At 67.3% G+C, this 57,059-nt stretch carries 51 protein-coding genes and 1 other RNA gene (2 of these 52 running past the window's edge); 15 read left to right on the forward strand and 37 right to left on the reverse strand.

Features of this window, described 5'->3' with window-relative positions; genetic code table 11:
• From ruvB to BFF94_RS19250, 3 genes are all read left to right on the forward strand, one after another.
• Positions 1-329, forward strand: partial view of a Holliday junction branch migration DNA helicase RuvB gene (gene ruvB, locus BFF94_RS19240; RefSeq protein WP_128847150.1) — the 3' end only. The gene continues 742 nt to the left of window position 1, outside the view; 329 of the gene's 1,071 nt are visible here — the last part of the coding sequence; the start codon falls outside the window, past its left edge; the stop codon is at positions 327-329.
• 24 nt (positions 330-353) lie between these two features.
• Positions 354-1,307: an oxygenase MpaB family protein gene (locus BFF94_RS19245; RefSeq protein ID WP_219139674.1), complete on the forward strand. Its 954-nt coding sequence runs from the start codon at positions 354-356 to the stop codon at positions 1,305-1,307.
• 143 nt (positions 1,308-1,450) lie between these two features.
• The gene (locus BFF94_RS19250; protein ID WP_372454239.1) at positions 1,451-2,587 is read left to right on the forward strand and encodes a ParB/Srx family N-terminal domain-containing protein; all 1,137 of its coding nucleotides are present in this window, start codon (positions 1,451-1,453) and stop codon (positions 2,585-2,587) included.
• Positions 2,588-2,641: 54 nt separating this feature from the next.
• Here BFF94_RS19250 and BFF94_RS19255 read toward each other — a convergent pair whose 3' ends face one another.
• Genes BFF94_RS19255 through tyrS form a run of 3 tightly spaced genes read right to left on the reverse strand, consistent with a single transcriptional unit; the run spans position 2,642 to position 5,024 of the window.
• Positions 2,642-3,304 carry a histidine phosphatase family protein gene (locus BFF94_RS19255; protein WP_128847155.1) on the reverse strand — a complete coding sequence of 221 codons (663 nt, stop codon included), beginning with the start codon at positions 3,302-3,304 and terminating at the stop codon, positions 2,642-2,644.
• 23 nt (positions 3,305-3,327) lie between these two features.
• A complete protein-coding gene (gene dtd, locus BFF94_RS19260; protein ID WP_034182741.1) occupies positions 3,328-3,786 on the reverse strand; it encodes a D-aminoacyl-tRNA deacylase in 459 nt (152 codons plus the stop codon).
• Complete coding sequence (gene tyrS / locus BFF94_RS19265; RefSeq protein ID WP_128847158.1) at positions 3,783-5,024, reverse strand: tyrosine--tRNA ligase; 1,242 nt, start codon at positions 5,022-5,024, stop codon at positions 3,783-3,785. The genes dtd and tyrS overlap by 4 nt, the downstream gene beginning before the upstream one ends.
• Positions 5,025-5,166: 142 nt before the next feature.
• Between tyrS and BFF94_RS19270 the strand changes: the two genes are divergently transcribed.
• Positions 5,167-6,315: an anhydro-N-acetylmuramic acid kinase gene (locus BFF94_RS19270; protein ID WP_128847161.1), complete on the forward strand. Its 1,149-nt coding sequence runs from the start codon at positions 5,167-5,169 to the stop codon at positions 6,313-6,315.
• Between the two features lie 108 nt (positions 6,316-6,423).
• Here BFF94_RS19270 and erpA read toward each other — a convergent pair whose 3' ends face one another.
• From erpA to rplM, 3 genes are all read right to left on the reverse strand, one after another.
• Complete coding sequence (erpA, locus tag BFF94_RS19275) at positions 6,424-6,795, reverse strand: iron-sulfur cluster insertion protein ErpA (protein WP_128847163.1); 372 nt, start codon at positions 6,793-6,795, stop codon at positions 6,424-6,426.
• A 217-nt stretch (positions 6,796-7,012) separates the two neighbouring features.
• Positions 7,013-7,405, reverse strand: a complete 393-nt coding sequence (gene rpsI, locus BFF94_RS19280; RefSeq protein WP_128847166.1) for a 30S ribosomal protein S9 — start codon at positions 7,403-7,405, stop codon at positions 7,013-7,015.
• Between the two features lie 11 nt (positions 7,406-7,416).
• The gene (gene rplM / locus BFF94_RS19285; RefSeq protein WP_041490553.1) at positions 7,417-7,845 is read right to left on the reverse strand and encodes a 50S ribosomal protein L13; all 429 of its coding nucleotides are present in this window, start codon (positions 7,843-7,845) and stop codon (positions 7,417-7,419) included.
• Positions 7,846-8,156: 311 nt separating this feature from the next.
• Here rplM and BFF94_RS19290 point away from each other — a divergent pair, with 311 nt between their 5' ends.
• Both BFF94_RS19290 and BFF94_RS19295 read left to right on the forward strand, forming a co-directional pair.
• The gene (locus BFF94_RS19290) at positions 8,157-8,462 is read left to right on the forward strand and encodes a DUF1090 family protein (RefSeq protein WP_128847169.1); all 306 of its coding nucleotides are present in this window, start codon (positions 8,157-8,159) and stop codon (positions 8,460-8,462) included.
• Positions 8,463-8,883: 421 nt separating this feature from the next.
• Positions 8,884-9,348, forward strand: a complete 465-nt coding sequence (locus BFF94_RS19295) for an OsmC family protein (RefSeq protein ID WP_012492957.1) — start codon at positions 8,884-8,886, stop codon at positions 9,346-9,348.
• Positions 9,349-9,419: 71 nt separating this feature from the next.
• Here BFF94_RS19295 and rnpB read toward each other — a convergent pair.
• The 3 genes from rnpB to pyrC form a co-directional block, all read right to left on the reverse strand.
• An RNA gene (gene rnpB, locus BFF94_RS19300) (RNase P RNA component class A) lies at positions 9,420-9,831 on the reverse strand.
• Between the two features lie 12 nt (positions 9,832-9,843).
• Positions 9,844-10,722 (reverse strand): DUF3025 domain-containing protein, encoded by an 879-nt coding sequence (locus BFF94_RS19305; RefSeq protein ID WP_219139676.1) that lies wholly within the window; start codon positions 10,720-10,722, stop codon positions 9,844-9,846.
• Positions 10,719-11,783 carry a dihydroorotase gene (pyrC, locus tag BFF94_RS19310; RefSeq protein ID WP_128842312.1) on the reverse strand — a complete coding sequence of 355 codons (1,065 nt, stop codon included), beginning with the start codon at positions 11,781-11,783 and terminating at the stop codon, positions 10,719-10,721. Before pyrC ends, BFF94_RS19305 begins: the two co-directional genes overlap by 4 nt.
• Positions 11,784-11,990: 207 nt before the next feature.
• Here pyrC and BFF94_RS19315 point away from each other — a divergent pair, with 207 nt between their 5' ends.
• Together BFF94_RS19315 and BFF94_RS19320 are read left to right on the forward strand one after the other, a co-directional pair.
• Entirely contained in the window at positions 11,991-12,902 is a 912-nt protein-coding gene (locus BFF94_RS19315) for a class II glutamine amidotransferase (protein WP_128842311.1), read from the forward strand.
• A 638-nt stretch (positions 12,903-13,540) separates the two neighbouring features.
• On the forward strand, positions 13,541-18,799 hold the full coding sequence (locus tag BFF94_RS19320; RefSeq protein WP_219139677.1) for an autotransporter outer membrane beta-barrel domain-containing protein: 5,259 nt from the start codon (positions 13,541-13,543) through the stop codon (positions 18,797-18,799).
• A gap of 100 nt (positions 18,800-18,899) precedes the next feature.
• Here BFF94_RS19320 and BFF94_RS19325 read toward each other — a convergent pair whose 3' ends face one another.
• The 6 genes from BFF94_RS19325 to BFF94_RS19350 form a co-directional block, all read right to left on the reverse strand.
• Entirely contained in the window at positions 18,900-19,625 is a 726-nt protein-coding gene (locus tag BFF94_RS19325; RefSeq protein WP_128842310.1) for an amino acid ABC transporter ATP-binding protein, read from the reverse strand.
• Positions 19,622-20,299 (reverse strand): glutamate/aspartate ABC transporter permease GltK, encoded by a 678-nt coding sequence (gene gltK, locus BFF94_RS19330; RefSeq protein ID WP_128842309.1) that lies wholly within the window; start codon positions 20,297-20,299, stop codon positions 19,622-19,624. The genes BFF94_RS19325 and gltK overlap by 4 nt, the downstream gene beginning before the upstream one ends.
• Positions 20,299-21,039: an amino acid ABC transporter permease gene (locus tag BFF94_RS19335; RefSeq protein ID WP_006483858.1), complete on the reverse strand. Its 741-nt coding sequence runs from the start codon at positions 21,037-21,039 to the stop codon at positions 20,299-20,301. Before BFF94_RS19335 ends, gltK begins: the two co-directional genes overlap by 1 nt.
• An 84-nt stretch (positions 21,040-21,123) precedes the next feature.
• Entirely contained in the window at positions 21,124-22,017 is an 894-nt protein-coding gene (locus tag BFF94_RS19340) for a glutamate/aspartate ABC transporter substrate-binding protein (protein ID WP_162285536.1), read from the reverse strand.
• Between the two features lie 219 nt (positions 22,018-22,236).
• Complete coding sequence (locus BFF94_RS19345; RefSeq protein WP_128842307.1) at positions 22,237-23,523, reverse strand: Glu/Leu/Phe/Val family dehydrogenase; 1,287 nt, start codon at positions 23,521-23,523, stop codon at positions 22,237-22,239.
• A gap of 278 nt (positions 23,524-23,801) precedes the next feature.
• On the reverse strand, positions 23,802-24,755 hold the full coding sequence (locus BFF94_RS19350; protein ID WP_128842306.1) for a LysR substrate-binding domain-containing protein: 954 nt from the start codon (positions 24,753-24,755) through the stop codon (positions 23,802-23,804).
• A gap of 230 nt (positions 24,756-24,985) precedes the next feature.
• On the opposite strand from BFF94_RS19350, the gene purB reads away from it, so the two are divergent.
• Positions 24,986-26,374: an adenylosuccinate lyase gene (gene purB / locus BFF94_RS19355; protein WP_219139678.1), complete on the forward strand. Its 1,389-nt coding sequence runs from the start codon at positions 24,986-24,988 to the stop codon at positions 26,372-26,374.
• A gap of 70 nt (positions 26,375-26,444) precedes the next feature.
• Here the strand turns inward: purB and BFF94_RS19360 are convergent, their stop codons facing one another.
• Positions 26,445-27,866, reverse strand: a complete 1,422-nt coding sequence (locus BFF94_RS19360; RefSeq protein ID WP_128841877.1) for an NAD(P)/FAD-dependent oxidoreductase — start codon at positions 27,864-27,866, stop codon at positions 26,445-26,447.
• 275 nt (positions 27,867-28,141) lie between these two features.
• On the opposite strand from BFF94_RS19360, the gene BFF94_RS19365 reads away from it, so the two are divergent.
• Positions 28,142-28,789, forward strand: a complete 648-nt coding sequence (locus BFF94_RS19365) for a TetR/AcrR family transcriptional regulator (protein WP_128841876.1) — start codon at positions 28,142-28,144, stop codon at positions 28,787-28,789.
• Positions 28,790-28,860: 71 nt separating this feature from the next.
• Here BFF94_RS19365 and BFF94_RS19370 read toward each other — a convergent pair whose 3' ends face one another.
• The 4 genes from BFF94_RS19370 to edd form a co-directional block, all read right to left on the reverse strand.
• Positions 28,861-29,364, reverse strand: coding sequence for a gluconokinase (locus BFF94_RS19370; protein ID WP_128841875.1), 504 nt, complete (start codon positions 29,362-29,364; stop codon positions 28,861-28,863).
• A gap of 13 nt (positions 29,365-29,377) precedes the next feature.
• Positions 29,378-30,739: a GntP family permease gene (locus tag BFF94_RS19375; protein WP_128841874.1), complete on the reverse strand. Its 1,362-nt coding sequence runs from the start codon at positions 30,737-30,739 to the stop codon at positions 29,378-29,380.
• A 220-nt stretch (positions 30,740-30,959) separates the two neighbouring features.
• Positions 30,960-31,586 (reverse strand): bifunctional 4-hydroxy-2-oxoglutarate aldolase/2-dehydro-3-deoxy-phosphogluconate aldolase, encoded by a 627-nt coding sequence (gene eda / locus BFF94_RS19380; RefSeq protein WP_128841873.1) that lies wholly within the window; start codon positions 31,584-31,586, stop codon positions 30,960-30,962.
• Between the two features lie 19 nt (positions 31,587-31,605).
• The gene (gene edd / locus BFF94_RS19385; RefSeq protein ID WP_128841872.1) at positions 31,606-33,462 is read right to left on the reverse strand and encodes a phosphogluconate dehydratase; all 1,857 of its coding nucleotides are present in this window, start codon (positions 33,460-33,462) and stop codon (positions 31,606-31,608) included.
• A gap of 293 nt (positions 33,463-33,755) precedes the next feature.
• Between edd and BFF94_RS19390 the strand changes: the two genes are divergently transcribed.
• Positions 33,756-34,604: a MurR/RpiR family transcriptional regulator gene (locus BFF94_RS19390; RefSeq protein ID WP_027783542.1), complete on the forward strand. Its 849-nt coding sequence runs from the start codon at positions 33,756-33,758 to the stop codon at positions 34,602-34,604.
• Between the two features lie 95 nt (positions 34,605-34,699).
• Here BFF94_RS19390 and BFF94_RS19395 read toward each other — a convergent pair whose 3' ends face one another.
• The 9 genes from BFF94_RS19395 to BFF94_RS19435 form a co-directional block, all read right to left on the reverse strand.
• Positions 34,700-35,122 (reverse strand): CopD family protein, encoded by a 423-nt coding sequence (locus BFF94_RS19395; protein WP_128841871.1) that lies wholly within the window; start codon positions 35,120-35,122, stop codon positions 34,700-34,702.
• A 19-nt stretch (positions 35,123-35,141) separates the two neighbouring features.
• Entirely contained in the window at positions 35,142-36,413 is a 1,272-nt protein-coding gene (locus BFF94_RS19400; RefSeq protein WP_128841870.1) for a glutamate-5-semialdehyde dehydrogenase, read from the reverse strand.
• Positions 36,414-36,596: 183 nt separating this feature from the next.
• Positions 36,597-37,691 (reverse strand): DNA polymerase III subunit delta, encoded by a 1,095-nt coding sequence (gene holA / locus BFF94_RS19405; RefSeq protein WP_219139679.1) that lies wholly within the window; start codon positions 37,689-37,691, stop codon positions 36,597-36,599.
• An 18-nt stretch (positions 37,692-37,709) separates the two neighbouring features.
• Positions 37,710-38,261 (reverse strand): LPS-assembly lipoprotein LptE, encoded by a 552-nt coding sequence (locus BFF94_RS19410; RefSeq protein WP_128841867.1) that lies wholly within the window; start codon positions 38,259-38,261, stop codon positions 37,710-37,712.
• A 38-nt stretch (positions 38,262-38,299) separates the two neighbouring features.
• Positions 38,300-40,894 (reverse strand): leucine--tRNA ligase, encoded by a 2,595-nt coding sequence (leuS, locus tag BFF94_RS19415; RefSeq protein ID WP_128841866.1) that lies wholly within the window; start codon positions 40,892-40,894, stop codon positions 38,300-38,302.
• Positions 40,895-41,186: 292 nt separating this feature from the next.
• Complete coding sequence (locus BFF94_RS19420; RefSeq protein WP_219139680.1) at positions 41,187-41,648, reverse strand: ExbD/TolR family protein; 462 nt, start codon at positions 41,646-41,648, stop codon at positions 41,187-41,189.
• A 25-nt stretch (positions 41,649-41,673) separates the two neighbouring features.
• Positions 41,674-42,342: a MotA/TolQ/ExbB proton channel family protein gene (locus BFF94_RS19425; RefSeq protein ID WP_219139681.1), complete on the reverse strand. Its 669-nt coding sequence runs from the start codon at positions 42,340-42,342 to the stop codon at positions 41,674-41,676.
• A gap of 18 nt (positions 42,343-42,360) precedes the next feature.
• On the reverse strand, positions 42,361-43,158 hold the full coding sequence (dapB, locus tag BFF94_RS19430) for a 4-hydroxy-tetrahydrodipicolinate reductase (protein WP_128849451.1): 798 nt from the start codon (positions 43,156-43,158) through the stop codon (positions 42,361-42,363).
• 65 nt (positions 43,159-43,223) lie between these two features.
• On the reverse strand, positions 43,224-44,042 hold the full coding sequence (locus tag BFF94_RS19435; protein WP_219139682.1) for an outer membrane protein assembly factor BamE: 819 nt from the start codon (positions 44,040-44,042) through the stop codon (positions 43,224-43,226).
• Positions 44,043-44,183: 141 nt separating this feature from the next.
• On the opposite strand from BFF94_RS19435, the gene fur reads away from it, so the two are divergent.
• Positions 44,184-44,612 carry a ferric iron uptake transcriptional regulator gene (gene fur / locus BFF94_RS19440; protein ID WP_034182711.1) on the forward strand — a complete coding sequence of 143 codons (429 nt, stop codon included), beginning with the start codon at positions 44,184-44,186 and terminating at the stop codon, positions 44,610-44,612.
• 107 nt (positions 44,613-44,719) lie between these two features.
• Here fur and BFF94_RS19445 read toward each other — a convergent pair whose 3' ends face one another.
• The 3 genes from BFF94_RS19445 to BFF94_RS19455 all read right to left on the reverse strand — a co-directional run bounded on the left by BFF94_RS19445 (position 44,720) and on the right by BFF94_RS19455 (position 47,710).
• On the reverse strand, positions 44,720-45,253 hold the full coding sequence (locus tag BFF94_RS19445; protein WP_128851409.1) for an ureidoglycolate lyase: 534 nt from the start codon (positions 45,251-45,253) through the stop codon (positions 44,720-44,722).
• 14 nt (positions 45,254-45,267) lie between these two features.
• Complete coding sequence (gene alc / locus BFF94_RS19450; protein ID WP_128851412.1) at positions 45,268-46,275, reverse strand: allantoicase; 1,008 nt, start codon at positions 46,273-46,275, stop codon at positions 45,268-45,270.
• Positions 46,276-46,387: 112 nt separating this feature from the next.
• The gene (locus tag BFF94_RS19455) at positions 46,388-47,710 is read right to left on the reverse strand and encodes a C4-dicarboxylate transporter DctA (protein ID WP_128851414.1); all 1,323 of its coding nucleotides are present in this window, start codon (positions 47,708-47,710) and stop codon (positions 46,388-46,390) included.
• A gap of 213 nt (positions 47,711-47,923) precedes the next feature.
• Here BFF94_RS19455 and BFF94_RS19460 point away from each other — a divergent pair, with 213 nt between their 5' ends.
• Positions 47,924-48,646 (forward strand): FadR/GntR family transcriptional regulator, encoded by a 723-nt coding sequence (locus BFF94_RS19460; RefSeq protein WP_128851418.1) that lies wholly within the window; start codon positions 47,924-47,926, stop codon positions 48,644-48,646.
• A gap of 30 nt (positions 48,647-48,676) precedes the next feature.
• On the opposite strand, the gene cynR is transcribed toward BFF94_RS19460, so the two are convergent.
• The gene (cynR, locus tag BFF94_RS19465; RefSeq protein WP_219139683.1) at positions 48,677-49,567 is read right to left on the reverse strand and encodes a transcriptional regulator CynR; all 891 of its coding nucleotides are present in this window, start codon (positions 49,565-49,567) and stop codon (positions 48,677-48,679) included.
• Positions 49,568-49,873: 306 nt separating this feature from the next.
• Between cynR and BFF94_RS19470 the strand changes: the two genes are divergently transcribed.
• Entirely contained in the window at positions 49,874-51,073 is a 1,200-nt protein-coding gene (locus tag BFF94_RS19470) for an MFS transporter (RefSeq protein WP_219139684.1), read from the forward strand.
• Between the two features lie 106 nt (positions 51,074-51,179).
• Here BFF94_RS19470 and BFF94_RS19475 read toward each other — a convergent pair whose 3' ends face one another.
• Positions 51,180-52,238, reverse strand: a complete 1,059-nt coding sequence (locus tag BFF94_RS19475; RefSeq protein ID WP_219139685.1) for an L-idonate 5-dehydrogenase — start codon at positions 52,236-52,238, stop codon at positions 51,180-51,182.
• 9 nt (positions 52,239-52,247) lie between these two features.
• On the reverse strand, positions 52,248-53,021 hold the full coding sequence (locus tag BFF94_RS19480; protein WP_128851426.1) for an SDR family NAD(P)-dependent oxidoreductase: 774 nt from the start codon (positions 53,019-53,021) through the stop codon (positions 52,248-52,250).
• A 151-nt stretch (positions 53,022-53,172) separates the two neighbouring features.
• Here BFF94_RS19480 and BFF94_RS19485 point away from each other — a divergent pair, with 151 nt between their 5' ends.
• A complete protein-coding gene (locus BFF94_RS19485) occupies positions 53,173-54,063 on the forward strand; it encodes a LysR substrate-binding domain-containing protein (protein WP_219139686.1) in 891 nt (296 codons plus the stop codon).
• A gap of 75 nt (positions 54,064-54,138) precedes the next feature.
• Here BFF94_RS19485 and gap read toward each other — a convergent pair whose 3' ends face one another.
• Together gap and tkt are read right to left on the reverse strand one after the other, a co-directional pair.
• Complete coding sequence (gene gap, locus BFF94_RS19490; RefSeq protein ID WP_128851429.1) at positions 54,139-55,149, reverse strand: type I glyceraldehyde-3-phosphate dehydrogenase; 1,011 nt, start codon at positions 55,147-55,149, stop codon at positions 54,139-54,141.
• An 87-nt stretch (positions 55,150-55,236) separates the two neighbouring features.
• Positions 55,237-57,059, reverse strand: the 3' portion of a protein-coding gene (tkt, locus tag BFF94_RS19495; RefSeq protein ID WP_128851432.1) for a transketolase. 205 nt of this gene lie beyond the right edge of the window; the window shows 1,823 of its 2,028 coding nt (coding positions 206-2,028); the start codon falls outside the window, past its right edge; its stop codon occupies positions 55,237-55,239.

Below are 57,059 nucleotides of genomic sequence, written 5' to 3' on the forward strand. Positions count from 1 at the left end.
AGATCACCTCGGCCGTTGCCGATGCCGCGCTCGCGATGCTCGACGTCGATCCGGTCGGCTTCGACCTGATGGACCGCAAGCTGCTCGAAGCGATCCTGTACAAGTTCGACGGCGGCCCGGTCGGCATCGACAACCTCGCAGCGGCGATCGGCGAGGAGCGCGACACGATCGAGGACGTGCTCGAGCCGTACCTGATCCAGCAGGGCTTCCTGCAGCGCACCCCGCGCGGGCGTATCGCGACGCTGCTCACGTATCGCCACTTCGGGCTCTCCGCGCCCGACACCGGCCGCGCCGAACGCGGCGTGTGGGATACCCCCGACGGGAAGTAACCCGTCGCCCGAGCCGCACCGGCCATGACAACGCCACATAGCCGCCAACCCGCCGCACCCGCACCGGGCCCGCGCTGGGCCGAGCCGATCCGCAAGCGGCTGGTGGCCGGCATCACGCACCTGACAGCGGGCGGCGGCGGCCCGTCGCTCGATCTCTCTTCGCCGCCTGGAGACCCGGGGCTGTTCGGCCCCGACGCCGTCTGCTGGCGCGTGCATGCCGACTTCACGTCGATGATGACGGGCGGCATCGCCGCGCTGCTGCTGCAGGCGCTTCATCCGCTCGCGCTCGCGGGCGTCTGGGATCACTCGTCGTTTCGCACCGACATCCTCGGCCGCTTGCGGCGCACCGCCACGTTCATCACGGGTACGACGTTCGGCAGTCGCGCGGACGCACTCGCACTGATCGAGCGCGTGAAAGCGATCCACGCGCGCGTATCGGGCATCGCACCGGACGGCCGACCGTACCGCGCCGACGATCCGGCGTTGCTGACCTGGGTGCATGTCGCGGAAGTGTCGAGCTTCCTCGCCGCGCATCTGTGCTACGTGAATCCGGCGCTGCCGGGCGAGCTGCAGGATCGCTATTACGCCGAAACGGCATTGATCGCCGAACTGCTCGGCGCCCACGAGGTTCCCCGTTCGCGCGCGGAAGTAACCGCGTATCTCGCGCGCATGCAGCCCGAACTCGAGGCCGGGCCGCATACCTTCGAGGTGATGTCCATCCTGCTGAACGTGCCGGTCGCAAAGCCCGTGCTCCGGCCGGCCGCCTCGCTGATGATTCATGCCGGGATCGACCTGTTGCCGCCGTGGGCGCAGCACATGCTCGGCGTGTCGACGTTCGCGCCGCTGCGGCGTGCGGTGGTCCGGCCGAGCATACGGGCCGTCGCGCCCGTGCTGCGCTGGGCGCTCGTCAACGGCGCGTCAAGGCGTGCGCGCCGTCGCGCAACCGCGACACCACCGGACGGCGCCCCGCCCGCCTGACGATCCGGTTCTTCCGAACATTTCAATTTGCTGTCAAATTCTTGTGACAAGCTGACAGGCTTGCACCCGCGCACGGCCGCACGTCCTGCACGTTCCGCCTGTCCGTGACCCGCGCGGCGTCCCGCCAACCCGACCGACACCCGATGCCCGCGATGCCACGCCTGCCGATCCGTTTCGCCCTTGCCGCCAGCCTGTCCACCGTCCTGGCCCTCGCCGCCTGCGGAGGCGACGACGTCGCCGCCGTCGCGCACACGGACGCACAAACGCCGTCCGGCGGCACCACGACCACGCCGGCTCCCACGCCGCCCGCCACCGTCACGCCGCAACCGGGCAAGTGGAAAGCCGCCCGCGCGGGCGACCTGATCGACGTGACGCTCGGCGATCTCCACCCGACGCAAGGTGCGATCGGCTACGACCAGATCTACTACAAGCTCGGCCGCTATGAACTGCAGCCGGACAAGAAATTCGACGACTTCTGCGCGGACGAAGGGCTCGGCAGCGTCGCATCGAGCGGCTACACGGCCAAGTCGTCGCTGCGCGAACCCGCGAGCTACACATGCGCGACGACCGACGCGAACGCCCGCGATCGCTCGGTGCTGAACCCCGTCGTGATCGGCCCGAACGGCGCAGCGCTGTACCTGACCGACGGCCACCACGGCCTGTCGACCTACTACGAGACGCCCGACGGCGGCCCGGCGCTGCACGTGCACGTCGTCGTCAAGGACAACCTCAGCGACTACTCGGGTGACGCGTTCTGGCAGCAGATGCAAAGCCGCGGTTATGTGCGCCTCAAGGACGGCGAAGGCAAACCGATCACGACCGCGCAACTGCCGGCCGGGCTCGGCCTGAAACTCGGGATGACGAACGACCGCTACCGGTCGCTCGTCTATTTCACGCGCGACATCGGCTACAGCAAGCCTGCGCAATCCACCGACTACCTCGAGTTCTACTGGTCCGACTGGCTGCGCGCGCAGCCGGGCACGTTCTCGCTCGCCGGCTACGACCTGACGCGCGGCGGTGCGACCGATCCCGATCCGGCGAAGGCCGACACGGGCTACCTGAATGCGGTCTGGAATGCGTCGACGCGCATGGTCGCGGCCACGGACCCCGTGATCGACGGCAAGACGGGCGCCGACCTCGGGCGCGCCGATGCGATCAATGGCGGGAAGAAATACAACAAGGGGGAATTCGACAAGCTGCGCCAGCCGATCACGGCCGACAAGCCCGGCAAGATCGCCTACGCGCTCGACTACAAGATGCGCCACGGGTTGCCGCAGTAAGCGGCACGCAGGCACGGGAACCCCGGCCGGCGATGCCGGACGGGGCATGCATGCTCAGAGCACCTTGCGGTACCCGTCGTCGTCGCTCGCGGCATCGAGATGCGACACGTCGGCCCACTGCACGACCTGCGCGCGGCCATTCACGTAATCGACGACGTTGATGCTGGTGTTGAGCAACTGATAGTTGCGCGGCGCCGACAGTTCGATCCCGTTCGCGAAGCGATACACGCAATCGAGCACGCCACCGTGCGCAACGCACGCGATCCGGCCGCCCGGATGCGCGGCGACGATCGGCTCGAGCGCATGCAGCACGCGGTGATAGAACGCGCGCTGCGACTCGCCGCCTTCCGGCGCAAAGCCCGGGTCGCGCGTCTGCCAGGCCGCGTACGCGTCCGGAAACAGCGCCTCGATCTCGGTGCTGTCGTGCCCCTGGAACGCGCCATACGAGCGTTCGCGCAACCCCTCCCGCAGCAGCAGCGGCAACCCGAGCTCATCGGCAAAGGGTTGCGCGGTCTGCTGCGCGCGCATCAGGTCGCTCGAATAGACCGCGTCGATCCGCGCACCGTCACGCGCGTCGCGCGCGAGCCGCGCGGCCAGCCGTTGCGCCTGCGCAAGGCCCGTGTCGGCCAGCGGGATGTCGATATGCCCCTGGATGCGCTTGATGCGGTTCCAGGCCGTCTCGCCATGGCGGATGAAAAGGATCTGCGTGGTGGCCATCGCGGGGCGTCTCAGGGAAAGAGTCAGGGCCGTACTTGCAGCCAGAATGTCACGGGGCCGTCGTTGACGAGCGACACCTGCATGTCGGCGCCGAACTCGCCGGTCTCGACGACCGGATGGCGCGCACGCGCGGCCGCGACGAAATAGTCGAACAACCGCGCGCCTTCGTCGGGCGGCGCGGCCGGCGTGAAGCTCGGGCGCAGCCCGCTGTTGGTATCGGCCGCCAGCGTGAACTGCGACACGAGCAGCAGGCCGCCTGCGCGGCCCGCGCCGTCGATATTCGACACGGGGAGGTTCATCTTGCCGGCCGCGTCGCTGAACACGCGGTAGCCGAGCATCTTCGCGAGCAGCTTGTCGGCGGCCGCGTCGGTGTCGCCGCGCTCCGCGCAGACGAGCGCGAGCAGGCCCGCGCCGATCTCGCCCGTCGTGCGGTCGCCGACGCGCACGTCGGCGCGCTTCACGCGCTGGATCAGCGCGATCATGCGGTCAGCGTGACGCGCGCGAAGCGACGCTTGCCGACCTGCACGACGAACTCGCCGGCCTCGACCTTCAGGCCCTTGTCCGACACGATCGCGCCGTCGATCTTCACGCCGCCTTGCTCGATGTTGCGCAGTGCCTCGCTCGTCGACGGCACGAGGCCGGCCTGCTTCAGCAACTGGCCGATCGCCAGCGGTGCGCCGGCAAGCGTGACCGACGGAATGTCGTCCGGCACGCCGCCCTTCGCGCGGTGGTTGAAGTCCTCGAGCGCACGTTCGGCGTCGGGCTGCGAGTGGAACCGCGCGACGATTTCCTGCGCGAGCAGCACCTTGAAGTCGCGCGGGTTGCGGCCGCCTTCGATCTCGCGCTTGAAACCGGCGATTTCGTCCATGCTGCGGAACGACAGCAGTTCGAAATAACGCCACATCAGCGTGTCCGAGATGCTCATCAGCTTGCCGAACATGTCGGTCGGCTTCTCGCTGATGCCGACGTAGTTGCCCTTCGACTTCGACATCTTCTCGACGCCGTCGAGGCCTTCGAGCAGCGGCATCGTCAGGATGCACTGCTGTTCCTGGCCGTACTGCTTCTGCAGTTCGCGGCCGACCAGCAGGTTGAACTTCTGGTCAGTGCCGCCGAGTTCGAGATCGGCGTTCAGCGCGACCGAATCGTAGCCCTGCATCAGCGGATACAGGAATTCGTGGATCGAGATCGGCACGCCGCCCTGGAAGCGCTTCGTGAAGTCCTCGCGTTCGAGGATCCGCGCGACCGTGTAGCGCGACGCAAGCTTGATCAGCCCGTCCGCGCCGAGCGGCATCGACCATTCGCTGTTGTAGCGGATCTCGGTCTTTTCGCGATCGAGCACGAGCGCGGCCTGCTCGAAGTAGGTCTTCGCGTTCGACTCGATCTGCTCGCGCGTGAGCGGCGGGCGCGTTGCGTTGCGGCCCGACGGATCGCCGATCAGCGACGTGAAATCGCCGATCAGGAAGATGACCGTGTGGCCGAGGTCCTGAAGCTGGCGCATCTTGTTCAGCACGACCGTATGGCCGATGTGGATGTCGGGCGCGGTCGGGTCGAGGCCGAGCTTGATGCGAAGCGGCGTGCCGGTGGCCGCGCTGCGCGCGAGCTTCTGCGCGAACTCTTCCTCGATCAGCAACTCGTCGACACCGCGCTTCGTGACGGCGAGCGCATGCCGGACTTCGTCGGTGATCGGGAAAACAGGCTTGGAACTGGGTTCGGTGCTCATCGGTGCCAGGAAGAATGTCGCAAAAACAGGGATTTTCCCATAACTTGCACGCGCATCGCTTAACGACACGTCATGTTGCGCGGATAATCGGGCGCAAGGCGCGCGGCACCGGCCCGCGTCGCACGATCCAGGAGAACCCAACGTGCCGCAACGACATCCGCAAAACGCCCACCCGGCCGACGGCATCTACTTCGGGCTGATGTCGGGAACCAGCATGGACGGCGTCGACGGCGTCGCCGTGCGTTTCGAGGCCGGCAAGGCGCCGGTCGTGCTCGCGGAAGCGTTTGTCGGCTTCGCGCAATCGCTGCGCGACGCGCTGTTCGCGCTGCAGCAGCCCGGCGGCGACGAGATCGACCGCGAATCGCGCGCGGCGAACGCGCTCGTCGCGCGCTATGCGGTGTGCTGTCACGAATTGCAGCGCACGGCCGGGCTGTCGCGCGACGAGATCCGCGCGATCGGCGTGCATGGCCAGACGGTGCGACATCGCCCCGAGCGCGGCTATACGCGCCAACTCAACAACCCGGCGCTGCTCGCCGAGCTGACCCATGCCGACGTGATCGCCGATTTCCGCAGCCGCGACGTCGCCGCGGGCGGCCACGGCGCGCCGCTCGCGCCGGCGTTCCATGCCACGGTGTTCGGCGCGCCGGGCGAGACGCGCGTCGTCTGCAATCTCGGCGGGATCAGCAACATCACGATCCTGCCCGGCGAGGGCGGCGACGTGCGCGGTTTCGACTGCGGCCCGGCGAATGCGCTGCTCGACGAATGGGCAACCCGCCATCTCGGCAAGCCGTATGACGACGGCGGCAAGTTCGCCGCGCGCGGCACCGTACACGCGCCGCTGCTCGACGCGCTGCTCGACGAGCCGTATTTTGCCGCGCCGCCGCCGAAAAGCACCGGACGCGACCTGTTCAATCCCGCGTGGCTCGACGCGAAGCTCGCCGCGTTCGCACAGGTCGCGCCGGAGGACGTGCAGGCGACCCTCACGGCGCTCACCGCCGTCTCGGTCGCACGCGAGATCGCAAAACACGCATCGGGCTGCAAGGCCGTCTTCGTATGCGGCGGCGGCGCACGCAATCCGGTGCTGCTCGACGCGCTCAGGCACGCGCTGCGTGAGGCCGGCGTGCCGGCCACGGTCGATACGACGGCCTCGCTTGGCGTGCCGCCGCAGCAGGTCGAGGCGCTCGCGTTCGCGTGGCTCGCGTACCGCTTCACCGCGCGCCTGCCCGGCAATCTCGCGACGGTTACCGGTGCGGCCGGCAACCGCGTGCTCGGCGCACTCTATCCGCGCTGACGCGACGCCTGCCGCGCGACCGGCACCACGTCGCACGCGGGCACGAAAAAAACGGGGCATGAAGCCCCGTTTTTCATTCCGGCAAACCGGTGCGGATCTGCCGTGCGCTCAGACCGAGAACGACGAGCCGCACCCGCAGGTGGTGGACGCGTTCGGGTTCTTGATCACGAACTGGGCGCCGTTGAGGTCGTCCTTGTAGTCGATCTCGGCGCCGACCAGGTACTGGTAGCTCATCGAGTCGATCAGGAGCTGGACGCCGTTCTTGTTCATCACGGTGTCGTCCTCGTTGACTTCCTCGTCGAACGTGAAGCCATACTGGAAGCCGGAGCAGCCGCCGCCCTGCACGAACACGCGCAGCTTCAGGTCGGGATTGCCCTCTTCGTCGATCAGTTGCTTGACCTTGTCGGCCGCGGCGTCGGTGAAGACGAACGGAAGCGGCATTTCGGTCGTGGTTGCTGCGGATTCGGTAACAGCGTTCATTGCGAACTCTCCAGAAAGCTTTAGCCGCTATTGTAGGGCCGATCAGAAGATCGTGCTGAAGTCCATGAAATCAACAGGTTCTTGTCGATTTCGTCAATCTCGCCCGCACGGGCTGCGCCAGCACGGCCTGGAAGCGGGCATAAAAAAACCGCCAGCGCGAACGCTGGCGGTTTTTCCGGCGGACGCCGCCCGAAAGCGGCGAGGCCATGAAGCGGAATTAACGCTTCGAGAACTGCTTGGCGCGGCGTGCCTTGCGCAGACCGACCTTCTTACGCTCGACTTCACGCGCATCGCGCGTGACGAAGCCTGCGCTCGACAGCGTCGGCTTCAGCGTCGCATCGTAGTCGATCAGTGCACGGGTGATGCCGTGGCGCACTGCACCTGCTTGACCCGTTTCGCCGCCGCCATTGACGTTGACCTTGATGTCGAACGTCTGGCCGTGGCTCGTGAGTTCCAGCGGTTGACGCACGATCATCAGCGACGTTTCGCGCGAGAAGTAGTCAGCGATGGGCTTGCCGTTGACGATGATGTCGCCCTTGCCTGCCTTGATGAAGACACGTGCGACTGCGCTCTTGCGGCGGCCCGTACCGTAGTTCCAGTTACCGATCATGTGGGCTCCCCTTAGATCTCGAGCGCCTTCGGCTGTTGCGCCGAATGCGGATGCGTAGCTTCAGCGTAGACCTTCAGCTTCTTGATCATTGCGTAGCCGAGCGGGCCCTTCGGCAGCATGCCCTTGACCGCCTTCTCGAGCGCGCGGCCCGGGAAGCGTTCCTGCATCTTGCCGAACGTCGTTTCATAGATACCGCCCGGGTAGCCCGAGTGACGGTAGTACTTCTTGTCGAGAGTCTTGTTGCCCGTGACCTTCAACTTGCTTGCGTTGACGATGATGATGAAATCACCGGTGTCGACGTGCGGGGTGAACTCAGGCTTGTGCTTGCCGCGCAGACGGCGTGCCACTTCGCTGGCAACACGGCCGAGAACCTTATCCGTCGCGTCAATCACGTACCATTCGCGCGTCACCTCATGGGCTTTTGCGGAAAACGTCTTCATGATCGATCCAAAAAAATTGCTTTGCCCGATGTGTTCGTCCTGCTTGTCTGTGTGCGCTTCGAGGCGCGGTGCAGGCTCTCCCTGTTCTTTTTCCGTGGGCATGATTGCGGAAAAGCCCTGAATTATAAAGGAAATACGGCAACACGGTCAAAGGGAATCCACGTCCCGTGTCCGCGGCGGCCGAAATGGGCCAAAATCCGGTCGTGCCCCGACAAGCCAGGCGAACCGAGCGCCGGGAGAGGCATCCATCGACGCGCGGCACATGACCTTGCCGCGCCAGACCGGCCGAACACGGAAAACAACAAACAAGCATGATGAAACAACGACTTACCCCCCTCCTCGCGGCCGCGTTGCTGGCCGCCGCGGCGCCCGCCGTCGCCGCCCAAGCCGATTGCGAAGCCAAGCTCGACGCGCTCGATGCGCGCATTGCCGAAGCCCGGACCGCCCGTGCCGGGGATCGCGTCGCCCGCCTGCGTGCGGTACGCGAACGCGTGCGCCACTTCTGCGCACACGGCCACGGCCATGCGTCGGCCACCCGTGCGCCGGCACCTGACGCCCGCTCGCCCGGCACGCCGCCCGGCGCGGCATCGCAGCCGGCCGCACGACAGCCCGCGTGACGATGTCGGGGCGCGCAAACCGTGCGCCGATGTTTGCATGGGACGAAAAAAAGCCCGAACGGCTGGTTCGGGCTTAATCCACCTTAGGAGGAGGGTGGAGGAGACATTCGGAGGTTGCCGCAGCGCGACAACCAATGAGGCTCATTATACGAACGCGTCGCCGACATCACAAGAAAATCTGCATTACGAAATCGAACACCACGATACGAAATTTCACGAAACCAAGCGGCTTGATTGATTTTCCCCTTTCACATCAATTACTTGACGCCATCACGCGCGATCGAAAACCGAGCCAATCTAGAGTAAAACCCCTAAAAACAGCAGGGAAATTACCGTTCGCCACGCTGCCGCGCGCCGCTCGCACGGATCCGGCATTGCACGTCGTGCAGCGCATCAGCCGACCGTTGTGCAGCGGGCTACAATGCCGGATCGAATCCGAATCAGGCAACGCTGGAGTGCAAGCATGGAATGCAAAGTAAGCTGGATGGGTCAGGACGGCATGGCGTTTTCCGCCGAGACCGGCAGCGGGCATCTCGTCACGATGGATGGCGCGCCCGAAGGCGGCGGCCACAACCTCGCGCCGCGCCCGATGGAAATGGTGCTGCTCGGCACCGGCGGTTGCACCGCCTATGACGTCGTGCTGATCCTGAAGAAGAGCCGCCAGGAAGTCACCGGCTGCTCGGTCACGCTGAAAGCCGAGCGCGCGAGCGAAGACCCGAAGGTATTCACGAAGGTGCACTTCCACTTCACCGTCACCGGCCGCAACCTGAACCCGGCCACGGTCGAGCGCGCGATCAATCTGTCGCACGACAAGTATTGCTCCGCGTCGATCATGATCGCGAAGACGGCCGAACTCACGCATTCGTTCGACATCGTCGCCGCCTGAACGCGCGGCGAGCGCGCATGAAAAAAAGGGCCGGCGCTCCGCAAGGAGACGCCGGCCCTTTCGCATTCGAACGGCAAAGCAGGCCGATAAGCCGGATTCTGTGCACGCTGCGCGCCGAAGCGCACAACGCGTGGCAGCCATTCCTCTAGGCGCGCCATTGCTGACGCGCTCAAGCTTCCTACCCGCAGACGAGACGGGGGCCCCGTCCTGCATCCGAAAATGCGCGCCTGCCTACTTGGAATTGCTCCGGGTGGAGGTTACCGTGCCGGCGAACGTCGCCGTCGCCGCGGTGCGCTCTTACCGCACCGTTTCACCCTTACCTGATCCCGGCTTGCGCCGGGCCATCGGCGGTTTGCTTTCTGTTGCCCTGTTCCGCGTGTCGCCACGGATGGCCGTTAGCCATCACCCTGCCCTGTGGAGTCCGGACTTTCCTCGCCCCCGCGCGCCCGAAGGCGGCGAGGCCGCGACTGCCTAGCCTGCTTTGCGACGCGCATTCTAGCACTGCGCGCCGCCGCCGGCAGCACGCGAGCGGCGGCCGCTGCGAAATACGGCCGGATCGTCGTAGAACGCGGCATCGTTATTCGCATCGCACCAGCCCGGCACGCCGAGCACCGGAAGCGGCGCGAAATCGCGGCTCGTCAGCTCGCGGGTCGCAAGTTCGGCGGCGACACGCGCGTCGACCTGCGCGATGCGCCTCGCGTCGGTCCACGAAAAATAGTCGGCGCTCACTTCGACGATCCACGTGTGCGCGGTGCAGGCCTTGTAAGGCGCGACGAGCTGCTCGAGCAGCGCATGGCCGACGAGCCGCACTTCGCAGCGCGTGCCCCACGCATCGCGCGCGGCGACCAGCAGCCGCGGCCAGTCGAAGCCGCGCAGCGCATCGGCGAGCGTGCGGTCGGCCGTGACGAACAGCGCGGCGTTCTCGTCGAACAGCGTGAGCGCATCGCGCAGCGTGCCGCGCACGGGCCCGACGCCGCCCGCCGCGGCGATCGCGGCGGCCTGGCGCGCGTTCAACGCAGCCTTGATGCGCGGATACGCGAACCAGACGAGCGCATTGAAGAAGTCATGGAGATTGTGCCGGGTCGGCACGCCACCGGTGTCGGCGATATGGGTCTCGTACGCGACGCCGCGCGGCAGTTCGGCCTGCGGCGCGAATCGCAACGGCCTGCCGCGACCGCTGACGCGCCCGCCGTCGCGCAACGCGCCGTTCAGCGCGTCGAGCAGTGCGGCATCGCCTGCTTGAGCAGCCGCCTGCGCGGCCCTGCCCGGCTCCGCGTAATGCGCAAGCCACGGCGCGGACCAGTCGATCCGCGCGAAATCCGCCGCCCCGCTGCCGGCCGCATGGCCGGCTTCGCGCGGCGGCGCGTCGCTCACACGAGTTTCCAGCCGATCGTCTCGCCGCCGCGCAGCGGCACGACCGGCGTATCGCCCGCGAAGATCTCGCGCGGCAGCTCCCACGCCTCGCGGCGCAGCGTGACCGTCTCGGCACTGCGCGGCAGCCCGTAGAAATCGGCGCCGAAGAAGCTCGCGAAACCTTCCAGCCTGTCGAGCGCGCCGGCGTGGTCGAACGCTTCCGCATACAGTTCGAGCGCGTGCAGCGCCGTATAGCAGCCCGCGCAGCCGCACGCGGTTTCCTTCGCGCCGCGCGCATGCGGTGCGCTGTCGGTGCCGAGGAAGAAGCGCGGGTTGTCCGACGTCGCGGCTTCGACCAGCGCGACGCGATGCGTCTCGCGCTTCAGCACGGGCAGGCAGTAGTAGTGCGGGCGAATCCCGCCGACGAACAGCGCGTTGCGGTTGTACAGCAGGTGATGCGCGGTGATCGTCGCGCCGAGCAGGCCGGGCGCAGCGTCGGCATCGCGCACGTAGTCGGCCGCGTCCTTCGTCGTGATGTGCTCGAACACGACCTTCAGGCCCGGAAAATCGCGGCGCAGCGGCGTCATCACGCGGTCGATGAAGACCTTCTCGCGGTCGAACAGGTCGATCGACGCATCGGTCACCTCGCCGTGCACGAGCAGCGGCATGCCGGCTTCCTGCATCGCCTCGAGCGTCTTCGCGCATTTCGCGAGATCGGTGACGCCGTGGTCGGAATTCGTCGTCGCGCCGGCCGGGTACAGCTTCACGCCGTGCACGAAGCCGCTTTCGCGAGCGCGGCGGATCTCGTCGGGCGGCGTGTTGTCGGTCAGGTACAGCGTCATCAGCGGCTCGAACGTCATCCCGGCCGGCAGCGCGGCGAGGATACGCTCGCGATAGGCCTGCGCCTGCGCGGTGGTCGTCACCGGCGGCTTCAGGTTCGGCATGACGATCGCGCGGCCGAACTGGCGCGCGGTGTGCGGCAGCACGGCGGCCAGCATGTCGCCGTCTCGCAGGTGCAGGTGCCAGTCGTCGGGACGGGCGAGCGAGAGCGTCGCCGGGGAGGAAGCGTTCGAGGCAGTCATAGAAGGCGTCGTGAGGAACGGGGGCGGCCATCGGCGGGGCCGGAACGCGCGTGCCGCGGGCCGACTGACGGCAAACCGCAACACGGGGCCTTCGGCCGGCGGAATCCGCTTTTTACCGCTCAGGGCTCGGTGATATGCTAGAAGCCGCATTGTACCGGGGTTCGCCCGGTTCGTTACCCCCCGCCTCAGCCTGCCGCCCCACGTAAAATGTGCCAACTCTTAGGAATGAACTGCGCCGCGCCGACGGACGTCACATTCTCCTTCACAGGTTTCGCGGCCCGGGGCGGGCTCACCGATCACCATGCCGACGGCTGGGGCATCGCGTTCTTCGAGGACAAGGCCTGCCGCCTGTTCATCGATCACCAGGCATCGGCCACGTCGCCGATCGCCGAAATGGTGAAGCGCTACCCGATCAAGTCCAAGAACACGATCGCGCACATCCGCAAGGCGACGCAAGGCCACATCCTGCTCGAGAACAGCCATCCGTTCATGCGCGAGCTGTGGGGCCGGCACTGGATCTTCGCGCATAACGGCGACCTGCAGGACTACGCGCCGGACATGGACGGCAGCGTCTACCATCCGGTCGGCACGACCGACAGCGAACAGGCGTTCTGCGTGCTGATGCAGGGGCTGCGCGAGGCCTTCCCCGGCGCGCAGCCGCCGCTGCCCGAACTGTTCGAGCGCGTCGGCGAGCTGACACGCGGCATCACCGATCACGGCGTATTCAACTTCCTGATGTCGAACGGCCAGGCGCTCTTCGCGCACTGCTCGACGCGGCTGCACTACCTCGTGCGGCGCTGGCCGTTCTCGACCGCGCATCTCGTCGACGAAGACCTGTCGATCGACTTCGCGAAATACACGACACCCGAGGATCGCGTCGCGGTGATCGCGACGCAGCCGCTCACCGACAACGAGGTCTGGACCGCGTTCGAGCCGGGCGAGCTGATCATGTTCCAGTGCGGCGACGTCGCCGCGCGGATGCGGATCCCGGTGCCCGAGCGCGTGCTCGAGAAGCTGCGCAACCCGGCGCTCGACGCATCGGCGTCGGCGCCGCGCGACACACGCGAGGCGCTGGCCACCGCCGCCGACGGCGATTCCGACGACGCGATCGACTTCTGAGCGCGGCGCGCCGGCGCCCGTCCGCTTTCCACTTCTCGCACGGCAAGACCGTCGCCCGCAGCGTTCGATCGTGGCGGGCAATTTTGTGCGCACGCGACGCGAAGACTTGCACCGTCGGAGAAAATCACTCGCTCCGTGCCGGCTCTGTTTCATCCGGACCACAGTCCGGCATATTCAATCGAAGCCACACAACATTCGCTTGATTTAATTAATTTTCAAGCGAAAATGACTCAAATGAGAAACAAATAAATCGGCAGACCAGTATCACATATAATCTGCAAACCGCATTCTAGCGCACCGCCCCAACGCGAACCGTGCGCCACCCCACCGATCCGGCAATCACACGCCATCACTCACAAAATCACCAAGAGCCTTATCCACAAAGGCTTTCAGTTCGATTCATCACACAACCAAAAAATACCAAACGAAATCGGCATTATCGCCACATTCATCGTTTTTTTGATAATTGATCGCCCTTTCGGTCAGTAGACTCGGCCCATCCTCGGTGTAACGAATCACGATTGGCGCAGAAACGGCTACGGCCGCTGCACGTCCATTCAGGCCATTGCTCCACCGTGGATTGCGATTTCACTGCATCGCGGTGAATACCACTTCAAAAAGAGAGAGAGGGGCTTGTCGTGAATCACTCATTTCGATCGATATGGAGCGAAACTTCCGGCTGCTGGGTCGCGGTCGCTGAAACGGCACGGGCGCGCGGCAAGCGCTCGGGCGGCGAATCGAGCGCAAGCCGGCGTGCCGTGCACGCGGCGGCATGCCGGTCGCCGCTTCGCATCGCAACGCTCGGCGCCGTGCTGGCCGCGCTGTCGGCCGGCTCCGCGTATGCGTCGACGTGCGGCAGCGGCGCTGCAGTGACGACCGGCGGCACCTGCGCGCCCGGCAGTTTCAGCCCGACCGTCAACGACAACCTGGCGGGCTCCGCCACCGTCTCGGGCGGCGACACCGTCGGCGTGTCGGGCACATGGACCGGCGCCGGCGCCGACCCGGGCTACACGCTCACGCCGATCGGCAGCACGACCATCGTGTCGGGCAACCCGAACCAGCCGCTGCTGTCGCTCGGCGGCAAGACGCACAGCGTCAGCACGCCCGACTCGATCACCGGCACCCGCACGTCGGTCGCGACCTACGACTCGTCCGAGTTCTCCGCGTCGACGGCCGGTGCGACCGAGGTGCCCGTCTACCACGACGTGAACGGCGATCAGTATGTGAACACGCGCATCGGCACCGTCACCGCCACCGGCGGTACGCTCAACGTGTCGATCGGCAATGCGGCGAACGCGCCCGATGCAGCCGGCAACGCGATCTCGATGGCCGCGAAGGGGACCGACCTTACCTTCGCGGACGGCACGGGCTCCACGACAAGCACCGTCAACTGGAACTCGCGCAACCAGATCCGGTTCACCACCGGCGACTACCTTGCGGACGGCGGCGCCATCGGCAGCCGCCAGCTCGACGTGCCGGCCTACGCGGGTACCTTCACCGCGTTCGACGGCAGCACGTGGAAGGTCACCGACGCCGCATCGCTCGCCGCGTACAACGACTTTCTCGTGCGCTCGGTGCAAAGCGGCGCACTCGGCTCGCAGGCCGCCTACGACAGCGCGTTCAGCCAGGCCGTCACGTTCTCGCAGGAAAGCTTCCAGTATCAGAACAACGTGTCCGCGGGCGACAAGAACACGCTGCCGATCGATCACCTGTCGGCGATGCACGGCACGGGCGCGAACGCGACGCTGCATATCGGCAAGGACGGCCAGATCGACTTCCGCGGCACCAACACGATCGTCTCGAGCTCGGCCGTCCTCGCGGAAAACGGCGCGCACTTCATCAACGACGGGCGCCTGTCGGGCGACTTCACGCTGGTGCGCCTGCTGAGCGGTGCAAGCGGCGTCAACAACGGCGCGATCTCGTCCGGGTACGCGTCCGGCGACGACTTCGACACGGGCGGCAGCGCGTCGCCGAACAACTTCAACTACCACGCGTACACCGAAGGCAACGGCGTGTTTGCGAACGGCGCGGGCACCTCGTTCGTCAACAACGGCGTGATGAACGTCGGCGCGTGGACGTTCGACGGCAACCGGCCGGACCTGCAGAACTATGCGGTCGCCGTGACAGGCGGCGCGACGGCATCGAACGCCGGCACGATCAATGTCGGCGTCAACGCGACGACGCTCGACAGCCAGGTGATCGGCGGCCTCGTCGCCAGCGACGGCAGCTTCACGAACCAGGCCGGCGGCACGATCTACCTCGGCCGCTCCGCGCAGTACGCGCCCGGCGGAACGGCAAACGACGTCGCGCTCGCCGCGCACGCGTACGGCATCCTGCTCGGCAATTCCGGCACCGCGCGCAACCTCGGCACGATCGTGATCGGCTCGCAGACGCAGAACGGCGCCGCGATGGCGAGCATCGGCTCGACCTCCGGCGCGCTGACCAACGCAGGCACGATCGTCGTCAACGGCGCGGCGTCCGGCACGCCGCTAGCCAACGTCGGCATGCTCGCGGCCAACACGGCCGCAACCGTGACCAACACCGGCACCATCACGCTGAACGGCGTGAACGGCATCGGCATCATGGTCGTCGGAACCGGCACGACCGCGACGGCCGCGACATCGACCGGCACGATCAACGTGGCCGGCGGCCTCGATCCCGCATCGGGCACGCGCAACTACGGCGTCTGGGCCGAGGGGCCGCGCGCGAAAGCCACGCTCGACGGCGCGCTCAACCTGACGGGCACCGGCGCGATCGGCGTGCACGCGCGCTCGGGCGCGACGATCGACGTCGGCGCCAATGCGGTGCCCGCCTTCATGTCGGGCACGAACCAGATCGGCTTCTACGCGTATGGCGCGGGCTCGAAGATCAACGTCGCCGCGCAGCACCTCAGCGTCGACACCGACGATTCGACGCTGTTCCGCGTCGCGGGCGGCGCGGCCTACACGGGCACGTCGACGGCCGGCGCGCTGACGACCGACGTCAACGGCCAGCGTGCGCGCGGCGTGCTCGCGACCGACGCCGGCACCACGCTGTCGACCGGCAACGCGATCTACAACGTCAACGGCGCGAACGGCATCGCGATCGCGGTCGAGGGCGGCGCGCAAGGCACGATCGACGCGGGCGCGACGATCAACCTGAATGCGGCCAGCGCGATCGCCGGCATCGTCGACGGCCAGGCGCACGACCTCGCCGGCGCGAATGCCGGCGCGCCGGTCGCGACGACGCTGACCAACAACGCCGCCGTCACGTCATCGACCGCCGGCGTGACGGGCTTCGTCGCGCACAACCTCGGCACGCTCGAGAACCGCAACACGGTGCTGCTGACGGGCGCCGGCTCGACGGGCGTCGTGATCGGCGCGCTCGGCACGGTGAACAACGCGTCGACGATCCGCGTATCCAACGGCACCGGCGCGCTCGTACAGGGTGCGTCGGCGACGCTCGCCAACGAGGGTTCGATCGAAGCCGACGACGGCATCGCGGGCGTGCACCTGACGGGCGCAGGTGCATCGGTCGCGCTGTCGGGCGCCGGCACCGTGATCGCGAACGGCAGCGCCGACGGCGTGCTGATCGACTCGACCGTAGCCGGCGGCGGGCTCGCGGCCGGCGCGGCGTCGATCGCGGTCGGCGGCTCGGGCAAGGGGATCGACAACCAGGGGACGAACGCGACGATCGCGCTGTCCGGCACGCAAATCGGCACAACCGGCCGTGGCGCCGACGGCCTGTCGTCGACGGGGGCCGGCGCACGCATCGCGACCGATGCGGCGACCGTCGTCCGGACCACCGGCGACAACGCGCGCGGCTTCTTCGTGTCGGGCACGGATTCGACGCTCGCGGCCAACGGAACGACCGTCGCGACGACCGGTGCGCGTTCGGCCGCGATCGTGACGGACGGCGGCGCGACCGCGCTGCTGTCGGGCGCGAAGATCGCCGCGGCCGGCACGGCGGCCGACGGCGTCGTCGCGCAGAACGGCGGCCGCATCGCCGATACGGGTTCGTCGATCGCCAGCGCGGCCGGCAACGGCGCGACCGCGGACAGCGGCGGCGTGCTCGCGTTGACCGGCACGACGCTCAAGGGCGCGACGGCCGGCGTGCTGACGACGGACACGCTCGCGAACGGCGCGACGAGCTCGGTGCTCGTCGACGGCGGCAGCGTGACGTCCGCCGCCGGGCCGGCATTCGCCGCGCGCGGCGGCACGGCCGACATCGCGGTGCGCAACGGCACGGTCGTGACGGCCGGCAACGGCACGTTGCTCGATCTCGCGAACGGCAGCAACGTGACGTTCAACGCGTCTGCGGTGAACCTCGCCGGCGACATCGTCTCCGACGCATCGAGCACCGGCAACGTATTCCTCGCGAACGGCACGACGCTGACCGGCAAGATCGATCCGGTCGCGCTGACCGTCGACAACACCAGCACGTGGCGCATGACGGGCAGCTCGGTGCTGAGCAGCCTGAACAACGCGGGCCTGGTCGCGTTCGCCGCGCCGACCGGCTCGCCGACGCTCACGGGCAGCTACAAGACGCTGACGACCGGCGGCTACGTCGGCAACGGCGGCACGATCGCGCTCAACACGTTCCTCGGCGCCGATGCGTCGCCGACCGACCAGGTGATCGTGAACGGCGGCGCCGCGAGCGGCACGACGGGCCTGAAGATCGCCAACACCGCCGGCACCGGCGCGCAGACGAAGGGCGACGGGATTCCGGTGATCGTCACCGCGAACGGCGGCACCACGACCGCATCGGCGTTCCATCTCGCGGGCCCCGTGCAGGCCGGCGCGTACGAATACCGCCTCTATCGCGGCGGGCAAAGCGACGCGAACGGCTGGTACCTGCGTTCGCAGCTCGATCCGACGGACCCCGGCGACCCGATCCACCCGTCCGGCGGCGGCAGCGACAACGGGAACGGCGGCAGCGGCACGCTCGCGTATCGCCCTGGCGTCGCAGGCTACGCGCTCACGCCGCTGCTGAACGTCGACTACGGCTTCTCGACGCTCGGCAAGCTGCACGAGCGCGTCGGCGACATCTACAACCTCGGGAAGCAGCAGCCCGGCAACCGCGACGGCGTATGGGGGCGCATCGGCGGCCAGAGCCTCGACGCGAACGCGGGCCGGTTCGCGGCCGACGAGCGCACGTTCTTCGCGCAGTTCGGCAAGGACTGGACGCTCGACCAGGCGCCGAACGGCGGCGGCAGCACGCACGCGGGCGTGACGGCCGGCATCGGCGTGTCGAACGCGAGCTTCAGCGACATGGCGCGCGCCGGCTCGCCGGCGCTGTCGACATCGACGGGCTCGGTCGAGATGCACGCACAGAGCATCGGCGGCTACTGGACACGCTACCTGTCCGACGGCACGTACTTCGACAGCGTCGGGCAGGTCACGCATTACGGCAACCGCTACCGCGACAGCTACGGCAACGAGGCGTCGCAGAACGGTTTCGGCTTCGCGCTGTCGCAGGAGGTCGGCAAGCCGTTCGCGATCGGCAACACGCCGATCGCGGTCGAGCCGCAGGCGCAGCTGATGTATCAGTACCTGAAGCTGAACGGGTTCAACGACAACGTGTCGGCCGTGTCGGGCACGACGACGAACGCGCTGCGCGGCCGCATCGGCGTGCGCATCTTCCGGCCGAACCTCCAGTCGGATTCGGGCGGCGGCGCCGCGACGCCGTACTTCACGGCCGACGTGCTGCACGACTTCCTGTCGCCGGGCCAGACCGTCGTCGGCGGCACGCCGTTCGCGACGCATCTCGGCCGCACGTGGTACGAACTCGGCGTCGGCGTCACCGCGGGCTTCGGCAAGTCGGGCGAGCTGTACGCGAACGCGAAAATCGCGCGCAACATCGGCGGTGCGTACCGGCGCGGCATCGTCGGGCAGGTCGGCTACCGGTACAGCTGGTAACGCACGAGGCGGGAACCCGTGCGCCGGCGGCGGACGAAAAAAAACCGCCCGGCGCTCGGCCGGGCGGTTTTCGCATGGGCGCGCAAAAACGCGCGAACGCTCAGTGCAGGATTTTCGCGAGGAAGTCCTTCGCGCGTTCCGACTTCGGATTCGAGAAGAAATCGTCCTTGCGGTCGTCCTCGACGATCGCGCCCTTGTCCATGAAGATCACGCGATGGGCAACCTTCTTCGCGAAGCCCATCTCGTGCGTGACGACCATCATCGTCATCCCTTCCTGCGCGAGTTCGACCATCACGTCGAGCACTTCGTTGATCATCTCGGGATCGAGCGCGGACGTCGGTTCGTCGAACAGCATCGCGATCGGATCCATCGACAGCGCACGCGCGATCGCGACCCGCTGCTGCTGGCCGCCCGACAACTGGCCCGGAAACTTGTGCGCATGCGCCTTCAGGCCGACGCGATCGAGCAGCTTCATGCCCTTCTCGTTCGCCTCGTCCTTGCCGCGGCCGAGCACCTTGACCTGCGCGAGCGTCAGGTTCTCGGTGATCGACAGGTGCGGGAACAGCTCGAAATGCTGGAACACCATCCCGACCTTCGAGCGCAGCTTCGACAGGTTCGTCTTCTTGTCGCCGACCGACTGGCCGTTCACGAAGATCTCGCCCTGCTGGAACGGCTCGAGGCCGTTCACGGTCTTGATCAGCGTCGACTTGCCCGAGCCCGACGGGCCGCACACGACGACCACTTCGCCTTTCTTGACCTCGGTCGTGCAGTCAGCGAGGACCTGAAACTGGCCGTACCACTTCGAAACGTTCTTGATGGAAATCATCTTGTGACCTTTTTCTGGAGACCCTTGACGAGAGCAGACGCCAACGAGCAAATCACGAAATAGCATGCGCCGGCGAACAGGACCATCTCGACGGTCGTGCCGTCGCGATCGCCGACGTTGGCGGCCGTGCGGAAGAAGTCCGCGAGACTGATCACGTACACGAGCGACGTATCCTGGAACAGCACGATCGCCTGCGTAAGCAGCAGCGGCACCATCGCGCGGAACGCCTGCGGCAGGATCACGAGGCGCATCGCCGTCGCGTAGTTCATGCCGAGCGCGAACGCGGCGTTCGCCTGCCCGCGCGGCACCGCCTGGATGCCCGCGCGGATGATCTCGGAATAATACGCGGCTTCGAACAGCGAGAACGCGACCATCGCCGAGGCGAGGCGAATGTCGATCGTCGGCGACAACCCGAGCACGCCCTGCAGCAACTGCGGCACGATCAGGAAGAACCACAGCAGCACCATCACGAGCGGGATCGAGCGGAACACCGTCACGTAGGCCTGTGCGAACCACGCGAGGGGCTTGACGCCCGACAGCCGCATCAGTGCCAGCAGCGTGCCCCAGACGATCCCGACCACGATCGCGATCAGCGTGATCTGCAACGTGACGATCGCCCCCGTCCACAGCGTCGGCAGCGCGCCGGGAATACTACTCCAGTCGAACTGATGCATCACTTGCCTCCGATATAGCCGGGCAGCCGCGTACGGCCTTCGATCCAGCGCATGAACGCCATCACGACGAGGTTGATCAGCACGTACGCGAGCGTGACCGCGATGAACGACTCATAGGTCTGCGCGGTGTAGTCGACGAGCTGGCGCGCCTGCGCGGACAGGTCGAGCAGGCCGATCGTCGATGCGACGGCGGAGTTCTTGAATATGTTCAGGAATTCCGACGTGAGCGGCGGCACGATGATCCGGTACGCAACGGGCAGCAGCACATAACGGTACGTCTGCCATTGCGTGAAGCCCATCGCGAGGCCGGCGGCGCGCTGGCCCTTCGGCAGCGCGTTGATCCCCGAGCGCACCTGTTCGCACACGCGCGCGCCCGTGAACAGGCCGAGACAGACGATCGACGCGGTAAAGAACTGCGTGGTCGGCGGCAACTGCTTGATCCAGGTGCCGATCGACGCGGGCAGCAGCTCAGGTATCACGAGATACCAGACGAAGAACTGCACGATCAGCGGAATGTTCCGGAAGATCGACACGTACACGGTGCCGATCGCGGACAGCCATTTGTTCGGCACGGTACGCAGCACGCCGAACAGCGAACCGACGATCAGCGCGATGACCCAGGCGACGAGCGACACTTCGATCGTCACCCAGAAGCCGGACATCAGCCATCCGAAATAAGTCGTCGGCTCGCCGGTCGACACGGGGCTCAGGAAGATGCCCCAGTTCCAGTGGTAAGACATGGGCAAGACTCCAGCAAAAAGAAACGGAAGAAGCGTGGCCTCTTCCGTCTCATTAGCGTCATTTTTGCATCAACGGCCGTGTGGTCAGTCGAGCGCCTTGTCGTTCGGGTTCGCGTACAGCTTCTTCATCGATTCGGACAGCGGGAAGTTCAGGTTCAGCCCCTTCGGCGGAATCGGGCTCTCGAACCACTTCGCGTAGATCTTCGCGGCTTCGCCCGACTTCTCGACTTGCGAGATCGCGTCGTCGACGACCTTCTTGAATTCCGCGTCGCCCTTGCGCATCATGCAGCCGTACGCCTCTTCCGATTGCGGCGTGCCGACGATCGCCCAGTCGCCCGGCTTCTTCGCCTTCGCGCGCTCGCCCGCGAGCAGCGCGTCATCCATCATGAACGCGACCGCGCGGCCCGATTCCAGCGTATTGAACGAATCGCCGTGATCCTTCGCGCTGATGATGTTCATGCCCATCTGCTTTTCGTTGTTCATCTTGCGAAGCAGGCGCTCGGACGTCGTGCCGGCCGTCGTCACGACCGTCTTGCCCTTGAGATCGGCGAAATCCTTGACGCCCGAATCGTTCTTCGTCATCAGGCGCGTGCCGATCACGAAGATCGTGTCGGAGAACCCGGCCTGCTGCTGACGCTCGGCGTTGTTGGTCGTCGAGCCGCACTCGATGTCGACCGTGCCGTTCTGCACCAGCGGAATGCGGTTTTGCGACGTGACCGGGATGTTCTTCACCTGCAGGTTCGACAGGCTCAGCTTCTTCTTCACCGCGTCGACCACCTTCATCTGGAATTCGCGCGAATAGCCGACGACCTGCTGCTTTTCGTCATAGTAGGAGAACGGGATCGACGACTCGCGGTGCCCCAGCGCGATCACGCCCGTGTCCTTGATCTTCTTCAGCGTGCCCGTCTCCTGAGCGTGCGCGCCGCTTGCGAATGCGCAAAGCGCCGCGACCATCAGGACTGCCTTGTGGTATTTCATTTTGGTCATCTCCTTGGCTAAAACCCGCGCCAGTGTATCAAAGTAATATTTTTGAAAGTACTGGTTGTTAACCGCACTACGAATCGCCCCGTGCGAAGCCTTCCTCCCGGCTCCGGGCGCCCCGAATGCGCGCGCGGGCGATGCCGGATCCGGCACCGCCCGCGAGGGTTCATATCTGCAATCGGCTGGATTGCGTCATGAATCAATCATAGTCGACGATCAGGGGTAGAGGCCGCGCATTTCGCGCGCCATCAGGATGCGCGTGCACGCGACGATGAACGCCGCCGTGCGCACCGACACCTTGTGCTCTTCCGCGACCGCCCACACGCCGGCGAACGCTTCGCGCATCACGCGCTCGAGGCGGTGGTTGATCTCGTCTTCCGTCCAGAAGAAGCTCGAGAAATCCTGCACCCATTCGAAGTACGACACGGTCACGCCGCCCGCGTTCGCGATCACGTCGGGGATCACGAGCACGCCGTTCGCGCTCAGGATGTCGTCCGCCGCCGTCGTCGTCGGGCCGTTCGCGCCTTCGACGACGATCTTCGTCCGGATCTTCGATGCGTTCTTCTCGGTGATCTGGTTTTCCAGTGCCGCCGGGATCAGGATGTCGGTCTCGACCGTCCAGAACTCGTCGTTCGGCATCGGCTCGGCGCCTTCGAAGCCCGCGACGCCGCCCGTGCGTGCAACGTGGTCGAGCAGCTTGTTCGAATCGAGGCCGGCCGGCTGGTAGATCGTGCCCGTGTGATCCTGCACCGCGATCACCTTCGAACCCGCTTCCTGGAACAGCTTCGCCGCGATGCCGCCGACGTTGCCGAAGCCCTGCACCGCGATGCGCGCGCCTTCGATCTCGAGGCCCTTCTTCTTCGCCGCTTCGCAGCCGACGACGAACACGCCGCGGCCCGTTGCTTCCTTGCGGCCGAGCGAACCGCCGAGCGCGATCGGCTTGCCGGTCACGACGCCGGTCGACGTCTGGCCCTGGTTCATCGAGTAGGTGTCCATCATCCACGCCATCACCTGTTCGTTGGTGTTGACGTCCGGCGCCGGAATGTCGGTGTTCGGGCCGATGATGATGCCGATTTCGCTGGTATAGCGGCGCGTCACGCGCTCGAGCTCACCACGCGACAGCTTGCGCGGGTCGACGCGGATACCGCCCTTCGCACCGCCGTACGGCACGTTCACGGCCGCGTTCTTCACCGACATCCATGCGGACAGCGCCATCACTTCCGACAGCGTCACGTCCTGGTGGTAGCGCACGCCGCCCTTGCCCGGGCCGCGCGACACGTTGTGCTGCACGCGATAGCCCTCGAAGTGCGCGACGGTACCGTTGTCGAGCTCGATGGGCACATCGACGATCAGGATGCGCTTCGGACGCTTCAGCGTTTCGAGCCAGCGCGACAGCGAACCGAGGTACGGCGCGACGCGATCGACCTGCTGAAGGTAGTTGCCCCACGGGCCGAGATCGTCGGCGTGCAGGTAGGACGGGATGGACTGCAATTGCGAAGACATGGATGCTCCAACGTTCAACGGATTGCGCACATTGTCGAAAAACCCGTTTTTTTTATCCAATGCCGTTTGCTTATTCGATTATGCGTTTCTTGCATGATCGCGATTTTTCGCAAATCTGCGGTCGATTTGAGCAAGAACGCCCGCGATCGGCCGCGCATCGCGTCCGCGAAAAATCGGTTTGCCGGCGCACGGGCCGGCCGCCGGACAGCCGTCCGACAGGCACTGCAAGCCCGCCGTCAGCCGGCCGGGCCCGACCGACGGGGATTAACCGGCCGCGGTTAACCGGTGGTGTCGCGCAGTTCGTCGCGCACGACGTCCCACAGCCCGCGCACGAGCTTCTGCCGCGGATCGTCGCCCTGCAGCGCGAGCTTGTCGCAGTACAGCCGGATCTCCATCGTCAGCGTGAACGGATGCGCGCCGCCGCGCGTCGACCGGTCGAGCCGGATCAGGCGGCCGCCCGCGACCGCATCCTCGACAGCGCTGTGCGGCAGGAACGCGACGCCGTGGCCCGCGAGCGCCATCGCCTTCAGCCCTTCGGCCATGTCGGTTTCGTAGACGCGGTCGAGGAACAGCCGCGTCGGCGCGTTCGCGATAATGACTTCCGTCATCCGGCCGAGATACGCGTTCGGCGTATACGACAGATACGGCACGCGCGCGTCGGCCGCGCCCGGCAACGTATGGCGCGGCCGGCCCGTGCGGCCGGGCGCCGAGAACGGGCTGATCGGCTCGCTGCCGAGGATCAGCATGTCGTAGCGCGCCGGATCGAGCGCGACCGGATGGCTCGGGTGGTGGTAGCCCATCACGAGATCGCAGCCGCCCTCGACGAGCGACAGCACCGCGTCGTGCACGTTCAGCGCGCGCAGCCGCGTGTGGACCTGGCCCATCTTCGCCTCGATCCGCTGCAGCCAGCGCGGGAAATACGTGAGCGACAGCGTGTGCGGCACCGCGAACTCGATCGTCGGCACCGGCGCGCCGACGTGGCCGCGCAGCAGCGTGCGCGCCTCGTGCGCCTGCGACAGCATCGTCAGCGCCTGCTCGTAAAAGATCTGCCCGGCCTGCGTGAGCCGCGTCGGATAAACCGAACGATCGATCAGTTCGGTCGCGAGCCATGCCTCGAGCGCCTGGATGCGCCGCGAAAACGCCGGCTGCGACACGTGCCGCAGTTCGGCGGACCGGCTAAAGCTGCGCGTTTCCGCGAGCGAGACGAAGTCTTCGAGCCATTTCAGTTCCATGCAGGCGGGCGCGGCGGGCGGCGGTCGGGAAGAAGCCTGCATTCTACCGGCGGGCGGGCCCGGCCGGCGGTGCGGCGAGCGGCGCGGCGCCCCGCCGGGGACCGGCGCCGGCGCGGCATTTGCACGCGGCGGGGCCCGCCGGCCGCGCGCGGCGGGGATCGTCGCGCGCCGATGGTAAAATGCCGGATTCTCCTCCCCTCGCTCGACCCGGCTCCAAGGCCCGCCCGATCATGTCCGACACTCGTCCCGATACGCTTTTCGCCCTCACCGCGCTCTCGCCCATCGACGGCCGCTACGCCAGCAAGACCGAAGCGCTGCGCGACTGGCTCTCCGAAGCCGCCTTCATGCGCCACCGCGTCACCGTCGAGGTGCACTGGCTGATCGCGCTGTCGCGCGCCGGCTTCGCGGAAGTTCCGCGCTTCTCCGATGCGTCTGAGCAGTTCCTGCTGCAACTCGCCGAGCGCTTCACCGCGCACGATGCCGCCCGCATCAAGGAAATCGAGCGTGTGACGAACCACGACGTGAAGGCCGTCGAATACTGGCTGAAGGAATCGGTGAAAGGCCAGGCCGAACTCGAGAAGGCGAGCGAATTCATCCACTTCGCGTGCACGTCCGAGGACATCAACAACACGTCGCACGGGATGATGCTCGCCGGCGCGCGCGAGCACGTGATCGTGCCGGCGCTGCGCACGGTCCACCAGCGCCTCGTCGCGCTTTCGCACGCGCACGCCGAGCAGCCGATGCTGTCGCGCACGCACGGCCAGCCGGCCAGCCCGACGACGCTCGGCAAGGAGCTCGCGAACGTCGCCGCGCGCCTCGCACGTGCGATCGCGCGCATCGAGAAGGTCGAGATCCTCGGCAAGATGAACGGCGCGGTCGGCAACTTCAACGCGCATCTCTCGGCGTATCCGGAAATCGACTGGGAAGCGTTCTCGCGCGACGTGATCGAGAACCGCCTGAAGCTCACGTTCAACCCGTACACGATCCAGATCGAGCCGCACGACTACATGGCCGAACTGTTCGACGCGGTCGCGCGCGCGAACACGATCCTGCTCGACCTCGACCGCGACGTGTGGGGCTACATCTCGGTCGGCTACTTCAAGCAGAAGACGAAGGCCGGCGAAATCGGCTCGTCGACGATGCCGCACAAGGTCAACCCGATCGACTTCGAGAATTCGGAAGGCAACCTCGGCCTCGCGAACGCGACGCTGCGCCACCTCGCCGACAAGCTGCCGGTGTCGCGCTGGCAGCGCGACCTGACCGACTCGACGGTGCTGCGCAACATGGGCGTCGCGCTCGGCTACTCGCTGCTCGCATACGACTCGCTGATCCGCGGCCTCGACAAGCTCGAAGTGAACCCGCAGCGCCTGAACGAAGATCTCGACAACTGCTGGGAAGTGCTCGCCGAGCCGGTGCAGACGGTGATGCGCCGCTACGGCATCGAGAACCCGTACGAGCAGCTGAAGGAACTGACGCGCGGCAAGGGCATCACGCGCGAAGCGCTGCAGCAGTTCGTCGGCACGCTCGCGATCCCGCAGGATGCGAAGGACCGCCTGCTCGCGATGACGCCCGCGTCGTACATCGGCAAGGCCGTCGAACTCGCGAAGCGGATCGCGTAAGCGCCGCCGTCGCCGGACGTGAAAAAGCCCGATGCGATTGCTCGCATCGGGCTTTTTGCTTTTCGGCCGCTCAGAACGAGATCATCCGGCCCGGGTTGAGCGCACTCATCACGCTCATCGCGGCCTTCGCCGTCGGGATCGCGATCGGCGACAACTGCCGGCCGAGCGGAATCGCGCGATGATCGATGCCGGTCAGCATCGAGAAATCGTCGCTGCGTCCGACGAAATCGTCGCAGATCGCCTTGCCGATCCGCACCGTCTGCGCGACGCCGTGGCCGCTCCAGCCCTGCACCATGTACATCGGCACGCGGCCGTCGGTCTTGCGGCTGTCGGTCGCGCCGTTCAGCGTAAAGTCGCTGACGCCGCTCCAGCAGTAGTCGAGCGCGAACTGGCCGTCGCCCTGCGGAAACACCGTGTTCAGCCGCGTCAGCAGGTACGCGTTGACGTCGGGCTGCGCCCAGCAGGTGCCGGTGCCCTGCCCGCCGAACAGCAGCCGGTTGCCGCGCACCGGCCGGTAGTAGTCGATCTGGAACTGCGTGTCGTACACCGGCATGCCGGCCGGCATCAGCGTCGCGACATCGACGTCGAGCGGCGCCGTCACGCTCACGTACGTGAAGAACGGCACCGTGGTCGCCGCGCCGTCGTCGAGCAGCCGGAACGTCGTGTTGTGCAGCGCGAGCACGACGCCCTTGCGCGCGGTGATCGTGCCGCCCGGCGTCGTCGCGACGACGCCCGCGGGCGTCTCGTCGAGCTCGAGCACCTCGGTGCCCTCGAACAGCGCGCCGCCGTTCAGCCGGAAGCCGTGCACGAGGCCGCGCACGAGCGCGAGCGGATGGATCTGCCCGCCGATCGCGTCGATCGCCGCGCCGTGGTACAGCCCCGAGCGCACGTATTCGTCGTGCAGCTGATGGCGGCCGACGAGCGTCACGCCTGCGTCGCCGAGATGGCGGCGCGCATCCGCGCCGTCGAGCAACGCGCTCATGTGGCCGGGGTGGACTGCCGCGGTGATGTGGCCGCGCTTGCGGTCGAGATCGAGCGCGTAACGCGCGCCGATCGCATCGATCAGGTCCATCGATTCGACCGACGCGAAGCGCCACAGCCGCTTCGCATCGTCGTGCGGCAGGTGGTCGATCATGTCGGCGGCTTCCCAGCGCGCGAGGCCCGGCGTGAGCTGCCCGCCGTTGCGGCCCGATGCGGCCGAGCCGACGTGATGCTTGTCGACGAGGATCGTGTCGACGCCCGCTTCCGCGAGATGCAGCGCGGCCGATGCGCCGAGCAGCCCCGCGCCGATCACGAGCACGTCGCAGACGGCATCGTGCGCGAGCGGCGCACCGTTCGCGTGGCGCGACAGCGACGCCTCGTACCAGTTGGCCGGGCGCTCGCCGTCATAGCGGGCCGGGTCGCACCAGTTCCAGTTGTCCTTTTCGATGTTCAGTTGCGTTTGCCCGAAACGCGATTCGCCCTGGATCAGGGGATGGTGATTGGAATTCATGATTGCACTTGCATGGTCTTGGCCGCCTGTCGAAGAGCCTTCTGGCTTCGCGGGTGGGGCAGCCGGTTCCACATGGGTGTCAACGATAAAAAGGGGCGCGATGGCCCGTGTTGACGGCGGACACGCTCGTGCCGCCTGGGTCCCGGACCGTGCGAAAGCACGCATTGAAAGATGCCGGGACACCCAATTTCTACACCGCAGAAATAATTCTACAGTGTAGAATAAGCTTTCGTCAAGTTTACGGCCGGCCCTGCTCCGGCCGCCAGCCCGCATCGATGAAAGACAAACCCGCCCAGGGCCCGCGTGGCCTCGACAAGGACGCGATCGTCGCGGCCGCGCTCGCGCTGCTCGAAGACGTCGGCGAAGCCGCATTCAGTGTGCGCAAGCTCGCGCAGTCGGTCGGCTGCGACCCGATGAGCGTGCTGTATCACTTCAAGTCGAAGGACGGCCTGAGCCGCGCGATCGCGAACGCATTGTCGCGCTCGCTCGTGCCGGTCGACGACGCGCTGCCGTGGCGCGAACGGCTGCGCGATCTCGCGCGCCAGTACCGCGCGCTCGCGCAGCGCTACCCTGCCGCGTTCGCGCTGCTGCAGCGGCACATGAGCACGGGGCCGGCCGATCTCGCGCACATCGAGGCCGTGCATCGTGCGCTGGCCGACGCCGGCATCCCGCGTGCGGCGCTGCCGTCGGTGTGCGTCGGCTGGTATGCGAGCGTGATCGGGCTTGCCGCCGCCGAGGCCGGCGGCCTCACGCGCGCCGCGAACGACGTCGAACTCGCGGAAATGAACGCGCTGTCCGACACCGAGCATCCGCTCGTCAGGTCGGCCGCCCCGCTCTATGCGCAGCTCGATCCGGAAATCGTGCACGACACGATGCTCGACGTACTGCTCGACGGCATCGCACAGCGCGCGGACGCAGCCTGACCGGCACGCGTGCCGCCAACGAAAAAGGCGCCCGAAGGCGCCTTTTTCATGACGATTGCCGCGAACCGCGCTCAGTGCTGCTGCGCGATGCCGATCTTCAGCAGGACCTGATCGACGATCTGTTCGGGCGTCAGCTCGATGCTGACCTCGATCGCTTCGTCCGGGCCCGGCTCCTCGAGCGTGTCGAGCTGGCTCTTCAGCAGCGACGGATCGAAGAAATGGCCGGTGCGGCTCTTCAGGCGCTCGTGCAACACCTCGAACGAACCCTTCAGATACACGAACCGCACGTCGGTGTCGGTGCCGCGCAGCACGTCGCGGTACGACCGCTTCAGCGACGAGCACGTGAACACGGCCGTCTCGCCGGCGCGCTGCTTTTCCTCGATGGCCTCGCGGATCGTGCGCAGCCACGGCCAGCGGTCGTCGTCGGTCAGCGGAATGCCGTGATGCATCTTTTCCTTGTTCGCCGCGCTGTGAAACGCGTCGCCATCGGTATAGCTGCACGACAGGCGCTCCGCCAGCATTTCGCCGATTCGCGACTTGCCCGCGCCCGACACGCCCATTGCGATCAGAATCATTGACTACCCCTTGTTACAGAACCACGCTCAGCAGCAACGTGAAGCTAAGACCGAGCACCGAGATGATGGTTTCAAGCAGCGACCAGGTCTTGAACGTCTGACCCACCGTCATCCCGAAGTATTCCTTGATCAGCCAGAAGCCGCCGTCGTTCACGTGCGAGAAGATCAGCGAGCCCGAGCCGGTGGCGAGCACCAGCAGCTCCGGGCTGACCGCCGCGCCGGACGCCGCCGCGATCGGCGCGACGATGCCGCAGGCCGTCGTCATCGCGACCGTCGCCGACCCCGTCGCGAGACGCATCAGTGCCGCGACGAACCAGCCGAGCAGCAGCGGCGACAGATGCGCGTGCTTCGCGGTCTCGACGATCTGCTGCGAGATCCCGCTGTCGCGCAGGACGCCGCCGAAGCCGCCGCCCGCGCCGACGATCAGCGTGATCCCGGCGATCGGCGCCAGGCACTCGCCGCAGAACTTCTGGATCTGGTCGCGGTTGAAACCCTGCAGCTTGCCGAACGTGAAGAAGCTCACGAGCACGGCGATCAGCAGCGCGACGTCCGAGTTACCGGCAAAGCGCAGCAGGTTGTTCGGCAGCGACTTCGGCGCGAACAGCAGGTCGGCCCAGCTGCCGACGAGCATCAGCACGACGGGCAGCAGGATCGTGAACAGCGTGATGCCGAAGCTCGGCAGCTCGCGCTTGCGGCCGTCCGTATGCGTATCGACGAACTGCGCCGCGAGCGGATTGTTTTCCGGCAGCTTCACGAACTTCGAGATCATCAGCGCGAACAGCGGACCCGCGATGATCGCGGTCGGCACGCCGACGATCAGGCCGAATGCGATCGTCTTGCCGATATCGGCGCCGTATTGCTGGACGGCCAGCAGCGCGGCCGGGTGCGGCGGGATCAGCCCGTGCACGACGGACAAGCCGGCCACCATCGGCAGGCCGACGACGAGCAGCGACTTGCCGGTGCGCTTCGCGACGTTGAACGCGATCGGGATCAGCAGCACGAAGCCGACTTCGAAGAACACCGGCAGGCCGACGATGATCGCGACGAACATCATCGCCCAGTGGATGTTCTTTTCACCGAACCAGTCGATCAGCGTGGTCGCGATCCGTTCGGCGCCGCCCGATTCGGCCATCATCTTGCCGAGCATCGTGCCGAGGCCGACGACGATCGCGATGTGACCGAGCGTGCCGCCGGTGCCCGTTTCGAACGACTTGACGATCTTGTCCATCGGCATGCCGACGACGAGACCGAGGCCGAGCGAAACGATGATCAGCACCAGGAACGGGTAGATCTTGTAGCGCGCGATCATCAGGATCAGCGCGGCAATCGCGATCAGCGTGAATACGAGCAGCATGCTGCCTTGGACAGCCCCCATGTGGCACTCCTCCTAGAATTGTTCGAACCGGGCAGGTTGTTGCGAGTATGCCCGGCTATGCAGGTCTCCGGAACACGGGGGGTACCCACCCCGTCAGGACGCTGAATTTTACTGATCTTTGCGGCCTGCGGATAGAACCGGTTCCATCAGCAAAAACCCTCGGTAAAACAAGCACTAAGGTGCCTGCTTCCGAGGGTCAAACGATCATTTCGTACAAGTCTTAACGGGGGAGCTGGCTCGCGGCTTGCGCGAGGCGCGTGACTTCGGCCCAGTCCTGCGCGGCGAGCGCGGCCTTCGGCGTGAGCCACGAGCCGCCGACGCAGACGACGTTCGGCAGCTTCAGGAAATTCGGCGCGGTTTCGACCGTGATGCCGCCCGTCGGGCAGAACTTCAGCGCCGGGAACGGGCCGTGGAATGCCTGCAGCATCGGCACGCCGCCCGCCTGCTGCGCAGGGAAGAATTTCACGATCTCGTAGCCGAATTCGAGCGCCTGGATGATGTCGCTCGGCGTCATCACACCCGGCAGCAGCGGCAGGCCCGCGTCGAGCGACGCGAGGTGCAGGTCCTTCGTCAGGCCCGGCGACACGCCGAACTTCGCGCCCGCACGCTTGGCCTGCGCGCAATGCTCGGGCTTCGTGATCGTGCCGACGCCGACGACGATGTCGTCCGCGAGCTGGCTCGCGCGCTGGATCGCCTCCAGGCCGGCCGGCGTGCGCAGCGTGATCTCGAGCACCTTCACGCCGCCCGCGTGCAATGCGCGCGACACGTGCTCGCCCTGCTCGACCGAGTCGAATGCGAGCACCGGGATGACCGGGCCCAGCTTCACGATTTCACCAATCGTCTTCATTAAATTTGCTCCTTGAAATTCATGCTGCGACGTGGGCGGCCGCTTCGCCGACCATCGTCCCGAAAACCGACGCGCCCTGCTCGGCCGGCGCGGCGGCCGCGCGGAACACGCCGAACAGTTCACGCCCGAACCCGACTTCGTTCTCGGCCTGGTGCAACGGCTGCGCGACCGGTCGCGCCTGCCACTCGGCCGCGTCGATCTCGATGTCGAGCACGCCGGCTTCCGCGTCGATCACGAGCGTATCGCCCGTCTTCACCTTGCCGAGCGGGCCGGCCAGCAACGCTTCCGGCGACACGTGGATCACGGCCGGCACCTTGCCCGACGCGCCCGACATGCGGCCGTCGGTGACGAGCGCAACGTGGAAGCCCTGATCCTGCAGCACGCCGAGCAGCGGCGTCAAACGGTGCAGCTCGGGCATCCCGTTCGCGCGCGCGCCCTGGAAGCGCACGACCGCGACGAAATCGCGCTTCAGCTCGCCGCGATCGAACGCGGCCTGCACGGCTTCCTGCGAATCGAACACGATCGCGGGCGCCGTCACCTTGCGGTGCTCGGGCGCGACCGCCGAAATCTTGATCACGCCGCGGCCGAGCCGGCCCTGCATCAGGCGCAGGCCGCCGTCCGGCTGGAACGGGTCGCGGATGCCGCGCAGCACCTTCGTGTCGTGGCTCTCGGCCGCGCCGTCGACCCACGTCAGCTTGCCGTCGATCAGCTTCGGCTCCCTCGTGTAATGCGACAGCCCCTTGCCGGCGACCGTCGTTACGTCCTCGTGCAGCAGCCCGCCTTCGAGCAGGTTGCGCACCAGGAACGCGACGCCGCCCGCCGCGTGGAAGTGGTTCACGTCGGCCTTGCCGTTCGGGTAGATCTTCGCGAGCAACGGCACGACGGCCGACAGTTCGTCGAAGTCGTTCCAGTCGATCAGCACGCCGGCCGCGCGCGCGATCGCGACGAGGTGCAGCGTGTGGTTGGTCGAGCCGCCCGTCGCGAGCAGCGCGACGATCCCGTTGACGATGGCCTTCTCGTCGATCACATGGCCGATCGGCGTGTACTGGCCGCGCTCGACGGTCAGGTCGAGCACGCGGCGCGCGGCCTCGGCCGTCAGCGCGGTGCGCAGCGGCGTGTGCGGATGGACGAATGCCGAGCCCGGCAGGTGCAGCCCCATCAGCTCCATCAGCATCTGGTTGCTGTTTGCGGTGCCGTAGAACGTGCAGGTGCCGTGGCCGTGATACGCGGCCGATTCGGCTTCGAGCAGCGCGTCGCGGCCGACCTGGCCGGTCGCGAACTGCTGGCGGATCTTCGCCTTGTCGTCGTTCGACAGGCCGCTCGTCATCGGGCCGGCCGGCACGAAGATGGTCGGCAGGTGGCCGAACTGCAGCGCGCCGATCAGGAGACCCGGCACGATCTTGTCGCAGATGCCGAGGCACAGCGCCGCGTCGAACATGTTGTGCGTGAGCGCGATCGCCGTACCCATCGCGATCGCCTCGCGCGAGAACAGCGACAGCTCCATCCCCGGGTTGCCCTGCGTAACGCCGTCGCACATCGCCGGCACGCCGCCCGCGAACTGCGCGACACCGCCGTTCTCGCGCGCGGCCACCTTGATGATCTCGGGGAAATCCTTGTACGGCGCATGGGCGGACAGCATCTCGTTGTACGAGGACACGATGCCGATGTTCGGCTCGCGGATCGCCTTGATCGCGAACTTGTCATTGCCCTCGAGGCCCGCGAAACCGTGCGCGAGGTTCGCGCACGACAGCGCGCCGCGCACCGGAAACTTGCCCTGCGCGCCGTCAATGCGCTGCAGATAGGCGGAACGGGTGGATTGGCTGCGGGCGATCACGCGTTCGGTGACCTTCGCCAGAGTGGGGTGCAGCGACGTCATGCTGGGCGCTCCTGTATGCCGGCCGACACCGGCGGTTGGAATCGTGGGGACGGTCGAGTGCGTCGACAGAACGAAGTCAGTCTAGTAGAAAAACTACAAGCACGCAATGCAGATCGTTTCGCACGCAATCCTTATTCCCGCCACCAGCAAGGCTTTACCTAGTGAAAACCCTAATTTAACTCGCCGCCATCACCCTGAAAGGCCTGGGATGGCGCTAGTATTTTCATGTAGATTTTCTACAATTCGATTGCGATACACTCGCTCATCCGAACCCGATTCCTGCCTGCCATCCCATGCTGCCCCGCATTGAAGCAATCCGCGCCGAGTTGCGTCCGTCCGAGCGCAAGCTCGCCGACTACATCCTCGCCGCGCCGCGCGAGGTGCTCGACCTCGCGATGACCGAGCTGTCGACGCGCGCGGGCGTCAGCCAGCCGACGATCGCGCGCTTCTGCCAGGCGCTCGGCTGCAGCGGCTTTCGCGAATTCAAGATCCGGCTCGCGCAGAGCGTCGCGCCGGGCGTGTCGTCGGTGTATCGCGACGTCGAGCCCGACGAACCGGCGCCCGGCATCATCGGCAAGGTGTTCGACCGCACGATCGGCGCGCTGATCGAGGTGCGCAACAGCCTGTCCGCGGGCAGCGTGGCCGATGCGATCGCGCTGCTGTCGAACGCGTCGCGGATCGAGTTCTACGGCGCCGGCGGCTCGGGCATCGCCGCGCAGGACATCCAGCACAAGTTCTTCCGGCTCGGCGTGCCGAGCGTCGCGTATTCGGATCCGCACACGTTCTCGATGTCGTCGGCGCTGCTCGGGCCGCACGACGTCGTCGTCGCGATCTCGAACACCGGCCGCACGCGCGACATCGTCGACGCCGCGCGCTCCGCGCTCGCGTGCGGCGCGAAGGTCGTCGCGATCACGCAAAGCCATTCGCCGCTCGCGAAGCTCGCGACGGTGAGTCTCGCATCGAACGTCGCCGAGGAAACGGACGTGTTCTCGCCGATGACGTCGCGGATGTCGCATCTCGCGATCGGCGATATCCTCGCGGTGGGCGTCGCGCTGTCGCGCGGCCCCGCGCTGATGGAACGGGTCGGCCGCGCGAAGGAAGCGATCACGCGCCGCCGGATCGACGACGGCACGAAGGATTGAGAAGGCGCCGCGCCGAGCGTGCGCAAACGAAAAACGGCGCCCCGCGGGGCGCCGTTGCGCATGAATCGGGACGGCCGGCTCGCCGGCCGCGCCGTTCAGAACGGCTTGATCACGACCAACGCGACCGCCGCGAGCATGCCGAGCACCGGCAACTCGTTGAACACGCGATACCACTTGTCGGTGCGGCGATTCTCGCCGCGCTCGAACACCCGCAGCAGGTGCCCGCAGTACGCGTGATAGATGACGAGCAGCAGCACGACCGTCACCTTCGCATGGATCCAGCCCTGCCCCTGCCCGATGCCGATCACGAGCCAGAGCCACAGCCCGCAGGCCAGCGCCGGCACCGCGATCATCGTCATGAAGCGGAACAGCTTGCGCGCCATCAGCAGCAGGCGCCGCACCGCGGCAGGATCGGTCTCCATGGCCAGGTTCACGTAGATGCGCGGCAGGTAGAAGAGCCCCGCGAACCACGCGGCGATCAGAACGACATGGAACGTCTTGACCCAGAGCATTGCCATCGGTTGTGCGCCTCGCTTTTTACTGGCGGCCTTCGCCGTGTCCGAGCACCACGTACTTCAGCGACGTCAGCCCTTCGAGGCCGACGGGGCCGCGCGCGTGCAGCTTGTCGTTCGAGATGCCGATTTCCGCGCCGAGGCCGAATTCGAAGCCGTCGGCGAAGCGCGTCGACGCGTTGACCATCACGCTCGCCGAATCGACCTCGCGCAGGAACCGCATTGCGCGGTCGTGATCCTCGGTGACGATCGCATCCGTGTGGTGCGAGCCGTAATGGTTGATGTGCTCGATCGCGGCGTCGAGGCCGTCGACGACCTTGATCGCGAGCACCGGCGCGAGATACTCGGTGTGCCAGTCTGCCTCGGTCGCATCGACGAGCGGGCCGACGCCCGCATCGGCGAGCACTGCGCGCGCGGCTGCATCGACGCGCAGTTCGACCTGCTTGTCGCGATACAGCTTGCCGAGCGGCGGCAGCAGCTTCGCCGCGATGCCGCTCGCGACGAGCAGCGTCTCCATCGTGTTGCAGGTGCCGTATCGGTGCGTCTTCGCGTTGTCGCAGACAGTCAGCGCCTTGTCGAGATCGGCGCGATCGTCGACGTACACGTGGCAGATGCCGTCGAGGTGCTTGATCATCGGCACGCGCGCCTCGTTGATCAGGCGTTCGATCAGGCTCTTGCCGCCGCGCGGCACGATCACGTCGACGTAGTCGGTCATCGTGATCAGCTTGCCGACCGCTGCGCGATCGGCCGTCGCGACGACCTGCACCGCGTCCTGCGGCAGGCCGGCGGCCTCGAGCCCTTCGCCGATCAGCTTCGCGAGCGCCGCGTTCGATTCGAGCGCTTCGGAGCCGCCGCGCAGGATCGTCGCGTTGCCCGACTTCAGGCACAGCGCGGCCGCGTCGATCGTCACGTTCGGGCGCGACTCGTAGATGATGCCGATCACGCCGAGCGGCACGCGCATCTGGCCGACCTGGATCCCGCTCGGGCGAAATTTGAGGTTGCCGATCTCGCCGATCGGATCGGCCAGCGACGCGACCTGGCGCAGGCCTTCGACCATCGTATTCAGCGCCTTGTCCGACAGCGTCAGGCGGTCGACGAACGCCGCATCGAGCCCCTTTTCACGGGCACGGGCGACATCGCGTGCGTTCGCATCCTTCAGCACCTGCGCGTCGCGTTCGATCGCGCGGGCCACGGCATCGAGCGCCGCGTTCTTCGCGGCCGTGCTGGCGCGCGCCATCGCGCGGGAAGCGTGCCGGGCGCGGCGGCCCAGGTCGGTCATGTACTGATCGATATCCATCGTGTGACTCGAGAAGCGAGCCGCGCTGGGCGGCATGAATTCGTCGGGAAGCGTGGGGTGGCCATCCGTGGGATGGCCTTCCTGCGGGTGCGGCGGCCGGAAAGCCGCGCCGCGGATGGCCGCCCCGACCATCGAAACATTGTAAGCGGGTTGCGCAGCGCGCGCTGAAGGCCCGAACGGGACTTAACGCCGCACGCGACCCGCGGTCGGCGGTCGCTCGCCGCGGGCGCCCGCCACCGTCATCGCGAGCTGGAACAGCCCGTCCCACGGATCGGGCGGCGGTTCGTCCTGCGTGCGGCGGCCCGGCACGACGGCCGTGAGCCCCTTGACCTGACGGTCGAGCTTCGCGGCAAACGCGAGCGCCTTCTCGAGCACGGGTTCCGACACGCGGTTCAGCGCGGGGCCGATCAGCCGCTCGCGCGGCCCCCACACGCGGTTCTCGCGCAGCAGCGTCGCCAGCGGCTTGCCGGCCGTCGCGCCGCGCTTGATCCGCAGCAGCGTGCGCAACTCCTCGACGACGGCCCACATCACCAGCACGATCGCCTCGCCCTCGCCCTTCAACCCGTCGATCATCCGCGCGAGCCGCGCGGCGTCGCCGGCGAGCATCGCTTCGTTCAGCTTGAACACGTCGTAACGCGCGACGTTCAGCACCGCGTCGTGCACCTGCTCGAACGACAGCGCGCCCTGCGGATACAGCAGCCCGAGCTTCTGGATTTCCTGGTGCGCGGCAAGCAGGTTGCCTTCGACACGCTCGGCGATGAACTGCAGCGCACGCCGCCCGTCGTCGCCGGCCGCGGCGCGCTGGCCCTGCATCGCGAGACGCTGGCCGATCCAGTTCGGCAGTTGCGCGCGGTCGACCGGATCGATCTTCAACGCGACGCCGCCGTTCTGCAGCGCGGTAAACCAGGCGGATTTCTGCGTTGCCGCGTCGAGGCGCGGCAACGTGACGAGCATCAGCGCGTCGGGGCTGGGGCTGGCCGCGAGCGTCTTCAGCGCATCGGCGCCTTCCTTGCCGGGCTTGCCCGACGGAATCCGCAGCTCGATCAGCTGGCGCTCGCCGAACAGCGACATCGCCTGGGTCGCGCCGAGCAGCATGCTCCAGTCGAAGCCGCGCTCGACCGTATGCACCGATCGCTCGGTGAAACCGGCCGCGCGCGCGGCCGCACGAATGCGGTCGCATGCTTCCTGCGCGAGCAGCGGCTCGTCGCCGTAGACGGTATAGAGCCCGGCCAACCCCTTCGCGAGGTGCGGCTCCAGCGCATCAAGTCGCAATTGCATCGGTGCGTGCGCCGTCGATCAGAGCGGCGGCGGCGGCAGCGGCGCGCGCGGCGCGACACCCGGCACCACGTCCTCCGGCGCCGGCGTCAGCGAGCGGACGATCGCGAGACGCCGCATCAACTGGTCGACCGCGTCGCTCTGCATGTCGCCGTACAGGATGTCGGCTTCCTGCGCCTTCGCATTCGTGTACTGGTCGCTGTACGTCATCGCGCGGTTCAGCGCGATCGCGCTCGGCGGGATCAGCACGGTGCCGTCCTTGCTCGTCAGCGTGTAGTTCAGCGTGTAGAACAACGCGTATTCCTGCGCCGAACCGTACTTGTTGAGCGTCAGCGTGTTCTGGCCACGCGACTCCCACATGCGCAGCACGGCGTCGGCGTCGTCCGCCGACTTGACGATCTTCGTGTCGCTGCCGGCCTCGACGAGGCGCGTGAGGCGCGCCTCGACGGGCGCCGGCGCGCCGGCCACCAGCAGGTGCTTGAACGCGTAGTCCTGCTGGCCGCGCAACTGGAAGCCGCATGCCGACAGCGCGACCGCACTGCCGACGAGCATCAAAAACGATCTGCGGATCACCTTTGCTCCTTCTGTGTACGTCCGACGGCCGGCGGCCGTCAGACGACGATGTTCACGAGGCGGCCCGGCACGACGACGATCTTCTTCGCCGGCTTGCCGTCGCTGAACTTCGCGAACGCGTCGTCGGCCACCGCCGCGGCTTCGATCGCCTCGCGGCTCGCGTCCTTCGCGACCTTCAGCGCGCCGCGCACCTTGCCGTTCACCTGCAGCACGAGTTCGATCTCGGCCTGCTCGAGCGCAGCCTCGTCGACCTTCGGCCACGGCGCATCGAGCAGCGGGCCGAATTCGTCCGCGTAGCCCAGCGTCTTCCACAGCTCGAACGTGACGTGCGGCACGACCGGGTACAGCACGCGCAGCAGCACGCCGTACGTCTCGCGCAGCACGCCGGGCGTCGCGCCCTTCGCGCCGTCGATCGCGTTCAGCATCTTCATCGCGGCCGACACGACCGTGTTGTACTGCAGGCGCTGGTAGTCGAAATCGGCCTGCTTCAGCACGCTGTAGATCTCGCGGCGCAGCGCCTTGTCGGCTTCGCCGAGCGCGGCCGCATCGAAGCCCGCGCGCGCGGCAAGCGCTTCGCGGTTGCCGTAGCCGAAGCTCCACACGCGGCGCAGGAAGCGGCTCGCGCCCTCGACGCCCGCGCCCGACCACTCGAGCTGCTGCTCGGGCGGCGCGGCGAACATCGTGAACAGGCGCGCGGTATCGGCGCCGTACAGGTCGATCAGCACCTGCGGATCGACGCCGTTGTTCTTCGACTTCGACATCTTCTCGATGCCACCGAGCACGACCGGCTGGCCGTCGGCATTCAGCGTCGCGCCGACCGGGCGGCCCTTGTCGTCGTGCGTGACCGTCACGTCGGCCGGGTTGTACCAGGTCTTCTTGCCCGATGCATCTTCACGGTAGAACGTCTCGTTCAGCACCATCCCCTGCGTGAGCAGGTTCTTCGCCGGCTCGCCGAACTTCACGAGGCCGAGGTCGCGCATCACCTTGGTCCAGAAGCGCGAATACAGCAGGTGCAGGATCGCGTGCTCGATGCCGCCGATGTACTGATCCATCGGCATCCAGTAATCGGTGCGCGCGTCGACCATCGTCTCGGCGTCCGGCGCCGTGTAGCGCGAGAAGTACCACGACGAATCGACGAACGTGTCCATCGTGTCGGTTTCGCGCTTCGCGGGCGCGCCGCACTTCGGGCACGCGCAGTTCACGAACGCCTCCGACTTCGCGAGCGGGTTGCCCGAGCCGTCCGGCACGAGGTCCTCCGGCAGCACGACCGGCAGATCCTGCTCGGGCACCGGCACGTCGCCGCACGACGGGCAGTGGATGATCGGGATCGGCGTGCCCCAGTAGCGCTGGCGCGACACGCCCCAGTCGCGCAGGCGCCACGTGACCTGCTTGTCGCCGAAGCCGCCGGCATTCAGGTCGGCCGCGATCGCATCGACCGCGTCCGCGTAGCGCAGGCCGTCGTACTTGCCGCTGTTCACGCAGACCGCGGTTTCCTTGTCGCCGTACCACTCCTGCCATGCGTCGAGCGAGTAAGCCTGGCCTTCGCTCGAAATCACCTGCTTGATCGGCAGGTCGTACTTCTTCGCGAACGCGAAGTCGCGCTCGTCGTGGCCCGGCACGCCCATCACCGCGCCTTCGCCATAGCTCATCAGCACGTAGTTGCCGATCCACACCTCGACCGGCTCGCCGGTCAGCGGGTGCGAAACCGAGAAGCCCGTCGCGACGCCCTTCTTCTCCATCGTCGCGACGTCGGCCTCGGCGACGCCGCCGCGCTTGCATTCGTCGATGAATGCCAGCAGCTCGGGCTTGTCCTGCGCGAGGCGCGTGGCGAGCGGATGTTCGGCCGCGACCGCGCAGAACGTGACGCCCATGATCGTGTCGGCGCGCGTCGTGAACACGCGCAGCAGCTTCTTCTCGCCGTCGAGTTCGTACGGGAAGCCGAAGTTCACGCCGAAGCTCTTGCCGATCCAGTTCTGCTGCATGATCTTCACGCGCTCGGGCCAGCCGAGGCCGTCGAGATCGTTCAGCAGCTCATCCGCGTACTGCGTGATCCGCAGGTAGTACATCGGGATCTCGCGCTTCTCGACGAGCGCGCCCGAACGCCAGCCGCGCCCGTCGATCACCTGCTCGTTCGCGAGCACGGTCTGGTCGACCGGGTCCCAGTTCACGGTGCCCGTCTTCTTGTACGCGATGCCCTTCTCGAGCATCTTCAGGAACAGCCACTGGTTCCACTTGTAGTAGTCGGGCTTGCACGTCGCGATCTCGCGCGACCAGTCGATCGCGAGGCCCATCGACTGCATCTGGCCCTTCATGTAGTCGATGTTGTCGTAGGTCCACTTCGCGGGCGGCACGCCGTTCGCCATCGCGGCGTTCTCGGCCGGCATCCCGAACGCATCCCAGCCCATCGGCATCAGCGTGTTGTAGCCGTTCATCCGCAGATAGCGGTACATCACGTCGTTGATCGTGTAGTTGCGCACGTGACCCATGTGCAGCTTGCCGGACGGGTACGGCAGCATCGACACGCAGTAGAACTTCGGCTTCTGCGAATCTTCCTTCGTCTTGTAGGCATCGGCTGCGCGCCAGTCGCCCTGGGCGGCGGCTTCGACGTCGGCGGGTACGTATCTCTCGTGCATGGTGTGGTTCGGACTAGGCTTTAAGCAGCGCGACGGCTCGCGCGCAGGAGTGGATCGAAAATCGTGCTTGCCCGGCGGACCCGCAGGCGCGTTGTTGCCGGACCTGTTTGCGGTTTCCGGGAATTTTCCGGGTTACCCGAAGCATGGCCGGGTAGCCTGGAAAATTCCGGGTTACCTGGAAAAAGTCTGCCAACCGGGAAAAACGTTGATTATACCGTCCGCGCCGGCCCATTCGGCCGGTCTTGCGGCGGGCGGCCCAATCCCGCAGCGGGCGCGGGCCCGCCGGATCCGCTCAGCGGCTCGCCGGCGCGACAGGCGGCGCGACGGAACCGCCCGCCTGCGGCGGCATGTCGGTCACGAAACCGATCCGCGTGAGGCCCGCCGCCTGCGCGTCGCCCATCACCTGCGCGATCACGTCGTAGCGGGTCGCGCGCGACGCGCGCAGCCGCAGCTCGGGCGGCGCACCGCTCGCGGCGGCGGCACGCAAGCGCGCGGGCAGCGCGGCGAGCGCCACGGGCGCGTCGTCCCAGTACAGCTTGCCCGCGTCGTCGATCGACAGCGTGACGGATTGCGGCGTGTCGCGCGCGACGCTGGCCGCGACCTTCGGCAGGTCGAGCCGGATCGCGTGCGTCATCAGCGGCGCGGTAATGATGAAGATGACGAGCAGCACGAGCATCACGTCGATCAGCGGCGTCATGTTGATCTCCGCCATCGGCGCGGACGTCTTGTGGTGCTCGAGCCCGCCGAATGCCATGGTCGTTTCTCCCCGGGCGTGCGCGTCAGGCGCCCTGCGCGCACACGAACACGTGCAGGTCGCGCGCGAAGCCGTCGAGTTCCTCGGCGAGCTGCCGCACGAGCCGCCCGAGGATGTTGTAGGCCAGCACCGCGGGAATCGCGACGACGAGCCCGAACGCGGTCATGATCAGCGCCTCGCCGACCGGCCCCGCGACGTTCTCGATCTGCGCCTGCCCGCTCGCGGCGATGCTGCCGAGCGCGTGGTAGATACCCCAGACGGTGCCGAGCAGCCCGACGAACGGCGCGGTGCTGCCGATCGACGCGAGCAGCACCTGGCCGAATTCGAGACGCCGCTGCGAGCGCAGCATCGCGTGCCGCAACGCGCGCAGCACGCGTTCGCTGCGCTCGACGCGCGCGGCCAGCGCGGCCGGGTCATGGTCGTCGGCCGCGTCGCGCGCGGCTTCGGCGAGGGGCACGAACACGCGCTCGCGATCAGCGCCGGCGAGCGCGGCAATGCCCGCATCGAGCGACGGCGCGCGCCAGAACGCGGCGAGCGCGCGTGGCCCCTGCCGCTTCGCGCGGACCAGCAGCCAGGCTTTCATCAAGAGGAAGCACCAGCTGGCGACGGACATCGCCAGCAGCACATAGGCAACGGCATGCGTGATCGCATCGCCGCTTTCGAGGTAGTGGACAACGCCGGTGGGAATCGCCATCGGAGTTTCCCCGTGGTGTCAGCGCAGGTCGAGCACGTCCTGCATGTCGAACAGGCCGGCGCCATGCGCCGACAGGAAACGGACCGCGCGCAGCGCGCCCTGCGCGTACGACACGCGGCTCGACGACTTGTGCGTGATCTCGATGCGCTCGCCGATCCCGGCGAACAGTACGGTGTGGTCGCCGACGATGTCGCCGCCGCGTACCGCGGCAAAGCCGATCGACGACGGATCGCGCTCGCCCGTCACGCCGTGGCGGCCGTACACCGCGCAATCGTCGAGCGAGCGGCCGAGCGCACCGGCGACGGCTTCGCCCATCATCAGCGCGGTGCCCGACGGTGCGTCGACCTTGTGGCGATGATGCGCCTCGATGATCTCGATGTCGTAGCCGTGCGAGAAATGCTTCGCCGCGAATTCGAGCAGCTTCAGCGTGACGTTCACGCCGACGCTCATGTTCGCCGCGAACACGATGCCGATCTTGCCCGCCGCGGCCTGCAGTTCGGCCTTCTGCTCGGCGGTGAAGCCGGTCGTGCCGATCACGAGCTTCACGTCGTGGCGCAGCGCGGCCTCGATGTGCGCGATCGTGCCTTCCGGACGCGTGAAATCGATCAGGTAATCGGCCTGCGCGAACACGGCGTCGAGGTCGTCGGTCAGCTTGATCCCGGTTTCCTTGCCGAGGAACGCGCCGGCGTCCTGGCCGAGAAACGGCGAACCGGCGCGATCGAGCGCGCCGACGAGCTGCGCGTCGGAATCGTTGAGAACGGCTTCGATCAGCATCCGGCCCATTCGGCCCGATGCGCCGGCAATCGCAATCTTCATGGCTTTCTACACGACAGGTCTAAAGGCGGGCGGCGCAAGCCGCCCTGTTTCCGCACGCCGGCTGCTTACTGCGACTGGGCCGGCGTGGTGAGCGGCTGGTTCTGCAGCGTGTCCGAGCCTTGCGGGCCGACCGGCGGCGACGCCTCGCTCGGCACGTTCGGCTGCGGCGGACGATGGAACTGGAACTGCGGCTGAATCGCCGGAGCCGCGCCCGGCGGCTGGCCGCCCGGCACCGGCGCACCGCCGGAAGCCTGCTTGGACGGCGCGAACCGGCGTGCGCTCGCCCCCTGACCCGACACCTGGTTGGTCGCGCGGTTCGCTGCGCGTGCCGCCTGCGCGTTCGCATCCTGGTCGACCACCGCGCCGGACGCCGGCACGGTGGACGGACTGGCGACGGCCTCCGGCGCCGGCGCGCTCGCCGCTAGCGCGGCGCTCGCGGCAGCAGCCTCGGCAGCGGCCTTCGCCGCTGCGGCCGCCTTCGCCTTCTTGCCGCCGCGGTCGCCGTCGATGTCGGCCAGCAGGTCGAGCTCGGAAGGCAGGTTGTCGGCGCCCGTCCAGCTCGCGAGGCGATCGCCCGAGAAGGTCAGCACGAGGTCGCGCTGCTGGACGATCGACGTCGAGCCGCGCTTGAAGTAGAAGAGGTAATCCCAGCGATCCGCGTGGAACATGTCCGCGAGCAGCGGGGTGCCGATCAGCGCGCGGACCTGCTCGCGCGTCATCCCGGCTTGCAACTGCGCCGCTTTCTCCTGCGATACGAAGTTGCCCTGCACGACGGTGATCCGATAGGGCGTGATGCTCTGCGCGATGCGCTGCGTCACGCTGTCGTACGACGAACAACCCGCCAGCGCGGCAACGGCGGCGGCAGCGATGATGGCACTCCGCATGCGACTCCTCTGAAAGTGCGATAGCGATTCTGGGATCATTTCCTTCACCGTGCTGGCCCGTGTGCAGGCCGCGCGTGTATCTGGAACGGCGAAAAGCCGGTAACATTGAAGCCCTGCATTGTACTCTAGGGATGCCTAGCCATGACCAATCCGACGGATCTGAAGAATATCGGGCTAAAGGCCACCCTACCGCGCCTCAAGATTCTCGAGATCTTCCAGCAGAGCCCCGTGCGCCACCTGACGGCCGAAGACGTCTACCGGAACCTGCTCAACGAGCAGCTCGACATCGGGCTCGCCACCGTCTATCGCGTGCTTACGCAGTTCGAGCAGGCCGGCCTGCTCTCGCGCAGCAACTTCGAATCCGGCAAGGCCGTGTTCGAACTGAACGAAGGCTCGCACCACGATCACCTCGTGTGCCTCGATTGCGGCCGCGTCGAGGAGTTCTTCGACGCCGAGATCGAGGGCCGCCAGCAGGCGATCGCGAAGGAGCGCGGCTTCCGGCTCCAGGAGCACTCGCTCGCGATGTACGGTTCCTGCACGACCGAGAACTGCCCGCACCGCAAGCACTGAATCGCGCCACCTGCGCACGAAGCACGGCCCGGCCGGCATCTCGCCGACCGGGCCGTCTTCTTTTCGGGATCGTGCCCGCGCATCACGCGCGGGCTGGTTCGGAACGCTTACGAAAGCCCTTCGACACTCGCGCAGGCCTGCTCGAACTCGAGTGCCCACGCGCGCTCGAGCGGGATCTCGTCGCAGTTCGGCTGCGGCCCGCCGCGATCGACGATCACGAAATCGCTGACCGCGTCGAGCGCGAGCAGCGGATGGTGCCAGACGCCCTTCGCATAGTTCACGCCCTGCCAGCCTTCGGCCAGGAACGCGCGCATCGCGTCGGGCCGGAATTCGCCGGCCGGCGCGACGACGATCGCATAGCGCGACACGGCCGCGAGCGGGATGAACGCCTGGCTGCCGTGCGGATGGCGCTCCATCAGCGTGACCGCGACCGGCAGCGTGCGCGGCTGCGCGCGAAACACGCTGACGAGCGGCCGGCCGCCGTCCGCGCACACGTCGATCGTCGCGAGATCGTGGAAGCGCTCGGTCGTGCCGCCGTTGATCGGGAAATGCCGCGCGCCTTCGAGCGCGATCACGTCGCCGAACGGCGCGAACGCTTCGCGGGTCAGGCGCTCGACGCGCAGGATGTGGGGTCTGCTCATGCCGTTGCCCTCCTTCAAGCCGGCTCGCCCCACAGACGCAGGCGCGACACGCCGCCGTCCGGGAAGATGTTGAAACGCACGTGCGTGACGGGGCCGAGCGCCGCGAGCTGATCGAATGTGTGAACGTGGTCCATCGACAGCTTCTGCTCGCCGAGCAGTTCGGCCCAGAACATCGCCTGCGTGACGAGCGAATCGTCGGTGCCGCCCGCGACCCGCGCGGCCTGCAGCGAGCAGCGGTCGGGAAAATTGCCCTTGAAGAACGCCGTATCGACCTCGACGCGCCGGATGATGCCCGGCCGCGCGAGCGCGACGATCGCCCAGTCGTTGCCGGGTTCGCGGCGGCGCCGCGTTTCCCAGCCGTCGCCCATGTTCGCACCGCGCCCCGGCATCAGCATCTGCGATGCCGGGCCGAAGTGCTGGTTGTTCGCGGCCACGAGATAGCCGCCGTTCTCGATCGCCGCGAGATCGACGAGCTCGCCGGCCGGCACGTGGCGCCAGTCGCGCTGCGGCTGGCCGTACACGCGCAACCGCGCCAGCCCGCCGTCCGGATACAGGTTCACGCGCAGGTGCGTATAGGGCTGCGCGTCGTCGACGCTCACGTAATGATGCGAGTTGCCCTGCAGCGTCGTCGCGGCGACAATCGTGCGCCACTCGGCATCGTCGGGCGGCGTGTCGCCGTCGGCGACGCACGCGTCGATCGACGCGGCCGGCGGGAAGTTGCCGGTGAAGTGGCTCGTATCGAGATCGACGCCGTGGATCACGCCCGGCCGCGCGAGGCGGACCACGCAGAAATCGTGGCCGGTCGTGCGCTTGCGGCGCGTTTCCCAGCCGTCCATCCACTTGCCGTGGTCGTCGTACTTGCCGGGAATGAACACGGCCGGCTCGGGATTCAGCATGCGTTCCTTCGGCGCGAAGAATTCGTCGCTGGCGAAGAGCGCCTGTGCACCGAGTCGCGGGTCGGCGAGGTTCATGTAACGCCGCGCAAACGCCGGCGCGCTCGGATCGAGAATGGGGGCTGCCATGTCGTCTCCTGATTTTTGACTTCTGGTGAAGCACCGGCGCATCGCTACGCCGGCCGCAGGTCATTCGAGCGCGGGACGACCGAGGGCAAGGCCGCCCCGCGCGGGGTCGCGCTCAGAGCGCGTGGGCCTGATCGCCGGCGACCGGCGCCGCGTTGCCTTCCTCTTCAGCCGGCACGTAGCGCAGCTCGCGGTTCAGCACGCGGTTCGCGCGCGCCCGGTCGATGTCGTTCTCCCACACCGCGACGACGACCGTCGCGACGCAGTTGCCGATCAGGTTGGTCAGCGCGCGGGCGATGCCGACGAACCAGTCGACCGGCAGGATCAGCACGAGGCCGAGCACCGGAATCGCCGGGATCGCCGACAGCGTCGCCGCGAGGATCACGATCGCCGAACCCGGAATGCCGTGCGCGCCCTTCGACGTGATGAGCGACACGAGCAGCACGACGATCAGGTCATGCGTCGACAGCGGCGTGTTGGTGGCTTGCGCGATGAACAGCACGGCGAGCGTCAGGTAGATCGAGAAACCGTCGAGGTTGAACGAATAGCCGGTCGGGATCACGAGGCCGACCGTCGAATCCTTGACGCCCATGTATTCGAGCTTGCGCATCACCTGCGGCAGCACCGCGTCCGACGACGCCGTGCCGAGCACGATCGACAGTTCCTCGCGCAGGTAGCGGATCAGCTTAAACACCGAGAAGCCGGCGAGCCGCATCACCACGCCGAGCACGACCGTGACGAACACGAAGCAGCTCAGGTAGAACACGGCGACGAGGTAGCCGAGCTGCTTGAGCGACGCGACGCCGTACTTGCCGGTCGTGAACGCGATCGCGCCGAGCACGCCGAGCGGCGCGAGCTTGATGATGAAGCCGATGATCCGGAAGAACACGTGCGACAGCTCCTCGATCAGCGAGTTGACGCGCTGCGCCTTGTCGCCGAGCAGCGACAGCGCGGAGCCGAACAGCACCGCGAACACGAGGATCTGCAGGATGTCGCCCTTCGCGAACGCGTCGATCGCGGTCTCGGGGATGATCTTCATCAGGTAGCCGGCCGTGTCCTTCAGGCTTTCGGCGTTCTTCGCGTACGACGCGAGCGACGACGCATCGAGCGAGTGCAGGTCGATGTTCATCCCGACGCCCGGACGCGTGAGCCACGCGAGTACCAGGCCGATGCCGAGCGCGAGCGTCGTCATCACCTCGAAGTAGATGACGGCCTTCAGGCCGACCCGGCCGACCTTCTTCAGGTCGCCCGCGTTGGCCATCCCGCTGACCACGACGCAGAACACGATCGGGCCGATGACCATCTTGATGAGCTTCAGGAAGCCGTCGCCGAGCGGTCGCAACGACTCGGCGAAATGCGGGAAGAACGCGCCTAGCGCGATCCCCAGGATCAATGCGACGACTACCCGGCCAAACAGCGAATTGAGGAATTTCGACACGGCGCTCTCCCGATCCAACGGTTGCAGTTTCGTCTGTTCATACTGGTAAGACCAGTAATGTTATGGTGGATAGTAGGAAGCCGATATAGTCACGTCAAGGACGGACAAAATAGGGATTTCCCGCCCCCACCCCACGCGCTTCCGACGCATCGAAGAGGGGCAGATCGTGGCTTTCCCGTAGGCCGGTCATACATTGCCCGCGTGCGGATTACAATGCCGGTCAGACCGGCCATCGTTCACATCATGAAAAATGTTCCGCATACCGTGACCGACGCCGCCATCGCGACGATCCGCGACCGGATCGAGGCAGGCGTGTATCCGGTCGGCAGCCTGCTGCCGGCCCAGCGCCAGCTCTCCGAGGAGCTGGAGATCAGCCGCGCGTCGCTGCGCGAGGCGCTGTCGACGCTCGAGGCGCTCGGGATGCTGCGCATCCGCGCGGGCAAGGGCGTGTACGTCGAAAGCGCGCAGGCAACGGCCGCGCACGCATGGCGGTTCGCCGAGCAGTCGTCGCCGCCCGACACGTACCAGATGCGCTACGCGCTCGAAGGGTTCGCCGCGCGGATGGCCGCGCACGTCGTCAGCGATGCCGACATCGCATGGTTCGAGGACAACCTCGCCGACCTGCATGTCGCGCTGACCGAAAGCGCGCTCGACGAGGCCGCACAGCTCGACTTCGATTTCCACATGCGGATCATCCATCTCGCCGGCAACGCGGCGATCGAATCGGTCCTGCGCAGCAGCGCGGACATCATGAAGGAAAGCCAGCGCATGCCGTTCTACCGGCGCGAACTGCTGCTGTCGACGTGGCACGAGCACCGCGCGATCCTCGACGCGCTGATCGCGCGCGATGCCGCCGCCGCGGGCACCGCGATCGAAACGCACATCTCGAACGCCGCGCAGCGCGCGGGCATCTTCTTCCCGACGCCGGGCGCTTGACGCGTCCGCGCCGCCGCCCGGTCGCCCCGGTCACGCTCCCGACGGATCGCGATACGCGAGCGCGCGCTCGATGAACGCGCGCGCCGCGACGCTGCGGTACGCGCCTCTGCGCGTCAGCAGCGCGGCCGTGCGGGTCGGCAGCGGCGGATCGATCTCCAGCGCGCACAGACCGGCGCTCTCGCGCGCGATCGCGTCGGGCAGCACCGTCGCGAGCCGGCCGCACCGCACGAGCTCCAGCACCGCGCTGATCGTATTCGTCTCGATCGCGATCTTCGGCTGCGCGCCGTGCTCGATGAAATACCGGTCGATGCTCTCGCGCGTCGCGAACGCGCGGCTCAACAACACCAGCGGCTCGCCGCCGAGCTCGGCCGGCGTCAGTGCGCGGCGCCGCCGCGCGAGACGGTGCGTGCGGCCCGTCACGAGCGCGAGCGGTTCGTCCCACAGCGGCAGCGCCTCGATGTCCGGCGCGCGCGGCGGCACGAACGCGAAGCCCGCGTCGAGCCGGTCGTCGGCGAGCAGCGCCTCGATGCGCTCCTGCGGCATCGCGTCGATCGTCAGCGCGATGTTCGGATAATCGGCATGGAATGCGTCGATCAGCGAGCCGCTCAGGTAGGCCGCGAAGGTCGGCATCATCGCGAGCCGCAGCGACCCGCTGCCCAGATCGGCGACGTCGTGCAGCGCGCGCTGCCCCGTATCGAGTTCGTGCAGCGCGGCGCGCGCGTGGCGCGCATAGACCTCGCCGAATTCGGTGAGCTGCACCGTGCGGCCCGAGCGGTCGAACAACTGCACGCCGAGCGTTTCCTCGAGTTGGCGGACCTGCTGCGACAGCGTCGGTTGCGACACGTGCAGCGCGTCGGCCGCGCGCGTGAAACTGCGCTGCTCGGCAACGGCCAGGAAATAGCGGATATGGCGGAGTAGCATCGCGGCCAACGTATTGGTTTTTCCAATGAATACCATAACGATCCAGTCTTGGACGCTATGATTCGATTCCCGCATCATACGCACACCCGTTCCGATGACCCGCGCCTGGCTGCACCGGAACGGCACGCCCGGGCTCGCCCTGCCCCCGCCCGCCGCACGACGATCCGCCGCCCGATCCGGGTCCGGCCGCGATCCGCCCGGCGCGCACCGGTTCACCGCCGATCCGTTGACGCCGGCCCCGATTTCCGTCACCCCGCGCAGCCGACGGCCCCATGCCGCCGGCCGGCGCCGCTGTTTTTCGCGACCATGGAACCGCATCACGATACCCATCCTCCCCTGACCCGCGGCATGACGCTGCTGTTCGCCTGCGCGTGCGGCATCGTCATCGGCAACATCTATTACGCGCAGCCGCTGCTCGCCGCGATCGCGCGCAGCTTCGGGCGCGCGCCGACCGAGCTCGGCTATCTCGTCACGCTGACGCAGCTCGGCTACGCGGCGAGCCTGCTGCTGATCGTCCCGCTCGGCGACGCGGTCAACCGCCACACGCTGATCGTGCGGCTGCTGATGCTCAACGTCGTCGCGCTGGTCGCGGTCACGTTCAGCACGAACTTCACGATGTTCGTCGTCGCGAACGTCGCGGTCGGCTTCGTCACGTGCTCGACGCAACTGCTCGTGCCGTTCGCGGCGTCGCTCGCCGACGCGCGCTCGCGCGGCCGCGCGGTCGGCACCGTGATGAGCGGGCTGCTGCTCGGCATCCTGCTCGCGCGCGTCGCGGCCGGGGCAATCGCCGACGGGTTCGGCTGGCGTGCGGTGTACGGCATCGCCGCGGTGATGGTGCTCGCGCTGACCGTCGTGCTCGCCGTGAAGCTGCCGAAGGATCGCCGCGACGGGCGCCTCGACTATGCGGCGCTGATGAAGTCGCTCGTCGCGCTGGTGTGCGCGCAACCGCTGATCGCGCTGCGCTCCACCTACGGCGCGCTCGTGTTCGCATGCTTCAGCCTGCTGTGGACAGGCCTCACGTTCCTGTTGAGCCAGCCGCCGTACAGCTATTCCGAAGGGCAGATCGGCCTGTTCGGGATCGTCGGCGCGGTGGGCGCGCTCGCGGCGACGTCGGCCGGCCGGCTGGTCGACCGCGGCCACGGCAATGCGGCGACGGGGCTGTTCGCGGCGGCCGTGCTCGCATCGTTCGCGCTGATCGCGACCGGCGCACACTCGCTCGCGGCGCTGATCGCGGGCATCCTGCTGCTCGACGTCGGCGTGCAGGGCATGCACATCTCGAACCAGAGCGTGATCTATGCGCTGGCGGGCAACGCGCGCAGCCGCGTGACGACGATCTACCTGACGAGCTACTTCATCGGCGGCGCGCTCGGGTCGTTCGCGGCGAGCGTCGCCTACGGCATCGACGGCTGGCGCGGCGTATGCGTCGCGGGCGCAGCGCTCGCGGGCGTGCTGATCGCGCTGTGGCTCGCGTCGCAGCGCGTCGGCGTGCGGCAGGCCACGCAGTAATGCGGTAATCCGTTTCCGCGTCACGATGAAACAAGGCACGCCGCGCGAATCGCGGGCGTGCCTTGTTTCGATGACGCCGGCGCCGTCGTGCGCCGGCGCCGGACCATCACGCGGCCTCGTCCGCGAAATCGATCAGCACCTTCATCGCGCGCTGCCGGTCGCCGGCGAGTTCGAACGCCAGGTTCGCGTCGCGCATCGGGAACACGCGCGTCACGGCCGGCCGCAGGTCGACGCGCCCCGCGTTGATCAGTTGCACCGCGAGCGCGAATTCCGCATGGAAGCGGAACGACCCGCAGATCGACAACTCCTTCGCGACCACGACGTTCTGCGGCAGGCTGACATCGCCGCCGAGCCCGAGCTGCACGACGACACCGCGCGGCCGCATCACGTCCAGCCCATCGCGCAGCGCGCGCGCATTGCCCGAACACTCGATCATCACGTCGAACGTGCCCTTGTCGGCGCCGTAGCGCGCGACCCATCCGGCATCGGCCGCCGCATTGATCGTATGGTCGGCGCCGAGCGCGCGGGCCACTTCCAGCGGCGCCTCGACGACGTCGGTCGCAACGATCTCCGCCGCGCCGTGCACGCGCGCCGCCGCGACTGCCAGCACGCCGATCGGCCCGCAACCCGACACGAGCACGCGCTTGCCGATCAGCGGGCCCGCACGCGACACCGCATGCAGCCCGACCGCGAACGGCTCGGCGAGCGCCGCGAGCGACAGCGGCACGTGATCGGCAACCTTCACGCACTGCATCGCGTCGCACACGAGCGCGTTGCGGAACGCGCCCTGCACGTGCGGCATCCGCATCGCGCTGCCGTAGAAGCGCATGTCGAGACACTGGTTCGGCAAGCCTTCGAGGCAGTAGCGGCACGCGCCGCACGGCCGGCTCGGATTGACCGCGACGCGGTCGCCGACCTTCACCGACGTCACGTCCGGCGCGACCGCCGCGACCGTGCCGGCGACCTCGTGGCCGAGCACCATCGGCTGCTGCAGCCGGATCGCACCGAAGCCACCATGCCGGAAGTAATGGAGATCGGAGCCGCAGATGCCGCCCATCGCGACATCGACGCGCACCTGGCCCGGGCCGATCTCGCCCGCGTCCTGCTCTTCGACCCGCAGGTCGTTCGGCCCGTGGATCACGACACACATGCAACGCATACGCATGACTTTCTCCTAGACCGCGCTGGTCAGCCCGCCGTCGACGAACAGCGTCTGGCCGTTCACGAAATCGGACGCGGCCGAAGCGAGGAAGATCGCCGCGCCGCACAGCTCGTCGACGCGCCCCCAGCGGCCGGCCGGCGTGCGCTTGCACAGCCAGTCCGAGAACGCCGCGTCGTCGACCAGTGCGCGGTTGAGCTCGGTTTCGAAATAGCCGGGCGCGAGGCCGTTCGCCTGGATGCCGTGGCGCGCCCAGTCGGCACACATCCCTTTCGTCAGCATCCGCACCGCGCCCTTCGTCGCCGCATACGGCGCGATCGTCGGCCGCGCGAGCTCGCTCTGCACCGAGCAGATGTTGATGATCTTCCCGTGGCCGCGCGCGATCATGTGACGCGCGACGGCCTGCGCGACGTTGAACACGCCGTCGAGATTCACGCGCATCAGCGCGTGCCAGTCGTCGGGTTCGAATGCGTCGAGCGGCGCGCGGCGCTGGATGCCCGCGTTGTTCACGAGGATGTCGATCGCACCGACGCGCGCCTCGAAATCGTCGATCGCCGCGCGCACCTGCGCGTGCTCGGCGACGTCGAATACGGCGTAGTCGGCGGTGAAACCTTCCTCGCGCAGGTGCCGCACGAGCGTCGCGGCCTTCTCCTCATTGCGATCGTTGATGACGATCGCCGCCCCCGCTTCGGCCAGCCCGCGGGCGAGCGTCAGCCCGATCCCGCGTCCGGAACCGGTAATCAGTGCGCGGCGGCCGTCGAGGCGGAACCGGTCAAGCGCGTTCGTCATGCATGTCTCCTCGTGCCAGTCGAGCCGGCTGCCCGTCGCGGCCGGTCTCGCGTTGACGGTATCTTCGGCTTCCGGCCGGGCACCGCGCCAATGGTCTTTTGTGATCCGGTTATCATGAAATCTGATTACCGTCCTCTGCTGCCCGCCGCCCATGGAACTCAAGCAATTGCGCGCCTTCGTCACGCTCGCGGAAGAGCTGCATTTCGGGCGCGCCGCGCAGCGCCTGTTCATCGTACAGCCCGCGCTGAGCATGCAGATCAAGGCGCTCGAGGAAGAACTCGGCGCGCGGCTGTTCGAGCGCGACCGGCACAAGGTCGAGCTGAGCGACACGGGGCGCGTATTCCTGCCCGAGGCGCGGGCGACGCTGCAGCAGGCCGCGCGCGCGGAACAGATGGCGCGGCTGTCGAGCCGCGGCGAGATCGGCACGCTGCGGATCGCGTTCGTGTCGTCGGTGCTGCCTGCGCTGCTGCCGGCCGTGCTGCGCACGATGCGCGAGCGCTATCCGCTGATCGCGCTCGAATTGAAGGACCTGCCGACGCCCGACCAGATCGCCGCGCTGCGCGACCGGCGGATCGACTTCGGGATGATCCGGCTGCCGGCCGCGTATGCGGGCATCGACACGCGCGTGGTGCTCGAGGAAGGTTTCGTCGTCGCGCTGCCGCTCGACCATCCGCTGGCCGCCCACGACGCGATCTCACCGGCCGCGCTGCGCGGCCAGCCTACCTTCGTGCTCGCGCGCCGCTACGCGCCCGGCTTTCACGACGACATGCTGCTCGCGCTGAGCCGCGCGGGCACGACGCTCGAGATCGCACAGGAGTTCGGGGAATTCACGACGATGCTGGCGCTCGTCGCGGCCGGCATGGGAATCGGGCTGATTCCGGCGGAGGCCGCCAGCGCGCTGCCGCCGAACGTGCTCGCGCGGCCGCTCGATCTCGGCGGGCACCGCGCCGGCATCGGCCTCGCATGGACCGACCTCGACAGCCCGCTGAAGCGCGCATTCGTCGCCGCGCTCGAACACGTGACGGCAGCGTCGGGACAATAAAAAACCCGGCCGGAAAACCGGGCCGGGCTCGTTCGCCGCGCAGGCCGCCTTGCAGCGGCCGCGCAACGTGCGGGATTACTTCGCGTTCGCGAACGCGACAGCCGTATCCAGCATGCGGTTCGAGAAACCCCACTCGTTGTCGTACCAGCTCGACACCTTGACGAGGCGGCCCGACACCTTGGTCAGCGTCGCGTCGAACGTCGACGAAGCCGGGTTGTGGTTGAAGTCGATCGACACCAGCGGTGCATCGTTATAGCCGAGGATGCCCTTCAGCGCGCCTTCCGATGCTTCCTTCATGATCGCGTTGACTTCCTCGACCGTCGTGTCGCGCTTGGCGATGAACGACAGGTCGACGACCGACACGTTGATCGTCGGGACACGGATCGCGTAACCGTCGAGCTTGCCGTTCAGTTCCGGCAGCACGAGGCCGACGGCCGAAGCCGCGCCCGTCTTCGTCGGGATCTGGCTGTGCGTGGCCGAACGCGCGCGGCGCAGGTCTTCGTGGTACACGTCCGTCAGCACCTGGTCGTTCGTGTACGCGTGGATCGTCGTCATCAGGCCGTTTTCGAGACCGATCTTGTCGTTCAGCGGCTTGACGAGCGGCGCGAGGCAGTTCGTCGTGCACGATGCGTTCGAGATGACCGTGTGCTCGGCCTTCAGCACGTTGTGGTTCACGCCGTAGACGATCGTCGCGTCGACGTCCTTGCCGCCCGGCGCCGAGATGATCACCTTCTTCGCACCACCCTTCAGGTGCGCGCTCGCCTTTTCCTTGGTCGTGAAGAAGCCCGTGCATTCCATCACGACATCGACGCCCAGCTCGCCCCACGGCAGTTCGGCCGGGTTGCGGTTGGCCAGCACGCGGATCTTGTCGCCGTTCACGACGAGGTAGTCGCCGTCGACCGACACTTCGCCCGGGAACTTGCCGTGCGCGGTGTCGTACTGGGTCAGGTGCGCGTTGGTCTTCGCATCGCCCAGGTCGTTGATCGCGACGATCTCGAGATCGTGCTTCTTGCCGTTTTCATAGAACGCGCGCAGCGTGTTGCGGCCGATGCGGCCGTAGCCGTTGATTGCGACGCGAATCGTCATGGTTTATCTCCTGATGGCTGAAAAAATTCGTTTCGTGCAGCTTCACGGTGCGACGCGCGCGAGGGGTGGCGCGCGTCGCGAATGCTTTTAGGCCAGCACGGCCTTCGCGGTCTCGACGACGTGCTCGACGGTAAAGCCGAAGTACTTGAACAGCACGCCGGCCGGCGCCGATTCGCCGAACGTGTCGATCCCGACGACGCCGCCATCGAGGCCGACGTACTTGTGCCAGAAGCTCGTCACGCCCGCTTCGATCGCGACGCGGCGCACGCCGTGCGGCAGCACGCGTTCGCGGTATTCGGCGTCCTGGCGGTCGAACACGTTGGTCGACGGCATCGACACGACGCGTGCCGCGATGCCTTGCTGCGCGAGCGGCGCGACCGCCTTCATCGCGAGTTCGACTTCGGAGCCCGTCGCGATCAGGATGATCTTGCGCGCGACGATTTCCTCATCCCAGTCCTTCAGCACGTAGCCGCCCTTCGCGACGTTGGCGATCTGTGCGTCGGTGCGCGGGTTGAACGCGAGGTTCTGGCGGCTGAAGATCAGGCTCGACGGACGATCCGCGGCAATCGCGTGGGTCCATGCGACGGCCGTCTCGACCGTGTCGGCCGGGCGCCACACGTCGTGGTTCGGGATCAGGCGCAGGCTCGACACGTGCTCGATCGACTGGTGCGTCGGGCCGTCTTCGCCGAGGCCGATCGAATCGTGCGTGAACACGAAGATCGACGGCACCTTCATCAGCGCGGCCACGCGCAGCGCATTGCGGCTGTAGTCGGAGAACGTCAGGAACGTGCCGCCGAACGGCTTGTGGCCGCCGTGCAGCGCGAGGCCGTTGATCGCGGCGCTCATGCCGAATTCGCGCACGCCGTAGTTGATGTGGTTGCCCAGCTGGACGCCCGGGCCTTCCGGATTCGCGCGGACGGCCTTCGACGCCTTCCAGTTGGTCAGGTTCGAGCCGGTCAGGTCGGCCGAGCCGCCAAGCAGCTCGGGCAGCGCGGCGGCCAGCCCTTCGATCGCCTGCTGCGACGCCTTACGGGTCGCGACCGTCTCGGCGCGCTCGTTCGCGCCGGCGATGATCGCCGCAGCCTTCTCGGCCCAGTCGGCCGGCAGCTGGTTGGCCATCCGGCGCTCGAATTCAGCGGCTTGCTCCGGGAACTTCGCGCGATATTGCGCGAACGTCGCGTCCCACTCGGACTCGGCGCGCTTGCCGGCTTCCTTCCCGTCCCATGCCGCATAGACTTCCTGCGGAATCACGAACGGCTCCCACTTCCAGCCGAGCGCTTCGCGCGTCTTCGCGATTTCTTCCGCGCCGAGCGCCGCGCCGTGCACGTCGTGGCCGCCGGCCTTGGTCGCCGCACCCTTGCCGATCACCGTCTTGCAGCAAATCAGCGTCGGCTTGTCCGACAGCTTCGCCTTCGCGATCGCCGCGTCGACCGCGTCGACGTCGTGGCCGTTCACGTTCGGAATCACGTTCCAGCCGTATGCTTCGAAGCGCTTCGGCGTGTCGTCGTGGAACCAGTTCACGACGTCGCCGTCGATCGAGATGCCGTTGTCGTCGTACAGCGCGATCAGCTTGTTCAGCTTCAGCGTGCCGGCGAGCGAGCAGGCTTCGTGCGAGATGCCTTCCATCAGGCAGCCGTCGCCGAGGAACACGTACGTGTGGTGATCGACGATCTTCGCGCCGTCATGGTTGAACTCGTCGGCCATCAGCGCTTCGCCGAGCGCCATGCCGACCGCGTTCGCCAGACCCTGGCCGAGCGGGCCGGTGGTCGTCTCGACGCCCGGCGTGATCCCGTATTCCGGGTGGCCCGGCGTCTTCGAGTGCAGTTGGCGGAAGTTCTTCAGCTCTTCGATCGGCAGGTCGTAGCCGGTCAGGTGCAGCAGCGAGTACAGCAGCATCGAGCCATGGCCGT

This window comes from Burkholderia catarinensis, from assembly GCF_001883705.2.
Taxonomy (GTDB): Bacteria; Pseudomonadota; Gammaproteobacteria; order Burkholderiales; family Burkholderiaceae; genus Burkholderia; species Burkholderia catarinensis.

Bases quoted from the DNA above. Each gene is read 5' to 3' on its own strand.
- BFF94_RS19245 (WP_219139674.1), top strand. From the start codon at position 354: ATGACAACGCCACATAGCCGCCAACCCGCCGCACCCGCACCGGGCCCG.
- BFF94_RS19250 (WP_372454239.1), top strand. From the start codon at position 1,451: ATGCCCGCGATGCCACGCCTGCCGATCCGTTTCGCCCTTGCCGCCAGC.
- BFF94_RS19255 (WP_128847155.1), bottom strand. From the start codon at position 3,304: ATGGCCACCACGCAGATCCTTTTCATCCGCCATGGCGAGACGGCCTGG.
- dtd (WP_034182741.1), bottom strand. From the start codon at position 3,786: ATGATCGCGCTGATCCAGCGCGTGAAGCGCGCCGACGTGCGCGTCGGC.
- tyrS (WP_128847158.1), bottom strand. From the start codon at position 5,024: ATGAGCACCGAACCCAGTTCCAAGCCTGTTTTCCCGATCACCGACGAA.
- erpA (WP_128847163.1), bottom strand. From the start codon at position 6,795: ATGAACGCTGTTACCGAATCCGCAGCAACCACGACCGAAATGCCGCTT.
- rpsI (WP_128847166.1), bottom strand. From the start codon at position 7,405: ATGATCGGTAACTGGAACTACGGTACGGGCCGCCGCAAGAGCGCAGTC.
- rplM (WP_041490553.1), bottom strand. From the start codon at position 7,845: ATGAAGACGTTTTCCGCAAAAGCCCATGAGGTGACGCGCGAATGGTAC.
- BFF94_RS19290 (WP_128847169.1), top strand. From the start codon at position 8,157: ATGATGAAACAACGACTTACCCCCCTCCTCGCGGCCGCGTTGCTGGCC.
- BFF94_RS19295 (WP_012492957.1), top strand. From the start codon at position 8,884: ATGCCGGATCGAATCCGAATCAGGCAACGCTGGAGTGCAAGCATGGAA.
- pyrC (WP_128842312.1), bottom strand. From the start codon at position 11,783: ATGACTGCCTCGAACGCTTCCTCCCCGGCGACGCTCTCGCTCGCCCGT.
- BFF94_RS19315 (WP_128842311.1), top strand. From the start codon at position 11,991: ATGTGCCAACTCTTAGGAATGAACTGCGCCGCGCCGACGGACGTCACA.
- BFF94_RS19325 (WP_128842310.1), bottom strand. From the start codon at position 19,625: ATGATTTCCATCAAGAACGTTTCGAAGTGGTACGGCCAGTTTCAGGTC.
- gltK (WP_128842309.1), bottom strand. From the start codon at position 20,299: ATGCATCAGTTCGACTGGAGTAGTATTCCCGGCGCGCTGCCGACGCTG.
- BFF94_RS19335 (WP_006483858.1), bottom strand. From the start codon at position 21,039: ATGTCTTACCACTGGAACTGGGGCATCTTCCTGAGCCCCGTGTCGACC.
- BFF94_RS19340 (WP_162285536.1), bottom strand. From the start codon at position 22,017: ATGAAATACCACAAGGCAGTCCTGATGGTCGCGGCGCTTTGCGCATTC.
- BFF94_RS19345 (WP_128842307.1), bottom strand. From the start codon at position 23,523: ATGTCTTCGCAATTGCAGTCCATCCCGTCCTACCTGCACGCCGACGAT.
- BFF94_RS19350 (WP_128842306.1), bottom strand. From the start codon at position 24,755: ATGGAACTGAAATGGCTCGAAGACTTCGTCTCGCTCGCGGAAACGCGC.
- purB (WP_219139678.1), top strand. From the start codon at position 24,986: ATGTCCGACACTCGTCCCGATACGCTTTTCGCCCTCACCGCGCTCTCG.
- BFF94_RS19360 (WP_128841877.1), bottom strand. From the start codon at position 27,866: ATGAATTCCAATCACCATCCCCTGATCCAGGGCGAATCGCGTTTCGGG.
- BFF94_RS19365 (WP_128841876.1), top strand. From the start codon at position 28,142: ATGAAAGACAAACCCGCCCAGGGCCCGCGTGGCCTCGACAAGGACGCG.
- BFF94_RS19370 (WP_128841875.1), bottom strand. From the start codon at position 29,364: ATGATTCTGATCGCAATGGGCGTGTCGGGCGCGGGCAAGTCGCGAATC.
- BFF94_RS19375 (WP_128841874.1), bottom strand. From the start codon at position 30,739: ATGGGGGCTGTCCAAGGCAGCATGCTGCTCGTATTCACGCTGATCGCG.
- eda (WP_128841873.1), bottom strand. From the start codon at position 31,586: ATGAAGACGATTGGTGAAATCGTGAAGCTGGGCCCGGTCATCCCGGTG.
- edd (WP_128841872.1), bottom strand. From the start codon at position 33,462: ATGACGTCGCTGCACCCCACTCTGGCGAAGGTCACCGAACGCGTGATC.
- BFF94_RS19390 (WP_027783542.1), top strand. From the start codon at position 33,756: ATGCTGCCCCGCATTGAAGCAATCCGCGCCGAGTTGCGTCCGTCCGAG.
- BFF94_RS19395 (WP_128841871.1), bottom strand. From the start codon at position 35,122: ATGGCAATGCTCTGGGTCAAGACGTTCCATGTCGTTCTGATCGCCGCG.
- BFF94_RS19400 (WP_128841870.1), bottom strand. From the start codon at position 36,413: ATGGATATCGATCAGTACATGACCGACCTGGGCCGCCGCGCCCGGCAC.
- holA (WP_219139679.1), bottom strand. From the start codon at position 37,691: ATGCAATTGCGACTTGATGCGCTGGAGCCGCACCTCGCGAAGGGGTTG.
- leuS (WP_128841866.1), bottom strand. From the start codon at position 40,894: ATGCACGAGAGATACGTACCCGCCGACGTCGAAGCCGCCGCCCAGGGC.
- BFF94_RS19420 (WP_219139680.1), bottom strand. From the start codon at position 41,648: ATGGCATTCGGCGGGCTCGAGCACCACAAGACGTCCGCGCCGATGGCG.
- BFF94_RS19425 (WP_219139681.1), bottom strand. From the start codon at position 42,342: ATGGCGATTCCCACCGGCGTTGTCCACTACCTCGAAAGCGGCGATGCG.
- dapB (WP_128849451.1), bottom strand. From the start codon at position 43,158: ATGAAGATTGCGATTGCCGGCGCATCGGGCCGAATGGGCCGGATGCTG.
- BFF94_RS19435 (WP_219139682.1), bottom strand. From the start codon at position 44,042: ATGCGGAGTGCCATCATCGCTGCCGCCGCCGTTGCCGCGCTGGCGGGT.
- fur (WP_034182711.1), top strand. From the start codon at position 44,184: ATGACCAATCCGACGGATCTGAAGAATATCGGGCTAAAGGCCACCCTA.
- BFF94_RS19445 (WP_128851409.1), bottom strand. From the start codon at position 45,253: ATGAGCAGACCCCACATCCTGCGCGTCGAGCGCCTGACCCGCGAAGCG.
- alc (WP_128851412.1), bottom strand. From the start codon at position 46,275: ATGGCAGCCCCCATTCTCGATCCGAGCGCGCCGGCGTTTGCGCGGCGT.
- BFF94_RS19460 (WP_128851418.1), top strand. From the start codon at position 47,924: ATGCCGGTCAGACCGGCCATCGTTCACATCATGAAAAATGTTCCGCAT.
- cynR (WP_219139683.1), bottom strand. From the start codon at position 49,567: ATGCTACTCCGCCATATCCGCTATTTCCTGGCCGTTGCCGAGCAGCGC.
- BFF94_RS19470 (WP_219139684.1), top strand. From the start codon at position 49,874: ATGGAACCGCATCACGATACCCATCCTCCCCTGACCCGCGGCATGACG.
- BFF94_RS19475 (WP_219139685.1), bottom strand. From the start codon at position 52,238: ATGCGTATGCGTTGCATGTGTGTCGTGATCCACGGGCCGAACGACCTG.
- BFF94_RS19480 (WP_128851426.1), bottom strand. From the start codon at position 53,021: ATGACGAACGCGCTTGACCGGTTCCGCCTCGACGGCCGCCGCGCACTG.
- BFF94_RS19485 (WP_219139686.1), top strand. From the start codon at position 53,173: ATGGAACTCAAGCAATTGCGCGCCTTCGTCACGCTCGCGGAAGAGCTG.
- gap (WP_128851429.1), bottom strand. From the start codon at position 55,149: ATGACGATTCGCGTCGCAATCAACGGCTACGGCCGCATCGGCCGCAAC.